The sequence below is a fragment of the Flagellimonas sp. 2504JD4-2 genome (genome assembly GCF_053642935.1).
This window is the reverse complement of the sequence record NZ_JBSIOV010000003.1, coordinates 745414-803084: the sequence shown is the minus strand read 5'-3', so window position 1 is coordinate 803084 and position 57671 is coordinate 745414. Positions and strand designations below refer to the sequence as shown.

General features: G+C 41.0%; 49 protein-coding genes and 2 tRNA genes (1 of these 51 running past the window's edge). 26 read left to right on the top strand and 25 right to left on the bottom strand.

Features of this window, described 5'->3' with window-relative positions:
- Window positions 1–18 precede the first annotated feature (18 nt).
- Genes ACULLH_RS14830 through ACULLH_RS14810 form a run of 5 tightly spaced genes read left to right on the top strand, consistent with a single transcriptional unit; the run spans window position 19 to window position 3727 of the window.
- Window positions 19–582 (top strand): DUF4126 domain-containing protein, encoded by a 564-nt coding sequence (locus tag ACULLH_RS14830; RefSeq protein ID WP_454089633.1) that lies wholly within the window; start codon window positions 19–21, stop codon window positions 580–582.
- A gap of 21 nt (window positions 583–603) precedes the next feature.
- Complete coding sequence (gene kdsB / locus ACULLH_RS14825) at window positions 604–1332, top strand: 3-deoxy-manno-octulosonate cytidylyltransferase (RefSeq protein ID WP_454089535.1); 729 nt, start codon at window positions 604–606, stop codon at window positions 1330–1332.
- The gene (locus ACULLH_RS14820) at window positions 1323–2027 is read left to right on the top strand and encodes an HAD family hydrolase (protein ID WP_454089534.1); all 705 of its coding nucleotides are present in this window, start codon (window positions 1323–1325) and stop codon (window positions 2025–2027) included. Before kdsB ends, ACULLH_RS14820 begins: the two co-directional genes overlap by 10 nt.
- The gene (locus ACULLH_RS14815) at window positions 2024–3148 is read left to right on the top strand and encodes an iron-containing alcohol dehydrogenase family protein (protein WP_454089533.1); all 1125 of its coding nucleotides are present in this window, start codon (window positions 2024–2026) and stop codon (window positions 3146–3148) included. Before ACULLH_RS14820 ends, ACULLH_RS14815 begins: the two co-directional genes overlap by 4 nt.
- Window positions 3149–3187: 39 nt before the next feature.
- On the top strand, window positions 3188–3727 hold the full coding sequence (locus ACULLH_RS14810; protein ID WP_454089532.1) for a 1-acyl-sn-glycerol-3-phosphate acyltransferase: 540 nt from the start codon (window positions 3188–3190) through the stop codon (window positions 3725–3727).
- Here ACULLH_RS14810 and ACULLH_RS14805 read toward each other — a convergent pair.
- The 6 genes from ACULLH_RS14805 to ACULLH_RS14780 all read right to left on the bottom strand — a co-directional run bounded on the left by ACULLH_RS14805 (window position 3724) and on the right by ACULLH_RS14780 (window position 7418).
- Window positions 3724–4218, bottom strand: coding sequence for a hypothetical protein (locus tag ACULLH_RS14805; RefSeq protein WP_454089531.1), 495 nt, complete (start codon window positions 4216–4218; stop codon window positions 3724–3726). The two genes, ACULLH_RS14810 and ACULLH_RS14805, sit on opposite strands and share 4 nt — an antisense overlap.
- A gap of 71 nt (window positions 4219–4289) precedes the next feature.
- Complete coding sequence (locus ACULLH_RS14800; RefSeq protein ID WP_454089530.1) at window positions 4290–5000, bottom strand: YebC/PmpR family DNA-binding transcriptional regulator; 711 nt, start codon at window positions 4998–5000, stop codon at window positions 4290–4292.
- Window positions 5001–5066: 66 nt separating this feature from the next.
- Window positions 5067–5354, bottom strand: coding sequence for a 4a-hydroxytetrahydrobiopterin dehydratase (locus ACULLH_RS14795; RefSeq protein ID WP_454089529.1), 288 nt, complete (start codon window positions 5352–5354; stop codon window positions 5067–5069).
- A gap of 124 nt (window positions 5355–5478) precedes the next feature.
- Complete coding sequence (locus tag ACULLH_RS14790; protein WP_454089528.1) at window positions 5479–6393, bottom strand: DUF5996 family protein; 915 nt, start codon at window positions 6391–6393, stop codon at window positions 5479–5481.
- Between the two features lie 27 nt (window positions 6394–6420).
- Window positions 6421–6777: a nuclear transport factor 2 family protein gene (locus tag ACULLH_RS14785; RefSeq protein WP_454089527.1), complete on the bottom strand. Its 357-nt coding sequence runs from the start codon at window positions 6775–6777 to the stop codon at window positions 6421–6423.
- Window positions 6778–6878: 101 nt separating this feature from the next.
- Window positions 6879–7418 carry a Crp/Fnr family transcriptional regulator gene (locus ACULLH_RS14780; protein ID WP_454089526.1) on the bottom strand — a complete coding sequence of 180 codons (540 nt, stop codon included), beginning with the start codon at window positions 7416–7418 and terminating at the stop codon, window positions 6879–6881.
- Window positions 7419–7678: 260 nt separating this feature from the next.
- Between ACULLH_RS14780 and ACULLH_RS14775 the strand changes: the two genes are divergently transcribed.
- The 4 genes from ACULLH_RS14775 (at window position 7679) to ACULLH_RS14760 (ending at window position 13976) form a co-directional block, all read left to right on the top strand.
- The gene (locus ACULLH_RS14775) at window positions 7679–8275 is read left to right on the top strand and encodes a hypothetical protein (RefSeq protein WP_454089525.1); all 597 of its coding nucleotides are present in this window, start codon (window positions 7679–7681) and stop codon (window positions 8273–8275) included.
- A 21-nt stretch (window positions 8276–8296) separates the two neighbouring features.
- Entirely contained in the window at window positions 8297–9880 is a 1584-nt protein-coding gene (locus tag ACULLH_RS14770; RefSeq protein WP_454089524.1) for a hypothetical protein, read from the top strand.
- Window positions 9881–9887: 7 nt separating this feature from the next.
- Window positions 9888–10940: a hypothetical protein gene (locus ACULLH_RS14765; protein ID WP_454089523.1), complete on the top strand. Its 1053-nt coding sequence runs from the start codon at window positions 9888–9890 to the stop codon at window positions 10938–10940.
- 75 nt (window positions 10941–11015) lie between these two features.
- The gene (locus tag ACULLH_RS14760) at window positions 11016–13976 is read left to right on the top strand and encodes a response regulator (protein WP_454089522.1); all 2961 of its coding nucleotides are present in this window, start codon (window positions 11016–11018) and stop codon (window positions 13974–13976) included.
- Between the two features lie 17 nt (window positions 13977–13993).
- Here the strand turns inward: ACULLH_RS14760 and ACULLH_RS14755 are convergent, their stop codons facing one another.
- The gene (locus ACULLH_RS14755; RefSeq protein WP_454089521.1) at window positions 13994–14986 is read right to left on the bottom strand and encodes a GlxA family transcriptional regulator; all 993 of its coding nucleotides are present in this window, start codon (window positions 14984–14986) and stop codon (window positions 13994–13996) included.
- 135 nt (window positions 14987–15121) lie between these two features.
- Here ACULLH_RS14755 and ACULLH_RS14750 point away from each other — a divergent pair, with 135 nt between their 5' ends.
- Window positions 15122–15496 (top strand): putative quinol monooxygenase, encoded by a 375-nt coding sequence (locus tag ACULLH_RS14750; RefSeq protein WP_454089520.1) that lies wholly within the window; start codon window positions 15122–15124, stop codon window positions 15494–15496.
- A gap of 85 nt (window positions 15497–15581) precedes the next feature.
- Here the strand turns inward: ACULLH_RS14750 and ACULLH_RS14745 are convergent, their stop codons facing one another.
- From ACULLH_RS14745 to thrA, 12 genes are all read right to left on the bottom strand, one after another.
- Window positions 15582–16169 (bottom strand): DUF1684 domain-containing protein, encoded by a 588-nt coding sequence (locus ACULLH_RS14745; RefSeq protein WP_454089519.1) that lies wholly within the window; start codon window positions 16167–16169, stop codon window positions 15582–15584.
- 41 nt (window positions 16170–16210) lie between these two features.
- Window positions 16211–17068: a DUF1444 family protein gene (locus ACULLH_RS14740; RefSeq protein ID WP_454089518.1), complete on the bottom strand. Its 858-nt coding sequence runs from the start codon at window positions 17066–17068 to the stop codon at window positions 16211–16213.
- Between the two features lie 112 nt (window positions 17069–17180).
- A complete protein-coding gene (locus ACULLH_RS14735; RefSeq protein WP_454089517.1) occupies window positions 17181–17903 on the bottom strand; it encodes an SMI1/KNR4 family protein in 723 nt (240 codons plus the stop codon).
- Window positions 17904–17920: 17 nt separating this feature from the next.
- Window positions 17921–18421: a hypothetical protein gene (locus ACULLH_RS14730; protein ID WP_454089516.1), complete on the bottom strand. Its 501-nt coding sequence runs from the start codon at window positions 18419–18421 to the stop codon at window positions 17921–17923.
- Window positions 18422–18551: 130 nt separating this feature from the next.
- Entirely contained in the window at window positions 18552–18893 is a 342-nt protein-coding gene (locus ACULLH_RS14725) for a hypothetical protein (protein ID WP_454089515.1), read from the bottom strand.
- Window positions 18883–19296 carry a contact-dependent growth inhibition system immunity protein gene (locus ACULLH_RS14720; protein ID WP_454089514.1) on the bottom strand — a complete coding sequence of 138 codons (414 nt, stop codon included), beginning with the start codon at window positions 19294–19296 and terminating at the stop codon, window positions 18883–18885. The genes ACULLH_RS14725 and ACULLH_RS14720 overlap by 11 nt, the downstream gene beginning before the upstream one ends.
- Before the next feature lie 126 nt (window positions 19297–19422).
- Window positions 19423–20247: a sugar nucleotide-binding protein gene (locus tag ACULLH_RS14715; protein WP_454089513.1), complete on the bottom strand. Its 825-nt coding sequence runs from the start codon at window positions 20245–20247 to the stop codon at window positions 19423–19425.
- 3 nt (window positions 20248–20250) lie between these two features.
- Window positions 20251–21165, bottom strand: coding sequence for a glutaminase (locus tag ACULLH_RS14710; protein ID WP_454089512.1), 915 nt, complete (start codon window positions 21163–21165; stop codon window positions 20251–20253).
- Entirely contained in the window at window positions 21165–22250 is a 1086-nt protein-coding gene (gene gcvT / locus ACULLH_RS14705) for a glycine cleavage system aminomethyltransferase GcvT (RefSeq protein ID WP_454089511.1), read from the bottom strand. The genes ACULLH_RS14710 and gcvT overlap by 1 nt, the downstream gene beginning before the upstream one ends.
- 102 nt (window positions 22251–22352) lie before the next feature.
- The gene (gene thrC, locus ACULLH_RS14700) at window positions 22353–23648 is read right to left on the bottom strand and encodes a threonine synthase (protein ID WP_454089510.1); all 1296 of its coding nucleotides are present in this window, start codon (window positions 23646–23648) and stop codon (window positions 22353–22355) included.
- 3 nt (window positions 23649–23651) lie between these two features.
- A complete protein-coding gene (locus tag ACULLH_RS14695; protein WP_454089509.1) occupies window positions 23652–24575 on the bottom strand; it encodes a homoserine kinase in 924 nt (307 codons plus the stop codon).
- Between the two features lies 1 nt (window position 24576).
- Window positions 24577–27021: a bifunctional aspartate kinase/homoserine dehydrogenase I gene (gene thrA / locus ACULLH_RS14690; protein ID WP_454089508.1), complete on the bottom strand. Its 2445-nt coding sequence runs from the start codon at window positions 27019–27021 to the stop codon at window positions 24577–24579.
- A gap of 251 nt (window positions 27022–27272) precedes the next feature.
- Between thrA and ACULLH_RS14685 the strand changes: the two genes are divergently transcribed.
- Window positions 27273–28814: an NAD(P)H-hydrate dehydratase gene (locus ACULLH_RS14685; RefSeq protein ID WP_454089507.1), complete on the top strand. Its 1542-nt coding sequence runs from the start codon at window positions 27273–27275 to the stop codon at window positions 28812–28814.
- On the opposite strand, the gene ACULLH_RS14680 is transcribed toward ACULLH_RS14685, so the two are convergent.
- Entirely contained in the window at window positions 28811–29230 is a 420-nt protein-coding gene (locus tag ACULLH_RS14680) for an STAS/SEC14 domain-containing protein (RefSeq protein ID WP_454089506.1), read from the bottom strand. The genes ACULLH_RS14685 and ACULLH_RS14680 overlap by 4 nt on opposite strands.
- 155 nt (window positions 29231–29385) lie before the next feature.
- Window positions 29386–31944, bottom strand: coding sequence for an ATP-dependent Clp protease ATP-binding subunit (locus ACULLH_RS14675; protein WP_454089505.1), 2559 nt, complete (start codon window positions 31942–31944; stop codon window positions 29386–29388).
- Window positions 31945–32202: 258 nt separating this feature from the next.
- Here ACULLH_RS14675 and gyrA point away from each other — a divergent pair, with 258 nt between their 5' ends.
- Together gyrA and ACULLH_RS14665 are read left to right on the top strand one after the other, a co-directional pair.
- A complete protein-coding gene (gyrA, locus tag ACULLH_RS14670; protein ID WP_454089504.1) occupies window positions 32203–34737 on the top strand; it encodes a DNA gyrase subunit A in 2535 nt (844 codons plus the stop codon).
- A gap of 27 nt (window positions 34738–34764) precedes the next feature.
- Complete coding sequence (locus tag ACULLH_RS14665; protein WP_454089503.1) at window positions 34765–36027, top strand: tetratricopeptide repeat protein; 1263 nt, start codon at window positions 34765–34767, stop codon at window positions 36025–36027.
- 49 nt (window positions 36028–36076) lie between these two features.
- Here the strand turns inward: ACULLH_RS14665 and ACULLH_RS14660 are convergent, their stop codons facing one another.
- Both ACULLH_RS14660 and ACULLH_RS14655 read right to left on the bottom strand, forming a co-directional pair.
- Window positions 36077–36829: a C40 family peptidase gene (locus tag ACULLH_RS14660; protein ID WP_454089502.1), complete on the bottom strand. Its 753-nt coding sequence runs from the start codon at window positions 36827–36829 to the stop codon at window positions 36077–36079.
- A 19-nt stretch (window positions 36830–36848) separates the two neighbouring features.
- The gene (locus tag ACULLH_RS14655; protein WP_454089501.1) at window positions 36849–38024 is read right to left on the bottom strand and encodes an acetyl-CoA C-acyltransferase; all 1176 of its coding nucleotides are present in this window, start codon (window positions 38022–38024) and stop codon (window positions 36849–36851) included.
- 112 nt (window positions 38025–38136) lie between these two features.
- Between ACULLH_RS14655 and ACULLH_RS14650 the strand changes: the two genes are divergently transcribed.
- From ACULLH_RS14650 to ACULLH_RS14635, 4 genes are all read left to right on the top strand, one after another.
- Window positions 38137–40173 carry an HD family phosphohydrolase gene (locus ACULLH_RS14650; protein ID WP_454089500.1) on the top strand — a complete coding sequence of 679 codons (2037 nt, stop codon included), beginning with the start codon at window positions 38137–38139 and terminating at the stop codon, window positions 40171–40173.
- Window positions 40174–40286: 113 nt separating this feature from the next.
- Window positions 40287–40370, top strand: a tRNA-Ser gene (locus tag ACULLH_RS14645).
- A gap of 271 nt (window positions 40371–40641) precedes the next feature.
- Window positions 40642–40719: transfer RNA gene (locus ACULLH_RS14640), tRNA-Pro, on the top strand.
- A 298-nt stretch (window positions 40720–41017) separates the two neighbouring features.
- A complete protein-coding gene (locus ACULLH_RS14635) occupies window positions 41018–42037 on the top strand; it encodes a zinc-binding alcohol dehydrogenase family protein (protein ID WP_454089499.1) in 1020 nt (339 codons plus the stop codon).
- Window positions 42038–42105: 68 nt separating this feature from the next.
- Here the strand turns inward: ACULLH_RS14635 and ACULLH_RS14630 are convergent, their stop codons facing one another.
- A complete protein-coding gene (locus ACULLH_RS14630) occupies window positions 42106–43140 on the bottom strand; it encodes a LacI family DNA-binding transcriptional regulator (protein WP_454089498.1) in 1035 nt (344 codons plus the stop codon).
- A 346-nt stretch (window positions 43141–43486) separates the two neighbouring features.
- On the opposite strand from ACULLH_RS14630, the gene ACULLH_RS14625 reads away from it, so the two are divergent.
- From ACULLH_RS14625 to ACULLH_RS14610, 4 genes are all read left to right on the top strand, one after another.
- Window positions 43487–45136, top strand: a complete 1650-nt coding sequence (locus ACULLH_RS14625) for a UxaA family hydrolase (protein ID WP_454089497.1) — start codon at window positions 43487–43489, stop codon at window positions 45134–45136.
- On the top strand, window positions 45133–46611 hold the full coding sequence (locus ACULLH_RS14620; protein WP_454089496.1) for a tagaturonate reductase: 1479 nt from the start codon (window positions 45133–45135) through the stop codon (window positions 46609–46611). Before ACULLH_RS14625 ends, ACULLH_RS14620 begins: the two co-directional genes overlap by 4 nt.
- Before the next feature lie 120 nt (window positions 46612–46731).
- Window positions 46732–47535 carry an SDR family oxidoreductase gene (locus ACULLH_RS14615; protein WP_454089495.1) on the top strand — a complete coding sequence of 268 codons (804 nt, stop codon included), beginning with the start codon at window positions 46732–46734 and terminating at the stop codon, window positions 47533–47535.
- Window positions 47536–47546: 11 nt separating this feature from the next.
- Window positions 47547–47804, top strand: coding sequence for a hypothetical protein (locus tag ACULLH_RS14610; protein WP_454089494.1), 258 nt, complete (start codon window positions 47547–47549; stop codon window positions 47802–47804).
- Here ACULLH_RS14610 and ACULLH_RS14605 read toward each other — a convergent pair.
- On the bottom strand, window positions 47801–48517 hold the full coding sequence (locus ACULLH_RS14605) for a ribonuclease activity regulator RraA (RefSeq protein ID WP_454089493.1): 717 nt from the start codon (window positions 48515–48517) through the stop codon (window positions 47801–47803). The genes ACULLH_RS14610 and ACULLH_RS14605 overlap by 4 nt on opposite strands.
- A 259-nt stretch (window positions 48518–48776) precedes the next feature.
- Between ACULLH_RS14605 and ACULLH_RS14600 the strand changes: the two genes are divergently transcribed.
- From ACULLH_RS14600 to ACULLH_RS14580, 5 genes are all read left to right on the top strand, one after another.
- On the top strand, window positions 48777–50837 hold the full coding sequence (locus tag ACULLH_RS14600; RefSeq protein ID WP_454089492.1) for a polysaccharide lyase family 7 protein: 2061 nt from the start codon (window positions 48777–48779) through the stop codon (window positions 50835–50837).
- Between the two features lie 52 nt (window positions 50838–50889).
- Entirely contained in the window at window positions 50890–51237 is a 348-nt protein-coding gene (locus tag ACULLH_RS14595; protein ID WP_454089491.1) for a cupin domain-containing protein, read from the top strand.
- 348 nt (window positions 51238–51585) lie between these two features.
- Window positions 51586–54690 carry a SusC/RagA family TonB-linked outer membrane protein gene (locus ACULLH_RS14590; protein WP_454089490.1) on the top strand — a complete coding sequence of 1035 codons (3105 nt, stop codon included), beginning with the start codon at window positions 51586–51588 and terminating at the stop codon, window positions 54688–54690.
- Window positions 54691–54700: 10 nt separating this feature from the next.
- Complete coding sequence (locus tag ACULLH_RS14585; RefSeq protein ID WP_454089489.1) at window positions 54701–56149, top strand: RagB/SusD family nutrient uptake outer membrane protein; 1449 nt, start codon at window positions 54701–54703, stop codon at window positions 56147–56149.
- 17 nt (window positions 56150–56166) lie between these two features.
- On the top strand, window positions 56167–57671 hold the 5' portion of the coding sequence (locus ACULLH_RS14580; protein ID WP_454089488.1) for a PKD domain-containing protein. It continues 463 nt past the right edge of the window; only the first 1505 of its 1968 coding nucleotides appear in the window; the start codon lies at window positions 56167–56169; its stop codon lies beyond the right edge, outside the window.

Here is a 57671-nt window from a genome sequence, read left to right as displayed (position 1 = left end):
TTAGACCTTAGCATGAGCATGGATTCCGACACAATTATTAGCATATTTTTAGGTGTGGGCTTGGCCGCATCAGTGGGCTTTAGGGTCTTTCTTCCTCTTTTTGCGTTGAGCCTGGCAGCTTACTTAGATGTTTGGGATCTCAACGATAATTGGGAATGGATTGGAAGCATTCCAGCACTTGTTGTATTCGGTGTCGCCACAATTGTAGAGATTTTTGCGTATTTTATACCATGGGTTGACAATGCCCTGGATGGTTTGGCGGTTCCCCTAGCTGCCATTGCAGGTACCGCTGTTATGGTATCTACAGTGGCCAACTTGGACCCAGTGGTCACTTGGTCCTTGGCCATAATTGCAGGAGGAGGAACGGCGACCGCAATAAAGGGCGCTAATGCCGCGGGCAGGATAACCTCTACTGCAACGACCGGCGGAGTCGCTAACCCGATAGTATCAACCATCGAAACAGGAACTGCGGTTGCAGTTTCAACAGCCTCTATATTAGTGCCACCAATTGCGGCCATTTTGGTCATCGTGATTTTAGTGGTTATTTTCAGAATTTATCGCAAATTGCGGCCCAAAAGATAATTTTGGCTTAACATCGAAGTAGTGAGAATAATTTCATTGATTCCGGCGAGGTACCAAGCCTCAAGATTTCCCGCAAAACTGATGCAAGATTTGGGCGGAAAACCTGTGATTGTTCGTACTTATGAAGCAGCCGTTGAAACTGGATTGTTTGATGAGGTATACGTTGTTACCGATAGCAAACTTATTTTCGATACGATTTCTGAAATTGGGGGCAAGGTGTTGATGAGTAAAAAGGAACATGAAAGTGGGAGTGATAGAATCGCAGAGGCCGTGGTTGATTTGGATGTGGATATTGCCATCAACGTTCAAGGAGATGAACCTTTTATAGATGCTGAAAGCTTGAAAAAAGTTATTGAGGTGTTTAAAAATGATGATGCTAAAGAGATAGATTTGGCCTCACTGATGACCCCGATTACCGACTGGGATGAAATTTCAAACCCAAATACGGTGAAAGTAATTGTGGACAACCAAGATTTTGCCCTCTATTTTTCGAGATCACCCATTCCTTATCCCAGGGATGAGAATGTTGATGTCAAATATTATAAACACAAAGGAATATACGCCTTTAGAAAAAGGGCATTGCTCGATTTTCAGCGATTACCCATGTTACCTTTGGAAGCCAAGGAAAAAATTGAAGCGATTCGATTTTTGGAATACGGAAAAAAAATAAAAATGGTGGAGACACACGTCACCGGCATAGAAATTGATACCCCAGAAGACCTAGAACGAGCCCAAAAAGCATGGAGATAGATTATAGTGATATAAAAGTTATAGGCTTTGATGCCGATGACACCCTATGGGTGAACGAAACGTACTTTCGGGAAACGGAAGAGCGATTTGCGGAACTTCTGGAAGGCTATGAGACTAAAAATAAGGTGGATCAGGAGCTCTTTAAGATTGAGATGCAAAACCTTGAGACCTACGGTTACGGGATTAAAGGTTTTGTACTTTCCATGATCGAATCCGCTCTGGATCTATCCAACAATAAAATACCTCAAGAGATTATTTCCGAGATTATAGATTTGGGCAAAAAAATGATTTCCCATCCAGTGGAACTATTAGATGGGGTAGAGGAAGTTTTGGATAGCTTACAACATAAGTATCGCTTAATAGTACTGACAAAGGGTGATTTGTTGGACCAAGAACGCAAATTGGAGAAATCTGGAATATCAAAGTACTTTCACCATGTAGAGGTACTCAGTGATAAAAAAGAGAATAATTATAAGAACCTACTGGACCATTTGGAAATAAGCGTGGATGAGTTTTTGATGATTGGTAATTCGTTGAAATCGGATGTATTGCCAATCTTGAATATTGGGGCCAAAGCCATCCATATCCCATTTCATACGACTTGGGCACACGAATTGGTCGAAGATGCGCATCAGGTGAATGGACACCTGAAATTGAATAGTTTAAAAGAAGTTCTGAAGTATTTGGACAAATGAAAACAAAAAGTAATTTGAAAAACGAAATTACATCGGACAAAATTACTCAGTACCGCAATTTCCCCATGGTACCACGAGTAGTTTTTGGTAAGGGTAGTTTCTCGCAGCTAGGAGAGGTATTGTTACCTAAACGAAGAAATTCAGAAGCCCCATTCATTTTTTTGGTAGATGATTTTTTTGAAAACACACATATCGCGGAGCAAATACCGTTGATGTTTAATGATGAACTCATTTTTATTTCGGCGGATGAGGAACCAAAAACTGCCCAGGTTGATGCCTTGGTCGCTAGAATCCGCGAGAATTATGACGAATTGCCCTCTGGGATCGTCGGCATAGGTGGCGGCACACTATTGGATTTGGCCAAAGCTGTTGCGATTATGTCAACGAATAAGGGTGACGCAAGCGAATATCAAGGATGGGATTTGGTTCACAAGCCTGCATTATATCATGTCGGGATTCCTACGATAAGCGGAACGGGTGCTGAAGTGTCCCGAACCACGGTGCTCTTGGGACCCGATAAGAAACTGGGAATTAATTCCGATTTTACCACTTATGACCAAGTAATCTTAGACCCGGATTTGACCATTACGGCTCCTAAAGAACAATGGTTTTACACAGGTATGGATTGCTACATTCATTGCATAGAATCTTTGAATGGGACGTATCTAAATGCATTTAGCAAAAGTTATGGTGAAAAAGCGCTTGAACTCTGTATGGATGTTTTTCTAAAGGATATCCCTGAGATTGAATCTCGTGATAAGTTAATGATGGCCTCTTGGCACGGAGGAATGAGTATAGCATATTCCCAGGTTGGTGTTGCTCATGCCATGAGCTACGGCCTATCATACCTTCTTGGCATAAAACACGGATTGGGTAATTGTCTGGTGTTTCAACATCTTGAAGAATTTTATCCAGATGGAGTACGATATTTCAAGAAAATGCTTCAAAAACATCAAATAGAACTTCCCAAAGGAATTTGTTCGGATCTTACTCAGAATGATTTTGATATTCTGATAAATGTAGCTTTGAGTATGGAGGCCTTATGGGAAAATGCACTTGGAAGTGATTGGAAAAACAAGATTACTCCCGAAAGTTTGCAGAGCATTTATATGAAGATATAGGGTTCTTGCCATTTACTACATTCAACTAACTTGGATCAAATGCACAAGCTAGCTAGATTTTTATACTTCAAAGTATTGCGATGGAAGCTTGTGGGAGACTTCCCAGATTTGGATAAGTGCGTGGTAATTGTGGTTCCGCACACGCATTGGATGGACTTCTTTTTGGGACTTTTGGTTCGAAAGTTGGTCAATAAGGAAATCAACTATATTGGAAAAAAAAGTCTTTTTAAACCTCCCTTTGGATGGTTTTTTCGATGGACGGGAGGAGCACCGATAGACCGCACGAAGAATTCGAACACTGTGGAAAGTGTTGCCCAAATTTTTAATGAACGGAAAGTTTTCCGGTTTGCTTTGGCTCCGGAAGGTACTCGAAAAAAGGTCACTGCCTTAAAAACGGGGTTTTATCACATTGCCAAAAAGGCGGAAGTCCCAATTGTTATGGTCGCTTTTGATTTTGGAAAAAAGCAGGTCAAAATTTCAGAACCAAAATATCCTTCTGACGATATTCAAAAAGATTTTAAGGACATACGAAGCTTCTTTAAAGGAGTACAGGGTAAAGTACCAGAATACAGCTATTAAGTCTTATTTAATTTCTTATCAGGTTTGGGTTTCTCCACTTTCTTGGAATTGCCAGGGAATACCAGATTTGTGCTGGAGTACGAACCACCAAAAGTAACCGCAGCGGCATACACCTGTTGAATGGCATCAACCACTTGATGCTCCGTGAGTTCTTTTAATGGATGGGTATAAACGGACCAGATAATTTCATCGCTCAGAGCGTACTTGACATCCAAAGCGGAATGGAAGTTGGCCACCAAGGCATTCAAAAGCTCTTCTTCTCCCAATTTCTCCCTTTCTATGATGGGTGAAATAATACGCATGCGATTCGCATTTTCGTCAAAAACGCATATCAGCATCGCATCATTAAATAAAAATTGATATGAATTACCATTGGTTTTAACCGTGTCCGCTTCTTGCTCGATAATCTCATAGAGCTTGGCGGCCGTCATTTCCTGAGCATGGATGCTGATCGCAAAGAGTAAGAAAAGACCTGAAAATAAAATACGCATGATGGAAAGTTTAGTTTTTGGTCGCTAGATTCTTCAACACTTTACAAAGCTCAGCAGTCTATGAAGGAAACTTACTCTTTCATGCTGTGGTAAACATTCTGCACATCGTCATCTTCTTCAATCTTCTCCAATAGCTTTTCAACATCAGCAGCCTCCTCTTCGTTAAGTTCCTTGGTCACTTGTGGAATACGTTCAAAACCAGAAGAAATAATTTCAATTTCCCGTGATTCCAGTTCTTTCTGGATAGCCCCAAAGTTTTCAAACGAGGCATAAATATGGATTCCATCTTCATCGACAAAAACCTCTTCGGCACCAAAATCGATCATTTCCAATTCCAGTTCCTCTGGGTCCATCCCTTTACTGTTGATTGTGAAGTTACAGGTGTGGTCGAACATAAATTCCACCGAGCCGGAAGTACCCAAACTGCCGTTGCACTTGTTAAAGTAGCTACGGATATTGGCCACTGTGCGCGTGTTGTTATCTGTTGCAGTCTCAATTAAAATAGCTATTCCATGGGGAGCATAACCCTCAAAAAGTACCTCTTTGAAATCACCTTGACTTTTGTCCGATGCACGTTTAATGGCCCGCTCAATATTGTCCTTTGGCATGTTTACAGCCTTGGCATTCTGAATTACGGCACGTAAGCGGGAATTGGAATCGGGATCAGGTCCACCTTCTTTTACGGCGATAACAATATCCTTCCCAATTCGGGTAAATGCCTTGGACATCGCTGCCCAGCGTTTCATTTTACGCGCTTTTCTAAACTCAAATGCTCTTCCCATGTACTTTTTTGATTTTGGACAGCGACAAATTTAGCAAAAAATGCCCCGCTGTCAAGTCTAGGGCAGCTATCCCTGATTTACGATTTGTTCGATCACGGTGGCCAGATCAAAATCGTTTTGAGTAATACCACCAACATCATGGGTGTTCAATTTTATAGTAAGTTGGTTATATACGTTTTCCCAATTCGGATGGTGATTTTGCTGCTCCGCTTCAAAAGCGATACGGGTCATAATGGAAAAGGCTTGTTTAAAATCCTTGAAGACATAAGATTTGCAAATACTACCGTCTTCGTATGTCCACCCGCTTAGGTTTTCCAATTGCTTCTGTATTTGGTCTGAGTTTAGTTTTTCCATTGTCTCTTGATTTATTGGTGTCCCAAGGGGCCTCAATATGTTTCCTCTAAGATAAAATTATAAACAAAATAAACGGTTTGGAAATACTCCCAAACCGCAAAGGTGAATTTGGCCCTAATAAACCTTATTCTTTTTCTAATCTATTTCGATCCCAATCGGATATTCGGGTCGCAGCCTCATATGTTGTCTGTAAAAAGTCATGTAGGGTTTTTTCTGGATCTTTCGATTTTTGAACATCTTCATATTTTAAAAAGAACTCGCCCATATCTGCACTGTAGAAGGCCTCTTTGGGTAAAACTTTATGCGCTCCAAAACTGGCATCGCTAGGATAAGCGTAAGCATAAAAAACAGGGGTTGGAAAGTCTTTCGATCCGGGCCAAAAACCTGCACTGCTTACCTCCTGGGAATAAGCTTCCTGCATTACGTCCAAGGGCATATTGGGCATTCCCCCGGGATGCAATGGTGCAGAATTGCCCGAAAATCTGGTGACTGCAAGATCAAATGCACCCCAGAACAGGTGTACTGGACTCGCCTTACCAATGAACCCACTTCTAAAGTTGTTGAAAACACCATTGGCCTTTAACATGGCTTGCCAGAGGAGGTTTGCGGACTTGGGATCGTAAGATACATTTGTGGTATTCTCTGCAAAAGGAATGGCCGGTTCCATTTCATTGGGTCTGGCATGGATCTTAACATCAATTTTGAGCGCATTCAACTTTTCAAACAATTCGCTGTAGAAGTCAGCAACGCTTCTCGGCTTTAAATCCATGGTCAATGTTTCCGTGTTTGAACAATGTATTAGGAGTTTGTGTTTTTTAAAGTCAAAGTCAATTTGGAAGATTCTTCCCTGATATGGAATTCCGTGGGTGGAATAACCGTTGGATGTAACATAAAGTGCTGAGTGCCATGAGTGATTTTGCCAGGGCATGGTTCTCAAACGTATTTTTCCAACGATTTGAAGCCATTGGTGAAGTGTCTCCAAAGTATCTTGAAGTTCTGCAAAGTTTAATACGGGCCAATCATGTTTTTCAGTTTCCATTGGTATATATTGAAATTGTTCTGGTTGCTATGCTGCGTTATAATAAAATCGTTCGTGTACAATTTGTCCATTCTCCCATGTTTGAACCGCAACTTGTTCCATTTGCACACGTTGTCCACCCATAAAGGTAACATCCATTTGTACTTCGATCAGTACCTTACCTTTTTCTTCATCTGCAGCAAAAGCAGTGATATCCATACCGTGAAAAGTTTCCACACTGGCCAAAAACTCTTCCTCAGCTTTTCTACAAGCGTCCTTGCCTTCACGGGTTCCTCTGGGCTCCGTCATAACCACATTTTCGGCATAATAGGTTTCAAATGCATCCATTAACTGGCCTTGGGCAACCCTGCTATATAGGTCTTTTGCTCTCTCTAAATTTGTCATTTTTATCTGTTTTAATGTTAGAATAAGATTATTTCTGACAAATTTATGTCCACCCAAATTGCTGTGCATTCATCTAGATGAAGAAATGAACAGCTTCTAAATTACCCAGAACGAGCAATTTTTCCGCGTATAGAACTTAGCGCCTGGGGCGTGATTCCTAAATAGGTAGCGATCATTCTTTGGGGAACACGTTTGGGCAATTCTGGATAGGTATTGACAAAGTAGGTATAGCGATCTGCGGCCGGTGACCCCATCAGCATAAGAACCCTTCGCTGAAGTTTTCCTATTCTTCTGTATAAAAGCTGGGCGTTTTCGAGAATTTTTTCTTTGGAGGAAAGACCTTTAAAAAGACAGTTCTTATCAAAAGAAATCACATCCGAATCCTCTAGGCAATCAATAAAAAGTTGTACAGGTTCATTAAACTCGTGTGCTTCCAGGTCGGCAATTATCCAGTTTTCAGGAGCAAACATAAAAATGTGTTCTTTTCCCTTACTGTCGATGATATAACTCCTCAAAAGGCCTTTTTTAACATAGTAGGTAGAAGCATTTGCATCCCCGGCATGTTGTATGATATCACCTTTCTTTAAGGCTATTAATTTGGCATTTGGGTCGGCTTTGATAATGTTGGTAAAATTTTCCATGGCACAGTTTACAGGTAATTTAACCAAATCCTACAAGTCTTCCTAGTCCCATGTTTTTGCTGCTGGATTGATTTCAAAACATGCCCATTTTTAAAGGCTTGCACGCTTGTGTTACATTTCCAAAAGCATTTGTTACATATTGAAAAAGCCTCTGGACCAGCTACTTCTAATTTTGAAACAACAATGACCTCCTAGTGCTAAACATGGAGATGTCTGAGAAAACTCCCCCTAAAAACAAGGTTAACATTAATTCTAAAATCATGAAAAAACACCATTTCATTTTTTTGGCCATGATTTCAATGGCTTTTACAGTTTTAGTTGCTTGTTCTGCGGAAGACGGGGCAATTGGGACAGAAGGCCCACAAGGAATTCCTGGCATCGATGGACAAGATGGGCAAGACGGCACTGATGGTCAAGACGGAACTGATGGCCAAGATGGTAACGCCAATGTCATATTTTCCAATTGGATACCAGCCGATTGGAATGTGCAAGATGACCCCCGGGCAAAGACAATGAACCTTTTGATTACAGAAATTGACAACAACGAGCTTAGGAATAGGACCTTGGTGTATGTCTACCTGCAGCAATGGGGAACTTCTAGTATTTATCCCATGCCCAATGCCGGCCGTTGGTCGAATACATGGTATTCTTTTACGTTTGGGAACAATGGGGTAACGTTAAATGGCATAACCGTAACGCTTATAAGTACCAACGGGGTCGATTTAACTGAATTTCAGTACTCAGGTTCCAGAGGGAATAGGTTTCGATATGTGTTGATACCTGAAAGTGCCCAATCCGGAAAACTGAACTATTCCAATTACGAAGCCGTAAAGGCCTTTTACAACCTACCAGATTAATAGCATTTTAAACCTTAAAAAATGAAAAAGATAGTATTGCTCATGTTTTTCTTAGCCTTGGTCAGTTCTAGTTGGGGTCAGACCAAAAAAATGACCTCATTTAAGCCGGAACAACACGGTTTTAAATTTGTTAATAGTTTCAAGAACATCTTTATCGATGCGATCGATTGGAGAACTGGAGGACTTTGCGGTGGAATGTCATACTCCGCATTGGACTGTTATTATGCGAGGGGAATTTCCGCTCCAAAAACCACAATTCGACCTACGGAAGGAAGCCCTTTGCAAAAATACCTGTATGATCGCCAGGTGACTTCCATTACCTCCAATTTGGACAAATGGGCAGAAATTGGTTTTAACCCTGGAGGCGCCCGAAACGGTGAATTTTTTAATTGGGGTGTGGAGAACAGGAGAGGAAGCAGAATTAATGAGCTACGCTCCTTTATTGATAGACGGCAACCTGTTCCCTTGGGTCTGCAAAGTGTTGGGGAGAGGGATACTGACCCTGGTAATCATCAGGTGGTAGCCATAGGCTACGATTTTGGAACAGCCCAAGATTTGGCCAATGGTACCTATAAGCGTAAAATGAAAATCTATACCTACGACCCTAATCATCCCAATAAGATTATGACCCTTAGACCAAATTTTAGGGACCAGGTTTTTTATTATGAGGAAGACCCTAAAATACGATGGCGAACCTACTTCGTGGATAAAAATTACCGAGCCAAAACACCTTTAAGGACTTCATTGCGGGATTATCCGAATGATGGAAAAATTCACGAACTGGTTGTTGAATTTGGGGTTGGTAAGGACGATCTGCGAGGAGGAAATGATAATTTGAATTTGACGGTTTTATATCATGGAGCCGCTCCGCAAAGGGTGTATAACGTGAACAAGGGGAACAAATGGATAGATGACTATTCTCAAATTATTACCATACCGTTGCGGAGACCGGTTGCTTTAAATACGATCAAATCCGTACAATTGAATACGATTTCCGGAAACGACAACTTTAATCTGGATTTACTGCGTATCCATGTAAAAGGGTTCAATAGGAATAGGAAGGTCTACGAAAAACGAGGTGCACCATTAAAACGTTTTACCGGAAAGGACAAAACCTTTGTTGCGGTGATCAATAGCAAACCACCCCAAGCAAGGCTTGCCACTAACACATCGACCTCAAGTCCTACCAGGGCCAGTACCGTTCCTTCAAGAAAACCTATAGACAAACTACGGTTCTGGATTCGCACCGGGGACGACGATTTAAGGGGAGGAAACGATAACCTTAATATTGTTGTGTATTACAGGAATGGTGGAACACAAACGATAAGAAATGTGAACAAGGGCACACGGTGGAAAGACAATACCACCACTTCGGTAGATGTAAGGTTGAATAAAACCATTTATACTACTTCGGATATTTCCAAGGTGGTTTTACAGACGACCTTCAGAGGTGGAGTGGGTGGTGATAATTGGAACCTTAATTCGCTCCATATTGAAGCCTTTAAGGGAACACGCAAGGAGGTTGATTACTACAAACGTGGTGACAGCAAAACGCGTTTGTACCGCTTTACGGATAAAAACAACTCATTTGTTGCCAAAAAGTAAAAGTACCATGGGGAGACGCCGTAATAAAAACTTCGCTTATTTTGTTTTGGGCATTTTGATGTGCATTGTTATTTTTTCCTGCGGAGGAAGTGATGACAATACTGAGCTGCCACCTTCATCGGCATGTGAAACAGGTTCCAATACGAATGTGACCTTTACAAATACATTTACAGATCTTGACGTTATTGCACATATTGAGCCTTTGGGCGAACTACAGGCATTCCATAACTTTTCGGCGCATACTTATGTTTTTATCAAACCCCATGTAACGGAAGTGCCCGTTTATGCTCCTGTGGACATGGATTTGGTGAACATCACTTTTAATGGTACAGATTATCAACCCTTGTTCCGCGCCAGTTGTGAGGTGGCGATACGGTTTGGACATATTACCGATCCAATCCCTGCAATACGGGATTTGGTAGTGAATCAAGGTATGGGCCTGTTTGATGAACAGGCTCCTACTTTGCTTAGTTTTTCCGCTGGAGATTTAATAGGTACAACTTCTGGAACCGCACAAGCGAAGAGTTTCGATTTTGGGGTGTACCATTCAGAACGTCCTTTGACCTTTTTGAACAATGACCGATTTCATCCCGTGGAAACCTTCAGATTCGCGACTTGTCCGTACGATTACTTTACTACGGATTTGCGAAATCAGATGTACGATCTTTTTGGTCCCATACCTCTTGCACAACCATTAAGTTGTCGGGGTCCTAGAGGTAGGGTTGGAACTATTGCCGGACCGTGGTTCGACACCGAGGAAGTGTTTTCGACACCTTATCATGGCCAAACGGAATTCTCGCCTCTACTGGTAGCTACAGCATTAAACGGGACGGTCAAGATTGTCCGTGGCACGGAATCCAATGTTCACCGGACCCTTTTGGGTGCGGCCACCCATGCCGATCCAGAAGCCGTGACTACGGAACATTGCTATGAATTAGAATCGGGAGGGTATTTCTATTTTCAATTGCAACCTGATGGAACCCTACGGGTTGTCCGTGAGACTTCGGGTACCTGCCCGGCTGCGTTTCCATCTTCAGGATATATGACCTATTATCGCTGACAAAGATATTTTAGCAATTACCTTATGTATTACCATTCGAATCGTTTTTGTACCTTTTTATGATTCAACCTTAAGATGAAGAAGACCACCGCTATATTGTTATTCTTCTTGGGTCTCGCTATGACTTGGGGCCAATCCGGAAATGAGATTGATTCCTTAAAGCAACTGCTTGTGGGAAATAACAGTGTTGAGGAAGCTGTTGCACTGAATGAAAAGCTTTTTGTTGCCTATCTCTATGTTTCACCCGATTCTGCTAATCGTTACCGGCAAAATATCAGGTCAATTGCCGAAAAAAACAATTATATCAATGGGCAGTATCTCTACTATTCATTGAGTGGTCGTTATCAATTTGCGAAATCCGACATAGACAGTGCTTTTTACTATATCAAAAAGGCTTCCCATGTAGCCGAACAACTTGGCAACAAATCGTATCTGGCCGATTGCTACAAGAAAATAGGGGTCATTTATAATATCCAAAGAAACGATTCACTATCCACAAAGTATGCGTACTTAGCTTTGGAAAATGCAAAACAGACCGATGACTGGAGAACACTTTCCTCTATATACATCTTATTGGGAAATCAAAACTTTGAACGAGCTGAATACCCTGAAGCACTTACACATTATTTAAAACTGGATTCCATATATGCCTCGCAGAACGAAATGGATAAATCTTTGGCGGCGGCTTATACAAATATTGGCATGATATATTCTGAACTCAGAAATCCTGAAGCCGTAGACTATATTGAAAAGAGCATTGAGGTATACAAGAATTTGGGGATAGAAGAGGGCGTATATTACGGAGAGGTGGCCTTGGGGACTTATTATGATTTACTCCAAGATCATGAAAAGTCCATTGAGCACTCATTGAAAGCTAAGGATTACTACGAGGCTTACGGCGATTTACGCATTCTTGGAAGTATATATAGAAGATTGGGCAGTGCCTATTTGGAAGTAAATGATTTGGAAAATGCTGAATTCTATCTTTTGAAAGCTTCCGGGATTCCTGAAAGTTCTCAGCAAGGGATACATTACATTTCTAACCAAATCAATCTCGGGGATTTGTATTGGCATAAAAAGCAATATCAAAAGGCCATTTTTTATTTGAAGAAAGCCGAGGAGCAGATTGAAGGTGGGGATATGGATGATGAGATGCCGCTACAACTCCTTAATGTTTATCGTGGACTTTATGATGCATACAAAGACAGCAAAGATTATAAGAATGCCCTGGTTGCATTGGAAAGACAAATGGAATTACAGGCGAACATCCAAAAGTCCCAAAACGAGTTGGAGGTAGAAGAACTCAACAAAAAGTATCAAAACGACAAGCAACAGCAAGAAATAGCACTGTTGACCTCCCAATCTGAATTGGCTGAACAAAAATCCAAAAATCAAAGGAATTTGTTCATTGGGAGCATTTCGGTTTTGGGATTGGCGTTTATCACCCTGTTTTTCCTTTTCAGGAACAAACAAAAAACCAATCAGAGGTTGAAAGAATTGGAAGCGGCAAAATCAAAGTTCTTCGCCAATATTTCACATGAATTCCGAACACCACTAACGCTTATTTCCGGGCCGGTTGCCCATCAGTTGTCCAAGGATGAACTATCTGAAGATGATAAAACGGATTTGGGGTTGATACAGCGAAATGCCAATCGTTTATTAAAATTGGTAAATCAGATATTGGATCTTTCCAAAATTGAGGGAGGTAGTAGGAAACTTCGGATTGCCAAAGGTAGCCTAGATCTTTTCCTAAAACATTTGATAGAACCGTTTCAGTATCGGGCCGAACAAAACAATGTTGTACTTAAGAGCCAAATTGCTATTGCGGATGAGGCGTGGTTTGACAGGGATGTAGTTGAAAAAATTGTTACAAATCTTTTATCCAATGCCATCAAATACAATCAGGGTGATGCACAAATTGATTTCAAGGCCATTCAGCAAGGCCAGCAGATCCTTATCACCACCAAGAACCGGAACAATGATTTGACCGAAAAAGAATTACCACACTTATTTGACCGGTTTTATCAAGCCAACATGATGCATCAGGGTTTTGGTATTGGACTTTCATTGGTTCAAGAATTGGCCAACCTTTCCAAAGGCAGTGTTCGAGCATATAAACCAAACGATGGGACCATAGCGTTTGAGGTAACGCTACCAATTACCAAAAGTAACTTTTCAAAAGGTGAGATAATCGAGGAAGAAGAACTGCTGGCGGACTTCAAAATTCAAAATGGAGAGATGGGCTTTGAACCAAATAGGGAAGAAGAGGGTGTCGAAGAGAGTTCCCTACCCGTCTTGTTGGTTGTGGATGACAATGCTGAAATAAGACTTTTTATCAAGACCCTGTTCAAAAAAGAATATAAAATAGTGGAGGCCAAAAATGGGGAAGAAGGTGAGAGTATGGCACTTGAAACCATCCCCGATCTGATTATTTCTGATGTTATGATGCCCGTAAAGAATGGCATTGAACTTAGTAATACCCTGAAAACGGACGAGAGAACATCGCATATTCCAATAGTTCTTTTGACCGCAAAATCGGGCGAGGAAAATGAGTTGGAAGGACTCAAAACGGGTGCTGATGCCTATATGATAAAACCCTTCAAGGAAGAAAAGCTAAGGGTAATCATTGATAAGTTGATTGCAACCCGGACCGCAATTCAGGAAAAATTCAGCAAGGAACCATTCTTTAAGGCAAAGCATGTGGAACTTACCAGTGTGGATGCGCGATTGATGGACAGGATCCAACAAATATTGGATACGGAATTGACCAACCCAGAGTTTAATGCCCAGTCCTTCGCGGAACAAGTGAGTTTGAGTCGTATGCACCTCCATCGTAAACTGAAAGCGTTAACAGGGTTGTCGACCACCGAATTTATTCGAAGTCAGCGTTTGAAGCTTGCGGCCACTTTACTGGAAGAGGGACATAGCAGCATTGCCGAGGTTGCCTATGCCACAGGTTTTAACCAGCCGGCTTACTTTTCAACGGCATTCAAGCAACAGTTTGGAAGTTCCCCATCAGAATTTGTAGAGATCTAGCAAAAAATTAGATTGAGTTACGAAAAAGCCATTTCCCGATTATACTTTCCCCGATACGCTTTCGGGGATAAACCAGAATATCTTTTAAAGGCGGTCCTAAACGCTTTCTCATCTTGGTAACCTATACCATACATGATCTCAAGAATGGTATCGGTAGTAGATTCCAATTTCTTTTTGGCGGCTTCGACCTTGACCCTTTGAGTATATTCCAAAGGTGTATTGGATGTGGCCTTTTTAAACCTTCGCAGAAAACTTCTGCCATTCAGATTGACCAGATCCGCAATCTCTTGGATGTTCAATTTTTGCTGATAGTTGTCTTCAATATACAACTGGGCCTTTTTAATCAGTTCATCCGAATGATCTTTTTGTCCACTAAAGATGATAAACTCGTTTTGACCAATTCTATCAAAATCGATTTCCGAAAGTTTGGAACACCAAATGGCAGTTTCCCTGCCAAAATAACGTTCAATCAAATAAAGTGTAAAATTGAGTATGGAATAGGCTCCTCCACTGGAGTAAATACCGTTGTCTTCGCAGATAATCTTTTCCGGAATTAATTTAACGGTAGGGTATTTTTGTCGAAACAGGTCATGGGCTGTCCAATGGGTTGCGCATGATTTTCCATTTATCAACCCTGTTTCGGCGAGTAGAAAAGCTCCTTTGCACAAGCTTGCTATTTCAGCACTGTTCGCGATACGTTGTATTTTCATCCATTCAATAAATACGCGGTTGTTTTCGATTTCCCTTTCTAGATTTCCACTAATCGGAGAAACAATTATCAGATCTGTTTTTGAGATGTCCTTTACCGTAGCAGTGGGTTGTATGCTGAACAAACCTTGATAAACAACAGGTTCCATGGATAAACCAACCAAATCTATTTGAAATGGGTCCTCCCGCAGTCCCTTTTGCCTTTTGAAATGTGAATTGGCCATTTTGAACAAATTATACGGAGCTATAATGGTATCCACTATGCTACTTCCTGAAGGAACGATTATGCTGATATGTTTCATAACCAAAGAATTGAATACAAAGATAAAAAATAGAATTGTCGAAATCAACCCTTTAAAATGTCGAAAAAGACAATTATAAAAAACCTATTTAAGACATAATTTTGTTGAAACAAGTATGAATCTAAAACAAATCATATGAAAACATCAGAAATAATGGTAGTATATAAATGGACTGCCAAGCCTGGAAAGGGAACCGAATTACAGAACATCTATAGGGGGGTAGAAAGACAAATGCAGGAAACCGAGCCCGGGGCACTCAGGGTCGATTGCTATTTTGACGAAACGACTGGTGTATTGTTGGTGCATGACCTTTTTAAAGATGGAAATGCATTGGGCCAACATTTGGGAACCACTGCGGCCGGACATTTTCCTGCTTTGCTACAAATTGCTGAGCCAGGACCTTTTTTATTCTGTGGAGACGTGCCCGAACAACTTAAGCAGGCTGCATTGGGAATGGGTTTGAATGCCAGTTTTGCGAGTCGGGCATTTGGATTTGAAAGAACGCTTTAAACTGCTCCAGCTCAGTGCTTATTGGTTCTAATACTCCTTGCATCCGAAACAGGTGCTCTCTCAACGGATGATAAACTACCCCTGCCTAAATTCTGATTCCCGCATTTATGTGAATTGGCAAATCATTTTCCTTGGGCGGAATAGGGCATGAGTATTTTTTGTTGTACGCGCAATACGGATTATAGGCTTTGTTAAAGTCAATAACGATGGTGTCACCTTCAGGTATCTCCAAATCTATAAACCTACCACCTCCATAAGTTTCATTGCCGTTGGTAAGATCTGTGAAGGGTAGAAATAGATGGTTTTTATATTTTTCGGTCTCCCGAAGCCTGTGGTTTTGGTAAATGTTTAAACGGTGTGTTTGTCCATCAATAGTAAAAGTAGCTACGCCATAGACCTCGTAAGTTGGCAGCCTATCCGTTGTGGTTTTCATTAAAAAGGGAATGGCATTTACGGCGCGTTCAAATTTTGCCTCAACTTTAAAGTTCTCGTCAATGGTAAAAAAGTCATGTCCCTTAAATTTCTTAAAGTCTTTTTTCGTCAAGGGAGACTTTTCTTCATTGCTATAGAAGTCGTTCAACTCCTTTTGATATTCAACAATGGAATCTTGGTAGGTTTGACCAATGCCAAAATTCATACAGATTAGCATGCTGAAAAGTAGAAATTGCTTCATTTTGTAGTTTATTTTTTATTATCCAATTAAGTTGTTTTGCGTTACATCGGATTGAATTTCTCAAATTTTTGCCCGCTCCACTTATAAAAATTTGGAGAAACCAAGTGGTTTCCGTTTTCATAAGTGTCCTGGACTATTGCTTTGTTTTTTGTCAAATTGTCTTTGTCGTTTGAACCGGTTATAAAAACTAAATCCCTATTGGGAATTGCTATGACGATGTCTCCATCAACTTCAAAGTTTTCTTTGGTCCATAGTTCTGTATATAATATGAGACTAGCTTCATAATCTCCACCTGCCACCAAACCATAATTGCCATTACCGCCAACAGTACCAATTTCTGGAATCACCTTGTTTAAGTTGTTAACTGAAAACTCTAAAAGTGTATCTCTGGAAACATTCAATTGGTCAAATTCTTTCTGATTAAAATATTTGATGTTGTTTTCTCTGTCCTCAGCATAAACAATGATTAAACCCTCATTATACGGCTCCCAAACCAGGTCTGGGTCTTTATAGTCTTCCACATCGTGGGCCACATCCCGAAGCTGTTCAAAATAGTCACTTGGTTTTATTATGGGGACTATGCGGTCAACACGTATATCTTTATCCCAATCATAAATATCGGTGGAGGCTTTGGTGTATCGCTCCATTATTTCATCTAAATCATTTGGAGTCAATCTGTACTCGCTGTATGAATTGTCCAAATAGTGGGTTACCTCTCCATCTTTACCATATGTGGCCTTAAGAACCAAAGGTTCTATCACTGTGTAGGTAACATTTGGGTGTTTGCTTGAAATTACCTCTAAATACCTTTCTGTATACTGGATTTCGGTCAAATTCTGCGTTTTTTGGGCACAGCTGGTCATAAAAACCCCCAACATTAAGCTTACAAGTTTTTTCATTTTTTGAATTTATTTTTTTCATATTCCTCGATGTCTTTTCTTGCTCTACGCCCGTGTTTAAGGGCATAATACAATCCAACTCCAACAACAAGTAGAAATAACAGGTTTTGCATCATGATTTTCCAAGTAAACGCGCCAAAAATCCTTGTTTCACCCTTTTCTCTATAATCCAAATAGGTTTGTCATCTACCCGGATGATTTTTGAGCTAGCGCCAAATTTCCCCCAGGCAAATCCAGTAATAACTGGTTTATCTGATAAGTCAGCTACCATAAACATTTTTGGAAGTTGTTCATTTATATGAGCGGGAAAATCATAGTCAAGTTCATTTTGCTCCATAATACTATGTTTTTCCTGCCAGACATCCATGATGGTTTTTTCATGGATTTTCTCCAGATGGGAATCTTCCACCTTTTGACCATACTCATTTATATGTTCTATAAAATCCGCTAAACCTTCGGAATGTTTGACCATAACTGGAGGGTCATGGCACACATAATAAACATTGTTCCAGCCGCCCTTTGAATCAATATCCAAAATCCAGAAGTTACCAAACCCATCTCCAGCAAGGGGAATAGAATGCAGAAACATTTCTTCAAATCCAAATTGGCCATAACTATCAAAGTGTATTTCTTCCAAGGGCAAAAATTCAAACCCTCGTGCAAAGCCTAAAAGTTCTTTGATTTCTTCCGGTAGTTGTTGATTAGGGAAAGATTTTTGATAAGCTGAAATTTCTGACTCGGACATTCCGTCCAAAAGTTCAATTTCATACAAATCTCCATCTTCTGATTCATATTGATTGCCGAGAATTGATTTTAACTGGTCTAAGGGTTTCATTATTTTAGGCGATATGTTTATCTTTTGAGTTCATTACGATACAAATCGGCCAATGCTTTTCGTTCCCTTTTGTTTTTCAGTAGGTTTTGTAACCACATTTGAGGTTGTTCAATAGCGCTTTTGTACTCTTTGTTTTTATATTCTTTAAAATTTTCGAAATCGAACCAGTTCTTATTGTGAATATGTTGTAGCGAATAAACGGCCATTTCTCCATTTGTAGCACTAAAAAAAGGACAAGTATGCACCTTGGTCCTTGTTGTGTCGGATAGTTTGGTAATAAGAAATTCAGTTAGCTTGGTTTTATCCCGTTTTGCCAACCGCTTCCAATCATTTTCGCTGAAAACTAAAGGTTTTGGTTCTTGAGTATATACTTTATCGGAAACATACTGACCACCACCCAAACAACCTCCTTTTTCGAACACTATCAAGTTCCATAATTCGGGTATTGAATCTTGGTAGGTTTGCCCAATGCCAAAATTCATACAGATTAGCATGCCGAAAAGTAGAAATTGCTTCATTTTGTAGTTTAGTTTTTATTATCCCAATATGTTTGCTTGACTCTCTTTTGCTTATAGTATCCAACCACCACTAATGATATTGGAAAGAACAGGATTATCAAGATCCATTTGATAACGTTTAAGATAAATTTCATTTTTTTGTGAACTTTAGATTGAGTTGGTATTTGTATTTGTCTACAAACTCTATGGCGTCCCTCATATTTTCTGGATAAGTAGCATAATTAGCTAAAACAGTTACTCCTCCGACCTCATAAATCTGCTTATAAACATGTTCATAGAGAAAACCATTTTGCATTAAGAACTTCGCAACTTCCCATTTTTTGATATCAGTTTGTTTTGGAGGCCTAAATCTGTGTGTCACTTGTTTCATCAATTTACCACAGTCTGGGCATTTGGATTCCCTAATATTGTTGATGTCGGTTCCTTGATTGAATCCCTTTCTGCAATCAAAGCAAATTTTTTTATAACCCATGATTGATAAAGTTTTGCAGCTTGTCAAACTTTTTTTCTCCAAGTTGAGTTTTTATTGTGTCTGAGTTCTTTGTTACTATATTTTTAAGAATTTTGAACTCATTTACGTTTTCTCTCCAAAAATCATTTGATGTTTTTGAAATTGCGACCAATAAGTCACCTTCATATAGGTCTCCCTCCGCTAAAACGTTTGTTTTTAGTTTTTCAATACCAAGTGCAATCAAGTAGTCTAAGCCAATGTTTTGAGAAATTAATAACCGCAATTGTTCAACGTTCAATTCACGAAGTGGAATTTTCCTAAATTCATAACAATTCTGTACAAGTCTGGAAGGATACTCGATTGGTTCTTTCCAGTAGTCGCATTCGAGTTGCTCTAAAGATTTAGATCCTGTCAGATATTCCAAGGTGGTGTAGGTTTCTAAGCACACCTAAAAGTAAAAAAATATTTAAGCAATATTAACTTCGACTGAAATAAGAATGGAAAATGGAAAATTGACAACTGACGACTGACAACTGATAACTGAACATTGTCAATCAACAGTGAGATGATGATCAATAATCTCCTGATATTTAATGCGCAGATTTTTCGGTAATTTATTGTGCTTGGGGAGAGCAGCTAAATAACGGTCTTCGTTGGTGGTAAATACCCGTTTTAAAATGGGGTGGTAGTTTCCCAATTGTTTGATGATCTCTTTGATAAACTCTTCGTGTTGGATCAAATCCTTGCTTCCCAAATGGAAAATACCCGTTTTGTTTCTATTGATGAGGTAATGTATCTGTTGGGTCAACCTGTCGTCATTGGTCACGTTAATGATGAGATTGGGAAATACTTCAATAGGTTCGTTGTTCTCTAGATTTTCCTTGATTTCCTTTACGCGGGGCGAAGTGTTTCCAAAAACCATGGGCACTCGGAGAATGGCGGTTTTTTCCTTGGGTAACCGCATCATCATGTTTTCAATCTTTATTTTGAGTCTGCCAAATACACTTTCCGACAGTGTTTTGTCATATTCATAGGAAGGAAACTTGCTATAGGCATCGAACACATTGGCCGAAGAAATAAAGTAGAGTTTCGTCTTGTTTTTGATCAGGTATTCCATCATATGTTCGTGGGCCTGCACCTGCGCTCCAAAATCTCCGCGGAGTGTAGAGATAATGAAGTCCGGACGAACATTCTCCAACAGTCTCACGATATCATCTTCGCGCATGTCATACCGAAAGAACTGTCCATTATCACTATAAACTGTGCTATGGCAGTAGGTGCCATAGGTATTAAAATAGTTGCAGAGCTCTTTATAAATGGCGTTGCCGATAAATCCGCTGGCACCTAAAATCAGTATCTTCTTTTTCTTCTCCAACTATTAAAATATTGACAACCCCGTCATGGTCGTTAGTTTTTCCAGCGCCATCATACCTAGCTTGGAATTTCCTTTTTCATTAAGTCCAGGGGACCAGGTAGCTACACAAAATTCGTTTGGCAACAATGCCACGATTCCACCACCGACCCCACTTTTCCCCGGCAATCCTACTTCAAACGCAAACTCACCCGCTTCATCATAAAAACCACAGGTGAGCATTATGGCATTGATACGTTTTACCTTGGATATGTCCAGATAATTGTTGTTCTGAAGACAGTTGCCCCGATTCATAAAAATGTAAAAGACCTTCACCAATTGTTCACACGACATACTGAGGGAACAGCAATGGAAGTAAAAATCCAATACGGTTTCCACATCATTTTCAAGATTGTTGAAGGACTTTATAAGGTTGGCCGCGGCATAATTTCGAAATCCGGTTTTTCTTTCAGACAGCGCCACGCTTTCATCATAATTGATGGAATCGTCACCTACAATTCCTCGAACATATTCCAGAAAATCAGTTTTGGGATGCTTTAGGTGCGATACCAAAATATCAGACACCACAATGGCACCGGCATTGATCAAGGGGTTTCTTGGCACTCCATTTTCCATTTCCAATAGGGACATATGGTTGAAGGGGTCACCCGAAGGTTCAACACCGACCCGTTCCCATATGCGTTCACCCAAAAGGGAATACGCCATGGAAAGCGCCAATACTTTGGAAATACTTTGGATCGAAAACTTTTCTTTTGAATCCCCAATGGCGCTGATGCTCCCATTTTTGTCCAAAATAGCTATCCCAAACTTATTGGGGTCTATGCAGGACAATTCTGGAATATAGCTGGCTACATTGCCCTTTTCGGTCTCCTTGGAAACTTCTTGGGCAATGGTGTTAAGAATGGATTCAAAATTTGGCATTATTTCTTATAAAATGGCAATTTTACAACAGTGGCAGGAACTTGGTTCTTTCTGATTTGGATATAAATCTTACTGTCCACCTTGGCATTTTCGATGGTCACATATCCCAATCCAATTCCTTGGGAAAGTGAAGGGGACATGGTTCCTGAAGTTACGGTCCCAATTTCTGTTCCATTTTCATCGACTATGGAATAGCCTTGTCTTGGAATTCCTTTCTCATCCAATTGAAAGGCGATTAATTTTTGTTTTGGCCCCTCTTCTTTTTCCTTGGCCAAAGCCTCACTGTTCACAAAATCCTTGGTGAATTTGGTCACCCAGCCTAATCCAGCAGCAAAGGGGGATGTGGTATCATCAATATCATTTCCGTAGAGGCAATAGCCCATTTCCAAACGCAAGGTATCACGGGCAGCAAGTCCGATTGGTTTTATGCCAAAATCTGCACCCGCTTCCAGAACTTTGTCCCAAACCTGTTGTACTTCGTTGTTTTTGCAATAGATTTCAAATCCACCTGAACCCGTGTAGCCTGTTGCCGAAATAATGACATGTTCAATACCGGCAAAATCCCCTACAACAAAATTGTAGAACTTGATTTCCGAAAGGTCTATGGACGACAAGGATTGCATGGCCTCCACCGCTTTTGGCCCTTGAATGGCCAGCAGGGAATAATCTTCAGAGATATTTTTCATGGAAGCCCCAATGGCTTCGTTATATTTTGAAATATGGTTCCAGTCTTTTTCAATATTGGAGGCGTTCACGACCAATAAATAGGTCTCTTCCTTGACACGATAGACGATAAGATCATCTACGATCCCTCCTGTTTCATTGGGAAGATACCCGTACTGGGCTTTACCCACTGTCAACTTTGTAGCATCGTTAGAGGTTACCTGTTGGATAAGTTCCAAGGCATTTGGACCTTCCACTAAAAATTCACCCATATGGGAAACGTCGAAGACACCCACGGCGTTCCGTACGGTCTCATGTTCCACATTTACCCCTTCATAGGAAACGGGCATGTTATATCCAGCAAAAGGCACCATTTTGGCGCCTAGAGCAATATGGGTTTCAGTTAAGGCGGTATTTTTCATATTTTACATTTTATGGGGTAAATTTATTTGAATTCACCAAAGCAGCAGCCTAAAAAATCCTAATCTTTTAAACAATATATTGTTAACTGATTTTTCAAGATGCTATTTACCCAGTAGGTGGGATTTTAATCCCTCGTAGGTATCTATTTTAATGGATTTTTTCTCTTTATCCATCACCTTCTGAATTTGAGGAGGAATTTCCGGGGATAGCTCTAGGGTTTCCTCAACTACATCCAAGAATTTCACGGGATGGGCGGTTTCCAGAAAGATGCCATAGGTATCCGGATTGGATTTTTGATATTCCTTCAACCCCAAATATCCCACAGCTCCATGGGGGTCCGCAACATAACCGGATTGGGAATACACCTTTTTCATGGCCTCTTTGGTAGCTTCATCGGTAAAAGAGTAGGAGGAGAGATGCTCTTTAAGCGCATCAAAATTATCTTGGTATAAATGCCTAATTCGGATAAAATTACTAGGATCTCCCACATCCATGGCGTTGGAGATGGTCGCTATTGAAGGAACCGGTTCATATACCCCTTTTTGCATAAACTTCGGAACCACATCGTTCACATTTGTGGAAGCTACAAATTGCTTTACGGGCATCCCTAATTTTTGGGCCACCATACCCGCGCAAATATTTCCAAAGTTTCCCGAAGGGACAGAAAAAACAATTTCCTTTCCCTGTGATTTTGCTTGTTTGTAGGCAAACAAAAAATAGAATAACTGCGGAAGCCATCTTGCAATGTTGATACTGTTGGCAGAAGTCAATTTTCTGTGGTCCGTTATTTCAGTGTCCAAAAAGGCGGTTTTTACCATTCGTTGGCAATCGTCAAAAGTACCGTTAACCTCCATGGCTTCAATATTCTGCCCTAAAGTAGTAAGCTGCTTCTCCTGGATATCGCTCACCTTTCCGCTCGGATAAAGGATAACGACATTTACACCATCAACCCCCAAAAAACCATTTGCAACAGCTCCACCCGTATCCCCAGAAGTGGCAACAAGAACCGTAACATTGGTATCATTTCCTTTGGAAAAATAACCCAGACAGTTCGCCATAAAGCGAGCACCTACATCCTTGAAGGCCATGGTGGGACCGTGGAAAAGTTCCAAGGTAGCCACGTTTTCTTCTATTTCCACCACCGGGAAATCGAAATCCAACACATCTTCGATGATTTTTTTCAGGACATCATCGGGAATCTCTCCTTCAACGAATTGGTGGATGGCCCTAAAAGCAATCTCATGATTCGAAAGCGAGGTTATAGTGTCAAAAAACTCCTTTGGCAGTGGTGCAATCTTTTCAGGAAAATACAACCCCTTGTCTGGAGCTATCCCAGCTACTACGGCTTCCTTAAAAGAGGCTTGTATAGTATGGTCGTTTAAACTGTAAAAGTTCATAGGTTAGGCTAAAATTTTAACACCTTGGGTGTTGACTTTGGAAATATGTACGTCGAATGGGATTCCAATGTTTTGATAGGTTTCGTCCATGGATTCGGCTACTTTTTTGGCAGTCGCTTCTCCCTTGCTCAACGCAAAAATGGAAGGCCCGGAACCGGAAATTCCTCCACCTAAAGCTCCAGCTTTTATGGCATTGGTTTTAATAACATCAAAGCCAGGAATCAATATGGACCGTATGGGCTCAACAATATGGTCTTGGAGCGAACGGCCGATTAAATCATAATCCGATTGAAAGAGCCCGGCTACAAGTCCACCCACATTGCCCCATTGCTGAATGCCCTTTTCCAAAGTGATTTTGGTCTTTAAGATTTTTCTGGAATCCGATGTTTTTACCTCAATCTGCGGATGTATCACGGTAGCGAAAAGCTCGTCGGGCGTAGGTATGGGAATCACGTCCAAAGGCTCGTAACTTCTTACCAAGGTAAATCCGCCAAAAAGGGCAGGGGCCACATTGTCGGCGTGGGCCACATCACTGGCCAATTTTTCGCCCTGCATGGCAAATTGGACCAACTCCAAGGTTGAAAATGGTATGCCCAATAGTTGGTTCATGGCCCAAACAGCTCCAGCTGAACTGGCCGCACTACTTCCAATACCGCTTCCGGGTTTTATTTTCTTGTTGATTTCAATTTCAAAACCTCCGTTATAATCACTTTTTTCAAGCAGGGCCAACCCGGCAACCCCAGAGACGTTTTTGGAGGTTTCCAAAGGCAAATCCTGACCAGTGATTTTGGAAATTACAATGCCCTTTTCATCCGTTTTTCGAACGATCATTTCGTCGCCTACTGAATCCAAAGCAAGTCCTAAGACGTCAAATCCGCAGGATACATTGGCAATTGTGGCTGGGCAAAAGACTTTTATCGCTTCCATATCAAAAGTTTCCGATTCTGATGATATCCGCAAAGATACCGGAAGCGGTAACATCTGCACCGGCACCAGCACCTTTTATGATCATCGGTTGGTTGGGATAGCGTTCCGTAAAGAACAATACAATGTTGTCGCTGCCCTCCAAATTGTAAAAGTCGTGGCCTTTAGGGATTTTTTGAAGTCCAACTTTAGCTTTTCCTTCTTCAAACTGGGCTACATATTTAAGCTTGCTATCAGCATCCGCTGCTTCTTTGTACATTTTTTGGAAATCAGGCTCATATTTCTTCAGAGATTCAAAAAAGGCATCATTGGAATCGGTTTCCAAACTTTCCTTGGGTAGAAAGGACTCATTTTCGATATGGTCAATATCCAATTGGTTTCCACTTTCCCTCGCCAGAATGAGAATTTTTCGCATTACATCGATACCACTCAAATCGATAGTGGGGTCTGGTTCGGTATAACCTTCTTCCTGAGCTTGTTTCACCACATCATGAAAGGTGACGGAATCATCAAAATTGTTGAAAACAAAGTTCAGACTTCCGGATAACACCGCCTGGATTTTATTCACCTTATCGCCTGAAGCAATTAGGTTTTTAAGCGTATCAATGATAGGCAATCCCGCGCCTACATTGGTTTCGAACAAAAATGGTGCGTTGTATTTCTTCGCTAATTTTTTGAGCTCCTTGTAGAATGTATAATCCGAAGAACATGCAATTTTATTGCAGGTCACTACAGAGATGCTGTTCGTTAAATAGTTGGGATAACTTTGGGCGACTTCGTCGCTAGCGGTATTATCTACAAACACACTGTTTCTGAAGTTTAAGCTTTTGACTTTTTCAAAGAATGCGGCTTTATCTGCTTTTTTACCGTTTGCCAGAGCACTTTCCCAATGGTCAAGGTCAATTCCATTTTCATCAAAAACCATAGTTCTTGAATTGCTCATACCAATAACTCGAATGTTGAGTTGGAGCTCTTCTTTTAAATAGGAGTTCTGCTGTTGGATTTGCCCTAAAAACTTCGAACCCACATTTCCAACACCCATAACATAAAGGTTCAACTGCTTTATGTTTTCCTCAAAAAAGCGTTCATGAAGCGAGTTCAAGGCTTTTTTTACGTCTGTTTTGGCTATAACAGCTGAAATGTTACGTTCAGAAGCTCCTTGGGCAATGGCCCTGATATTCACGTTGTTTTTTCCAAGTGTGCTAAACATTTTACCACTCAAACCTTGATGGCTTTTCATATTGTCACCCACCAACGCAATGATGGCAAGATCCTTTTCTACCACAATAGGTTGAATCTTGTTGGTACTAATCTCATATTCAAAGGCTTGGTTTACGGCAACGACTGCCTTCTCAACGTCCTCTTCGGAAATTCCCACGCAAATTGAATGCTCCGAGGAAGCTTGTGTTATCAACACCACACTTATGTTTTCGAGTGAAAGTGTTTCAAAAAAGCGTTTGGAAATCCCTGGAATCCCGATCATGCCCGGACCTTCCAATGAAAGGAGGCTTATTCCACCCACATGACTAATACCTCTGACGGTCTTCCCATTCCCATTGGTACTTTTGGTGATACTGGTTCCGGGGTCACCGGGGGAAAACGTATTTTTAATAAGGATTGGAATTTGCTTGTTGAGCACAGGTTGGATAGTTGGAGGATACAACACTTTTGCTCCGAAGTGGGAAAGTTCCATAGCTTCTTCGTAGCTGATTTGCTCCACACATCTGGCCTGTTTCACCAATCTTGGATTGGCAGTGAACATACCGCTGACATCGGTCCAAATTTCCAAAACCTCCACATTTTGTGCCGCTGCAATGATAGCTGCCGTATAGTCGGACCCACCCCTGCCCAGAGTGGTCAGATTTCCATTACTGCTTGAAGCAACAAAACCTGGAAGCACAGTTATTTTGTGTGAGACCTCATTAAAATAGACATTGCAATTTTGATTGGTCAACGAAAAATCGACAGCTGCTTTGCCGTAGTTTTCATCAGTGATAATGAGTTCCTTGCTATCTTTCAATTCGGCATCAATACCTTCTGATTTAAAAAACTCGCTGATAATGAACGAGGAAAGCAATTCCCCATAGCTCACGATTTTGTCGGATAGTTTTGGTGTTAGTTCACCTATCAAAAAAGAACCTTCGAGTAAAGTTTCCAAAGTGTTCAAGTCACTTTTGACCTGGCTAAGGATGCTACTTTGCTTTTGAACCGGGATAAGTTCCTTTATGATGGAAATGTGCCTTTCCTCAATGTCCTGAAGCTCCTTTTTATAGGCTAAATCCTGATTGGAAGCCAAGGTGGATGTGTTGAGCAACAAATCGGTAATTCCGCCGAACGCGGATACAACGACCGCCACTTTATCGGACTTGATTTCTTCTACTATAGATTTGACTCGATTTATATTTTTAGGATTGGCTACCGAAGTACCACCAAACTTTAAGACTTTCATGATTAATTATGTTGTAAAATGTTGAAAATGATTTAATAAACGGACGGAAATAATATGCAGACTACCCCAAAGGGGTGGTAATAGTCAAAGTGAAGATAGATGAAGAAGTTTCCATCGCTAAAGGCTTGATATCCGTTTGTTTAAATTGCATTGTACAATAATCAGGGTCAAAAGTAGTACTTTTGAGAGCTTCTTCAAACGATTCTTAAATTTTTACGAAATCTATTACAATTGTTATTTTTTCTTATTGAATGAAAATATTTACTGCCGAACAGATCTATCAAGCTGATAAATTCACAATTGCCAAACAACAGATTGCCAGTGATGAACTTATGGAAAGAGCTGCGCTTAAGTTGTTTGAGTGGATGCATTCCCGGTTACAGGGCGCCCAAGTGACCATTCATCTTTTTTGTGGTATAGGTAACAACGGAGGGGATGGAATAGCCTTGGCCAGGCACCTTCACGAGCATGGTTATAATATTAAGGTTCACGTCGTAAATTATAGCGAGAAGCGTTCCAAAGATTTTCTTTTAAACCTCGAACGGTTAAAAGATAGAAAAATATGGCCCGAGTTTATCAATGAAGAAACCTCTCCGCCAGAGATTACTCCGAACGATATTATTGTTGACGCCATTTTTGGAATAGGCCTGAACCGCAAGCCTGATGAATGGGTTGGTAAAATCATTAAACATATTAATGCTTCCCGAGCTTTTGTATTGTCTGTTGATATCCCTTCGGGTTTACCAATGGATAGGATGCCATGGAATATGGCCCATGTCGTTGAAGCGAGCTATGTTTTGAGCTTTCAAGCGCCCAAACTGGTATTTTTCCTCCCGCAAACAGGAGTTTTTATCAATCAATGGGAAATTCTGGACATTGGTTTGGATGCCGAATTTATGTCCACTACCGAGAGTCCTTACGAATTGGTTGGAAAATCAGCTGTTTTGAGGATGTACCGACCCAGACTGAAATTTTCCCATAAAGGAACTTATGGCCATTCAGTAATTGTAGGGGGGAGTTATGGAAAAATAGGTGCTGTACAATTGGCCTGTAAGGCTTGCCTATTGGCCGGAAGTGGTTTGGTTACGGCATATGTTCCCGAGTGCGGGTACCATTCATTGCAAACAGCAGCTCCTGAACTTATGGTTCTGACCGATGAGGAAGATGAGCAGATTACTCAAATCGATATTCCCTTTACGCCTTCCACCATTGGGATTGGCATGGGCATGGGCACCGCAGCGGAAACTGTTAAGGCTTTCGGTGAGCTTTTAAAGAAAACAACTGCTCCCATGGTCATAGATGCCGATGGATTGAATATGTTGGCCAAAAACCCCAAATTGTTGAAAGATGTTCCTGAGCGATCCGTGCTTACCCCACATCCTAAAGAATTGGAACGACTGTTAGGAAAATGGGAAGACGATTTCGAAAAGCTGGAAAAAGCAAAGCGTTTTACTTCCGAATATGGGTGTATCCTTTTGATAAAGGGGGCACATACCATGATTGTCGAAGGCAACAAGATCTACATAAATTCTACCGGTAACCCAGGATTGGCAACGGCTGGAAGCGGCGATGTGCTCATGGGACTAATAACTGGATTAATTGCCCAAGGATATGAACCTTTACAGGGTGCCATCTTTGGAGTTTATCTACATGGGCTGGCAGGCGATATTAAAGCTTCAAAGATTGGATATGAAGCCTTGATAGCTTCAGGCATAATTGATAATATAGGAATGGCTTATATGGAATTACTCAGACCTCCAGAGCGAACAGAGGTCAACAACGGCGAAGCTTAAATCTTATTCTTTTTCTGACCGTTCTTAAGTCTTTTCTTTACCCATGCCAATGCATTGTCGTATTCAATAAAGAATTCCATGTTCTTCTTATAGAAGAGCTTCTCTATCTTAAAATTATGCATGTCTATTTCCTTTTTGGAAACAATGGCGAAGGCTTTGAGATTCTTCATTCCCCTTAAATAGTTGTATACGGTGGGGTCAACGGCATATGAATTTTTACGAAGGCTTATATAACCAAAATCCTTATCCCTAAAATGTATTTCCGAAATTCCGATGATTTGATAGGTGCGTTCCAAAGTTACCGTGGCGCCTTCATCAAAAGTGGCAACCATATAATCGTCAAAAACCTGGACGCTTCCAATCTCTAACTGGTATTCTCGTACTACAACAGCTTTCTTTGTAGAAGCAAATTTCATTCCCCCAAATAATTATAGTGTCTCAAGACGAAAGTATGGGGAAAGGTCAGAGCAGGGAAAAATAAACGATTAAAAGCGTAAATATCGTTTGTAAGGTAAGTTAGGGCATAAAAAAAGCCGACCGACGGTCGGCTCTATCATTTGTACATTTATACCTATCCATCGGCCTTCGGTGATTTCTCAGGCTTCTTAATAGTAATGTTCAATTCTTCTTTTTTCTCGTTTAAATCGATAAAAATACTATCCCCTTCACCTAGCTTGGAATTTACAATTTCCTCTGCCAGGGCATCTTCAATATATTTTTGAATAGCTCTTTTTAAAGGTCGGGCACCATATTGCTTGTCAAAACCTTTGTCAGCAATATAATCCTTGGCCTTATCGGATAGTTTAAGATCATAACCTATATCTTTGATTCTTGCGTAAAGCTTGTTCAGTTCAATATCGATGATCTTGTGGATATCTTCACGCTCCAATGGATTAAACACGATTACGTCGTCAATCCTGTTCAAGAATTCCGGTGCGAACGCCTTTTTCAGCGCATTTTCGATAACACTTTTCTGGTGACTATCGGCTTGGGCCTTTTTAGCCGCAGTTCCGAAACCTACTCCTTGGCCGAAATCCTTCAACTGTCGTGCCCCAATGTTTGAGGTCATAATGATGATAGTGTTTCTGAAATCTATCTTTCTTCCTAAACTATCTGTCAAATATCCATCATCCAGAACCTGAAGCAACATATTGAATACATCGGGATGAGCCTTTTCAACTTCGTCCAAAAGAATCACCGAATAAGGCTTACGACGTACTTTTTCAGTAAGTTGTCCACCTTCTTCATAACCAACATATCCAGGAGGTGCGCCTACTAGCCTCGAAATCGCAAATTTTTCCATGTATTCGCTCATATCGATTCGGATAAGGGCATCCTCAGAATCAAAAAGTTCTTTAGCCAGAATCTTGGCCAATTGTGTTTTTCCAACGCCCGTTTGACCTAAGAATATAAACGACCCAATGGGTTTATTGGGGTCTTTGAGTCCCGCACGGTTTCTTTGTATGGCTTTAGCAACTTTGGCAACCGCTTCATCTTGCCCGATAACAAAGCCTTTGATAAGGTCGGGAAGTTCAGCAAGTTTGTTGCTTTCTGTTTGCGCTATTCTGTTCACAGGGATACCACTCATCATGGAAACCACATCGGCAACATTATCTTCAGATACCGTTTCGCGGTGCAGTTTGCTTTCTTCTTCCCACCGTTCTTGGGCAGCGGCCAACTCTTTTTCCAAACGTTTTTCATCATCCCGAAGTTTTGCTGCCTCTTCGTATTTCTGTTTTTTAACAACGCTGTTTTTAAGCTCCCGAACATCATCAAGTTGATTTTCGAGCTCTAAAATTTGTTTGGGAACATCCATGTTCACAATATGAACACGGGAACCAGCTTCATCAAGGGCATCAATGGCCTTGTCCGGTAAAAACCTATCCGTCATATAACGATTGGTCAATTTTACACAGGCAATAATGGCATCATCCGTATAATTTACATTGTGATGATCTTCGTACTTACTCTTGATGTTCATCAAAATCTCAATGGTCTCTTCAACAGTTGTGGGTTCCACCATCACCTTTTGAAAGCGTCGTTCCAAAGCACCATCTTTTTCGATATACTGACGATACTCATCAAGCGTGGTTGCTCCTATACATTGAATTTCACCTCTGGCCAATGCCGGTTTGAACATATTGGAAGCATCTAAACTTCCAGTTGCTCCACCTGCACCAACGATGGTATGGATTTCATCAATAAAGAGAATGATATCGTCATTCTTTTCCAGTTCGTTCATTACTGCCTTCATGCGTTCCTCGAACTGACCACGATATTTGGTACCGGCGACCAATGAAGCCAAATCAAGAGTAACTACCCGCTTGTTGTAAAGGATTCGCGAAACCTTCTTATTGATTATTCTAAGTGCCAACCCTTCGGCAATTGCACTTTTACCAACACCGGGTTCTCCAATAAGTAAGGGGTTGTTCTTCTTTCGTCTGCTCAATATTTGGGAAACCCGCTCAATCTCTTTTTCTCGTCCTACAACAGGGTCAAGTTTGTTTTCCTCCGCCAATCGGGTAAGGTCACGTCCGAAATTGTCCAGAACGGGAGTCTTAGACTTTTTACTTCCTTTTTGTGAAGAACTTGAGCCGAATGTACTTTCTTTAGAATCCCCTGTATCCTCCGGATCACTTGGGAAAGAAGAATCAGCCTGCGGAGAATCTAGATAATCGTCATCACTGGTAATCATGGATTTGAACTGGTCCTTCACATTATCATAATCCACCTTAAGCTTGTGTAGCAGCTTTGTGGTAGGGTCATTTTCGTTTCTTAGGATACAAAGCAGTAAATGGGCTGTATTTATAGAAGAACTTTGAAAGAGCTTGGCTTCCAAAAACGTGGTTTTTAGCGCACGTTCTGCCTGTCTTGTCAGATGTAGGTTCTTTTTGTCTTTTTGAATTGTTCCGGTATTCGGATTGGCCGGGCTAAGGATTTCCACTTTTCTTCTCAAGTGGTCCAAATCAACATCCAAGGCATCCAGGATGTTGATGGCCTTGCCATTGCCATCACGTAAAAGACCCAGCATTAAATGTTCTGTTCCAATAAAATCATGCCCCAGTCTTAGGGCCTCCTCCTTGCTATATGCTATAACGTCTTTTACTCTTGGGGAAAAATTATCGTCCATACACTACCTTTTCAGCAATTAAAATTAATAAAAGTATCATTACCGTAGTCAAATACCGTACCCATAATCGATAAACTTGTAGTAAAAGTCGAAATAAAACGCTTTTTTGACAGAGTTTAACAAAGTTTTATCAGCATTTGTCGGTGAAAAATACTGTTGATAATTTTTTTAATAAAGTAGGGTGTAGTTGTTTTGAAAGGTGCGATTTTGCGTATATTGCCGTGATATTTTAACCGCAAAAAACAAACGGATTTTAGCATGGCTGAAGGAGAAAAGTTAATTCCTATCAACATTGAAGATGAGATGAAATCTGCCTACATTGATTATTCAATGTCGGTCATTGTGTCACGAGCTCTGCCAGATGTCAGGGACGGACTTAAACCTGTTCACCGAAGAGTACTTTTTGGGATGCACGAATTGGGTGTTAGATCTACAAGTGCACATAAAAAATCTGCCCGTATTGTCGGGGAGGTTTTGGGTAAATATCACCCACACGGTGATACTTCAGTATATGACACCATGGTGCGTATGGCCCAGGAATGGAGTCTTAGATACATGTTGATAGACGGTCAGGGTAACTTTGGATCGGTAGATGGTGATAGCCCCGCGGCTATGCGATATACTGAAGCTCGAATGCGAAAAATAGCCGACGAGATGTTGGCTGATATTGATAAGGACACCGTTGATCATCAGCTTAATTTTGATGACTCCCTACAAGAGCCCACAGTGCTGCCAACACGGGTTCCAAACCTTTTGGTGAATGGAGCTTCTGGTATTGCAGTAGGTATGGCGACCAATATGCCTCCCCATAATTTATCAGAGGTGGTTGATGGCACGATCGCTTATATCGACAACAATGATATTGAAATCGATGAGCTCATAACACATATCAAAGCACCGGATTTTCCAACAGGAGGAATCATCTACGGATACGACGGTGTAAAAGAAGCTTTCCATACCGGTAGAGGTCGGGTGGTAATGCGTGCCAAAGCTTCGTTTGAAGAAGTTCAGGGCAGGGAATGTATTATTGTTACCGAGATTCCTTATCAAGTGAACAAGGCCGATATGATCAAGAAAACGGCCGATCTTGTCAACGACAAAAAGATTGAAGGAATTTCTACGATTCGGGATGAATCCGATAGAAAGGGAATGCGTATCGTCTACATACTTAAGAGAGACGCCATTCCGAATATCGTGCTCAATATGCTTTACAAGTATACGGCACTTCAATCTTCCTTTAGTGTCAACAATATTGCCTTGGTGAATGGAAGACCACGATTACTTAATCTAAAGGAAATTATCCACCATTTTGTTGAACATCGACATGAAGTGGTTGTCCGAAGGACAAAATTTGAGCTAAAGAAAGCCGAGGACCGTGCTCATATCCTTGAAGGACTTATCATTGCTTCGGATAATATTGATGAGGTGATAGCCTTGATAAGGGCGTCATCCAATGTTGAGGAGGCCAGAAATGGCTTGATGGAGCGTTTCAAGCTTACTGAAATACAGGCCAAAGCCATAGTTGAGATGCGCTTGCGTCAGCTTACAGGTCTGGAACAAGATAAATTAAGAGAGGAATACGAAGAACTTAAAAAGACCATAGAGGACCTTAAAGACATTCTTGCCAAAAAAGAACGTAGAATGGAAATCATCAAGGAAGAATTGCTTGAGGTCAAGGAAAAATATGGCGATGAAAGAAGATCTGAGATAAACTTTGCCGGTGGTGATTTGAGCATCGAGGATATGATTCCAGATGAGCAGGTAGTGATTACCATTTCACATGCTGGTTATATTAAAAGGACTCCTTTGACTGAATACAAGACCCAAAATAGGGGTGGCGTCGGACAAAAAGCGTCCTCAACTAGAAATGAAGACTTCTTGGAGCATTTGTTTGTTGGTACCAACCATCAATATATGTTGTTCTTTACCCAAAAGGGGAAGTGTTTTTGGATGCGGGTTTATGAAATTCCTGAAGGAAGCAGAACTTCCAAAGGAAGAGCCATCCAAAACTTGATCAATATTGAGCAAGAGGACAAAGTGAAGGCATTCATTTGTACCCAAGACCTTAAAGATGAGGACTACGTCAATTCACATTATGTGATCATGGCGACCAAAAAGGGTACGGTCAAGAAAACATCTTTGGAACAATACTCGAGACCACGTCAAAATGGAATCAATGCAATTACCATTAGGGAGGAAGATGAATTGCTAGAAGCAAAACTTACCACAGGAACGAGCCAGATTTTCTTGGGATTAAAATCAGGAAAAGCCATTCGCTTTGAAGAAAGTAAGACGCGTCCAATGGGTAGGAATGCTTCAGGTGTAAGGGGAATTACCTTGGCAAACGACAAAGATGAGGTGATAGGAATGGTTTCTGTCCATAATTTTGAAGATGATATCCTAGTAGTGTCTGAGAACGGTTACGGTAAGCGATCAACCATTGATGATTATCGTATCACCAATAGAGGAGGTAAAGGGGTAAAAACGATTTCCATAACCGAAAAAACGGGAGGCCTGGTAGCTATAAAGAATGTTTCTGATACGGATGACCTAATGATCATCAACAAATCAGGTATTGCCATTCGAATGGGTGTTGAAGACCTTCGTGTCATGGGAAGGGCAACCCAAGGTGTAAGACTTATCAATTTAAAGGATAAAGATTCCATTGCAGCTGTTGCAAAAGTGATGAAAGATGAGGATGCCGTTGAAGAAGCGGATATCCTTAATATTGAGGTGAATGGGGAAGATGGCACGGCAATTGATAATACTACGGACGAAAACAAGAAAGAATAATCATAAACACTAATAATTACATTTAAGATGAAGACTAAAGTTTTAATGCTATTAGCAATAGGGATTTCAACGATGGGTTTTTCCCAAAAAGCTGAAATCAAGGCAGCGGAAAAGGCGCTTAAAGGAGGAGATGCTGCTAGTGCGAAAGCTTCAATTGATAGCGCTGCCTCTTTGATTGATGCTGCTGATGCCAGAGTTCAGGCACAATACTATGCGATAAAGGGCAATGTTTATGCTGACTTGGCCAAAAAAGGTGATGCAACAGCTTTTCAACCCGCAATTGATGCCTACAAAAAGGTAATTTCTGTTGAAGAAGCCAGTGGAAAAGAAAAGTACACCACTGTAGCTACACAAAGCTTGTCGCAAATGACAGCTGATTTGATCAATGCTGCCGTAGAGGACAATAACAACAAAAAGTTTGATGAGGCTGCAGATAAGCTTTACTTAGGATATCAGTTAAGCCCACAGGACACTCTTTACCTTTACTATGCAGCTAGTAGTGCGGTTAATGGGCAGAACTATGAAAAAGCATTAACTTACTACAACGAACTAAAGGAAGTGGGATACGATGGAAGTGGTGTTACCTATACAGCAGTAAATGTTGAAACAGGAGAGGTCGATACCATGGATAAAAACACTAGGGACCTTTATGTTAAAGCAGGAACCCACAAGGATCCAAAAGAAGAAAGAACACCTTCCAAAAAGGCAGAGATAGTCAAGAATATTGCGTTGATCTACCAACAACTTGGGGATAATGACAAAGCTTTGGCTGCTTATTCCGATGCTAGAACAGTTGATCCAGACGATGTAAACCTTGTGCTCGGAGAAGCCAATCTTCATTATGCTATGGGGGATAAGGAAAAGTTTAAGGTTCTGATGTCAGAAGCTTCCAATATGGCTCCGGATAATGCCGATTTGCTTTACAATATTGGTGTAATCAACATGGAACAAGGAAACTTGGAAGAGGCAAGAGATGCTTACCGCAAGACATTGGCTGTTGATCCAGGTTATATAAACGCCCTTTTGAACCTTTCTACGACCTATGTCAATGAAGGTAACGGTCTTATTGATGAAATGAACAATCTAGGTAGCTCTAGGTCTGATATTGCTAGGTATGATGAGCTGAAAAAACAAAAAGATGACCTGTTCTTGGAAGGTGCCAAAGTTTTGGAAGATGCCTTGAAAACAAACCCTGATAACCAAGGGGTGCTTTCACAGCTTAAGAATATCTACGGAGCTTTGGGAGATACCGATAATTTTATGCGTATCAAAAAGCTTTTGGGAGAATAATTCATTTTCCAGAATATAAAAAAAGCCCCATGTAATGGGGCCTTTTTTATTACAGTACTTTTTTAATCACCCTTAACTTATGGGTATATAGTTTTTCTTCTGCGTTGAAGATTCCCGTGTGATCCAGCCGATCAATACGGACATGTCCGTTAACATGTATAATGTAATTATCCTCTAAAATAATCCCCACATGGTCAATAATACCTTCATTATTATCGAAAAAGGCCAAATCCCCTGGCTCACTCTCTTCAATAAAGCTCAGGACCTCTCCCTGTTTGGATTGGGCTTCTGCTTCCCGTTTTAACCCATGTCCATTTATCCTATACACCATTTGGGTAAATCCAGAGCAATCTATTCCAAATGGTGTTTTTCCACCTTTTTGATAGGGAGCTTTGAGATATAACAAGGCAGTGTCTACCAAGTTTTCTTTTTCGGTTGTTCCATTAACGCAGTTTCCTTCAAATGTGTGTCCGAGTAAACCGGTAACGGAAATAACAGAACCCAAGAGAATGGGAAGTAACATTTCGTCCTCCGTGCAGATATGAGAAATAATATCTGAGGAGATTTTTGAATTGTCTTGGGAATTCAACACTTCATAATCTTCTTCCTGAATAAATCTGATTTGATTGTTCGTCACCCAACCCTCGCAACCATCATAAGCCACACGAATTCTACTCCAGAACTTCCTTTTTTCCAATACCTTAAAATAGTCTCCATATAAGAGTTGGGAGAGCATTTCCGTAGTATCATCCGGAGATATACGAATGGGAACAATGCTTAAGTGGCAAACTCCGTATTGCATTTGAGGTCCCTAAACTGAATTAGTTTCTTTCAAGAACAATTGCAGAAGCGCCTCCACCACCGTTGCAAATTGCAGCCGCACCCAGCTTTCCTTTGTTCTGTTCAAGTACGCTGAGCAAGGTAATAGTGATTCGAGCTCCGGAACAACCCAGTGGGTGCCCTAAGGAGACGGCACCTCCATTCACATTGACATTGGAATCATTAAGGCCTAAAAGTTTCATATTGGCAAGGCCTACAACCGAAAAAGCCTCGTTAAATTCAAAGAAATCTATAGCATCGATTGCAACACCAGCTCTATCCAATGCTTTGGGCAATGCCTTTGCAGGAGCCGTGGTAAACCATTTTGGTTCATGCGCGGCATCAGCATAACCTTTTATTGTTGCCAAAGGAGTCAGATTCAGTTCCTTGGCTTTTTCCTCGCTCATTAGCACAACAGCTGCCGCACCATCGTTGATGGTAGAAGCGTTGGCTGCGGTAACCGTACCTTCTTTGGTAAAGGCAGGACGCAAAGCTGGAATCTTTTCCATTTTTACGTTTTTATATTCTTCATCCTCACTCACCACAATGGGTTCACCTCTTCGCTGTGGAACTTCCACAGGAACAACTTCATCAGCAAATTTACCGGCTTCCCATGCAGCTGCGGATCTCTCATATGATTGAATGGCAAAAGCATCCTGGTCTTCGCGACTAAAATCGTGCTCAACCGCACATGCATCTGCGCACACACCCATGGCATTCTGGTCATAGACATCGACCAGACCATCTTTTTGCATTCCATCCACCAATGTGGCCGGACCAAATTTCAGTCCATTGCGCATGTACGAATAATGTGGAATAAGGCTCATGTTTTCCATTCCGCCTGCAACAACAATCGAATTTTCACCAAGGGCAATGGACTGGGCAGCTTGCATTATTGATTTCATTCCCGAAGCACATACCTTGTTAACAGTTGTGCAAGGAACAGAATCAGGAATTCCAGCGTAAATAGCAGCTTGTCTGGCAGGTGCTTGACCTGTGCCAGCTTGGACAACATTTCCCATTAAAACTTCTTCAACCTGCTCGGGTTTTAAACCAATTTTATCCAAGGCTCCCTTAATAGCTACTGCCCCTAATTTTGGGGCTGGAATACTGGATAAAGCGCCCATAAAACTACCTATTGGAGTTCTTGCGACGGAAACGATAACAACTTTATTCATCTATGCATTTTTACTGTTGCGAAAATACTAAAATTAAATGCAATGCTTGTGCGTCAAAAGCCTGCCATACTTCTTATTTATATTTTCTATTTTTGAAACATTAGCGTGCAGCATGGGAAAAACTTTAGATAATGTTTATAAGCATCAATCACTTGCCTACAAGTATTTTCTCTATATAGTTACAGTCGCACTAATCGTATTTTTCTTTCCAAAGGGAGGCAAATTCAAATATGAATTTCAAAAAGGAAAACCTTGGCAGTATGAGAACCTATACGCACCCATAGATTTTTCCATTAAAAAGACCGAGGAGGAAATTGCAAATGAGCAACAGTCACTTCGTGAGAATAAGGTTGATTATTATGCATTTGATGCAACAGTGCCATCGAATGTAAAAGAGGCTTTGGAGCAGGACCTACAGGGTTTTTCTGTTGCCAATAGCTTTTCCAATGTGCAAAGTGAGTTGCTCCTGAATACCGGTTTGGGCGTTGTTGATAGTGTTTATGCCCTTGGGATATTCAGGGAGCTACCTTCAGCGAGTTCTGTTTTGGTGATCAAGAATAATGAGGCCAAACCTTTGAGCGTAAACAGCTACTACGACCTAGGTAGAGCTAAAGAGCTTGTTGGGAGAATTCTTTTAAATAGAAATGACCAGATTGCGGCAATTCTTGGGAATGCGCTCCCCAGATTGTTGGAGGCAAATCTGGCCTATGATAAGGCACTTACGGAAAAGGCCTTGGCAGATGAACTTGGAAGGGTTTCCATAACAAGGGGAGAAGTATCCGAAGGGAGTCTCATCATTGCTAAAGGGGAGGTAGTTGAAGCTGAGAATTTTAAAATTTTAAGCTCCCTAAAGGACGAATTTGAGTCCGAACTTTGGCGAGGCAGCAACTACTACTATATTATTCTCGGATATACCATTTTGGTGGCCTTGGTACTGATTATGCTGTTCCTTTTTCTAAAGCGCTACCGAAAGAACATTTTTGAGAACAACAACAAGGTCACTTTCATTTTTGTGAACATTGTTTTGATGGTTTTAGCCACCACGCTTATGGTCAAAAATAATGAAAGCTATGTCTTTGTGGTACCTTTGTGTATCCTTCCGTTAGTGTTGAAAAATTTCTTTGATGCCCGGCTAGGATTGTTTGTACATGTTTTGACGGTATTGATTCTCGGGTTTGTGGTGCCGAATAGTTTTGAATATATCTTTTTGCAGACCATAGCTGGGATTGTCACCATTCTGACCGCTTCGGAATTATACAAAAGGGCAAACCTATTTATATCGGTAGGCCAGATTACACTGATTTACATCGTTGGTTACTTTGCGTTCCATGCCATACACGAGGGCAATTTGGACAATATTGAGTGGATTTTGTTCGGAGTGTTTGTGCTCAATGGACTTTTGACGCTTTTCGCACAACCTCTGATCTATATCTACGAGAAGATTTTTGGTTTGATATCGGATGTATCCCTTTTGGAATTGTCAGATACCAATTCCAAGCTTCTAAAAGAGCTATCGGATAAAGCACCTGGAACATTCCACCATTCCTTGCAAGTAGCAAATTTGGCTGAAGCCGCGGCCAATGAAATTGGTGCAAACGCCATGTTGGTAAGGGTAGGGGCATTGTATCATGATATTGGTAAAATGGACAATCCGACCTTCTTTACAGAAAACCAGATAACCAGTGTAAATCCGCATGATGATCTGCCTCCAAGGGAAAGCGCCAAAATAATTATCGACCATGTGATACACGGCATCGAAATTGCAAGAAAAAATAACCTACCAGACCGGATCATCGATTTTTTAAGAACGCACCATGGAACCACCTTGGTATTCTACTTTTTTAAACGGCAACAAGAACTTGAAGGAGAGGCCAACGAAGACAATTTTAGGTATCCAGGTCCAATACCGTTTTCAAAGGAAACGGCAATTTTGATGATGGCAGATGCCGTGGAAGCTGCCTCCAAAAGCCTTAAGAATCCCACGTATTCCATTATTGATGAGTTTGTGGAAAAGATAGTGAAGGGGCAAATGCAGGCCAATCAATTTTTAAACGCGAATATTACCCTAAAAGAAATTGAGAAGGTCAAAAAAGTATTAAAACAAAAATTGACCAATATCTACCATCTTCGTGTGGAGTATCCAGAGTGATATTCCAATGGAGAAAATCGTTTTAAAAAAATAAGAAAATAGTTGCGTTCTTTCGGATGAAAAGGTACATTTGCATCCGCATTTTGAAAATGCACGTTCATAATACAATGTCAGGAGAGGTGCCGGAGTGGTAACGGAGCAGATTGCTAATCTGTCGGCGGGTAACTGTCGCCTGGGTTCGAGTCCCAGTCTCTCCGCTTTTTCCTTTTTAACATTAGGATTGTACTATTTCGGGGTGTAGTGCCTCGACTTTGTGGGCATAAACTCCGCCCGAGCGGGCTACTTAAAGTAGTTACTTTTGGAGTTTGAAATTTATTGTATTGAGATTTTCAGTCATTCGACTGTTTTTCGGGGTGTAGTACCTCGACCTAGCTCGGTATAAACTCCGCCCGAGCGGGCTACTTAAAGTAGTTACTTTTGGAGTTTGAAATTTATTGTATTGAGATTTTCAGTCATTCGACTGTTTTTCGGGGTGTAGCGTAGCCCGGTTATCGCGCCTGCTTTGGGAGCAGGAGGTCGCAGGTTCGAATCCTGCCACCCCGACCACCAAAAAAGCCTTGCATTTGCAAGGCTTTTTTGTTTAAGACTCGTCACGATTTCTTCCAAGATGTACCTTTTATTATCCAAGGAATAGGGGTAATCTATATTTTCTTTCATGAATTCCAAAATTTGAGACATGCAAATGTGTAAGTTTTTTATATTTTTGTTCAAACGTTTGAACAGCAAAGTGTCGTTAAATTTGAGATAAAGGTTTTGATGACCTTTTTTATCTTTAAAATGAAGAAGGCAAAATGTGATAGAACGAACCGTTCCAATAGTTAAATCTGTGAACTGAATTGTGTAAATGAAATATATCGTTTGCGAAAAACCTGGAGAATTTGTTTTAAAGGAAAAGGAAGCTCCTATCCGAAAAGAAAATGAAGCATTGTTGCAAATCAACAAAGTAGGAATATGTGGAACCGATCTGCATGCCTACGGCGGTAATCAGGCGTTTTTTACTTACCCTAGGATATTAGGGCATGAACTGGCCTCCGAAGTATTGGAAATTGACGAAAATCCACAAGGAATAAAGATTGGGGACAAGGTTGTAATTATGCCTTACCTAAGTTGTGGTAAGTGCATTGCATGTAGAAATAGAAAACCCAACTGTTGCACAAATCTGACGGTTTTGGGCGTTCATGGTGACGGCGGTATGCAAGAACAAATTAGCGTTCCTTCTGACATTCTATTGCCCGCTAACCATTTGTCAGATGACCAAATGGCTATTGTAGAACCTTTGGCCATTGGCGCACATGCCCTCCGAAGGGCCAATATAGTACCCGACGAAACTATAGCCGTTGTGGGTTGCGGCCCTATTGGGATTGGCATTATGAAATTGGCACAGATTGCTGGGGCAAAGGTAATCGCCATTGATATGAATGAGCAACGGTTAACCTATGCCAAGAATGTCATAGGGGTTGATCATGTGGTAAAAGCAGGGGAGAATGCAGTATCTGATATCATGGAAATTACCAATGGAGAGTTGTGTACAGCGGTGTTCGATGCCTCCGGAAATAAATTTGCATTGGAGTCATGTCCAGATTTTATGTCCCATGGTGGTCGTTTTGTTCTAGTGGGACTTTCAAAAGGGGAATTGACCTATGACCACCCAAAAATGCATGCCAAGGAAATGACCTTGTTGTGCAGTCGAAATGCAACTACGGAAGATTTTGAGCATGTTATAAGTGTGTTGCATCAATTTCCAACGGAATCTTTCATTACGCACACAGTGCGGTTCACTGAGATGATAGAACACTTTGATAGTTGGTTAAAACCGGAGACAGGTGTAATAAAGGCGGTAGTGGATTTTAAACTCTCAGACTAAAAACGATATCATGGCAAATACCCTAAGGAAATCCCTTATGTATTGGGTTTGATACAATCCTGACGACATCAAGATACTGACGATGCTTTAATTTTCATCGAGGAGGCCCTAATCAATAATTCGGGTTCTAAAATAATCTTCTCAAGATCGGTGGGCTCTCCCGCTACCTGTTTGAGAAATGCTGTTGCAGCCAATTTTCCAATTTGTGCGCTATGCTGGTCAATTGTTGTAATACTTGGAGCGACCAAAGAGGTGAAAGGCTCATTACTGAATCCTACCAAAGCCATTTCATCAGGGATCTTGATACCCTGTTCAATTAATGTTTTCATGGCTCCCAAAGCAGCATAATCCCCGGCTGCATACACTGCATCTGGACGTTCGGCCATATTCAAGAAGTTTTCCATAATACATCTTCCGTCATTTATGGTAAGTTTGCTCTCCACCAAAAGATCGGCATCCAATGGCAGGCCGTGTTCAGCAAGCGCATCCCTATAACCTTCAATTCTATTTTTATAGATTCTTGTATTGGCAAAACCGGCAATATGGGCAATCCTTTTGCAACCTTGCTCCACTAGGTGGTCCACAACCAATTTACTGCCGCCGTAGTCGTTTATTCCAATATAATCCGCTTTAAGAACATCTTCACTACGGTCGAACATTACCAAGGGAATCCCATTGGAAACAATCTTGTCAAAGTACCTAAGATCTGCCGTCTCGTTGGCTAGTGAGGCAATAATACCATCTACCTGAATGTGCAACAGTGCATCAATATTCTTGCATTCTTTTTGGTAAGATTCATTGGATTGGGTTATGATCACATTGTACCCATGATCGCTGAGGGTTTCCTCAATATTTTCAACCACCGAAGAAAAGAAATTACTATGGGCCCTGGGTACGATGATTCCCACTAAATTACTCTTACCTTTTCGAAGTGCACTCGCCAATAAGTTAGGTTGATAGTTTAACTTTTTGGCAACTTCCAGGACCGAAGTTTTGGTTTCAACGCTCATCCTTGGGTGATTATTCAGCGCTTTGGAAACTGCTGATGGCGTTATCCCAAGTTCATTGGCTATATCTTTAATGGTGACTTTTTTTTTGCCCAATAGTATTTTCGTGTATATTTGTTTAAACGTTTGAACAAAACTATTCGTTTCTGATTAGAATGACAAAAAATGTGCTGCTTTGTTGACCTTATATGGTGTAAAAGCATATTTTTTTGCACATTGATTCAATCGATTGAACAACTGAAATAAACCAAAAACGGATTATCCTGTAACTTGGATCATATTTGAAGGACATGAGCGTGGATTAAGTGCGCGAGCTGAAATCTTTATATTGAATGTGTTAACTAACAAAACAAGAAAGCGGAAGCGTATACTTTTAGACCGTGTCCATTTGAAAAAAGGGAGGACAGACTAAAATCAAGAATCAGAACATAAGCATTTCGAAATGCCAGAATATTTACAAATAGATCCAAGGGACAGCATTGTAGTTGCCATAACAGATTTACCAAGGGGATTGCGTGTTCTTGTGGGCGGACAATCCATGGAGCTTGTTGAGGATATAAAGGCCAAACATAAATTTGCCCTGCAGGATTTTGATGAGGGTGATGATGTAATTATGTATGGCACCTTGGTAGGGAAGGCCATCAAAACTATTAAAAGGGGGGCGGGAATTACCACTGATAATCTGGAACATGCCTCTTCCAGTTTCGAAAATAGAAATGAACAATACCAGTGGACTGCTCCCAAGACCGCTAGATTTGATGAAACTACTTTTTTGGGGTATCATCGAGAAGATGGTAAGGTGGGGACTAGGAACAATTGGTTGGTGATTCCCCTCGTCTTTTGTGAGAACAGGAATATAGATATATTGGAAACTGCTCTTTCCGATGCCCTAGGGTATCAATCACGAAAAGACCATGCCGTCAATATCGACTCCCTAATCGAACAATATAGAAATGGTGCAACAGAAGACGAACTATATCAAGTACGGTTGGAGTTGTCTCCTGAGGAGGTAACAAAAAAAAGAATCTTTTCCAATGTTGACGGAATCAAGTTTTTAAGACATGATGGAGGCTGTGGCGGAATTCGTCAGGATGCCGAAGTACTGTGCAAGCTGTTGGCCGGCTATATAGTCCACCCAAATACTGCCGGTGCTACCATATTGAGCTTGGGTTGTCAAAATGCGCAGATAGAAATGTTGCAAAAAGAGATTCGAGCCCTAAATCCGGATTATTCACGCCCTATTTTTTACTTGGAGCAACAAAAGTCCAGTAGTGAACGGGAATTTATTGAGACCGCGGTAAAAAAGACCTTTATTGGGATGAGCAAGGCCAATACCAATCAGCGAAAGCCAGCTCCTCTTAGCAAACTGATACTTGGATTGGAATGTGGTGGCTCTGACGGGTTTTCTGGAATTTCAGCCAACCCGGCATTGGGCCATGCATCAGATCTTTTGGTCGCTATGAAAGGAGCGGCCGTTCTTGCAGAATTTCCGGAACTCAACGGGGTAGAGCAAGAACTTATCAATCGGTGTGAGACTGAAAAAGATGCTCAAAAATTTATAGACCTCATGCGTTCGTATTCGAGTGCTGCAAAGGCAGTAGGTTCTGGATTTGAAAGCAATCCATCCCCAGGAAATATTAAAGACGGCCTGATTACGGATGCGATGAAATCCGCAGGGGCTGCTAAAAAAGGTGGCACTTCCCCGGTAGTTGATGTTTTGGACTACACGGAACCTGTGACGAAATCTGGCCTGAGTCTATTGTGTACACCTGGTAATGATGTGGAGAGCACCACCGGCCTAGCCGCCTCAGGGTGCAATATGATTGTATTTACCACCGGTTTGGGCACCCCAACCGGAAACCCGCTTTCACCAGTTGTGAAAATGTCGAGCAACACTGACTTATACAAGAGAATGATGGACATCATCGATATTAATGCCGGTACTGTGATTAGCGGTGAACATGATATTACAGCAATGGGTGAAGACATTTTGGATCACATTATTAAAGTGGCGAATGGAGAGGTACTGGCCAAGGCCGAAATCAATGGTCAAAATGATTTTATACCCTGGAAAAGAGGAATATCCTTATGAGCGAACAACCAACACAACTTAATAGACAAAAAATAATAGCGAATACTTATACCAACCGAATCCTTCAATTTGGTGAAGGCAATTTTTTAAGGGCCTTCGCCAATTGGATGGTTCATGAAATGAACCAAAAGGCAAATTTCGATGCTGGTGTTACGGTTGTTCAGCCAATAGAAAAGGGTTTGGTCAATGTGCTAAACCGTCAAGATGGCCTCTATACACTATATCTAAATGGAATTAAAGATGGTAAGCCACAAAGTCATCATCAAATTATTGATTGTATTCACAAGGGCATCGACCCGTATTTGAATTATCAGGCATATTTGGACCAAGCCACCAATCCAGATTTGAGATTTGTGATATCGAATACGACTGAAGCAGGAATCGAATATAATTCCAATGATAGGTTGGATGATGTACCACCTTCGAGTTTTCCGGCCAAACTCACCGTTCTTTTATTTAAGAGATACCAATTTTTCAAGGGTGCTTCAGATAAAGGAATACTTTGTATTCCATGTGAGTTGATCGATAGAAACGGGGATAATTTAAAAGGCATTGTACTTCGTTTAGCTCTGGATTGGGACCTCGAACAAGGTTTTTCAGATTGGATAAATAAACACAACATTTTTTGTAATACCCTTGTGGACAGAATTGTCCCAGGTTATCCAAAAGACAAAATAAAAAGCATTCACCAAGAACTGGGTTATCAAGATGATTTGGTGGTGGAAGGCGAAATGTTTCATTTATGGGTTATTGAAGCCCCGTCTGAAGTAAGGAAAGAATTTCCGGCTGAGGCTGCAGGCCTTAATGTAATTTTTACTGATGACCTCAAACCCTATAGAACCAGAAAGGTACGCATCCTGAACGGAGCACATACCAGCCTGGTGCCCGTAGGTTATCTCTACGGAATTGACAAAGTAAGGGAATCCATCGAGGACAATGTAGTTGGACAATTCGTATCAAAAGCCATTTTTGAAGAAATCTGTCCTACTTTGGAATTACCGGAGGCCGAATTGCATGCCTTTGCCAATGATGTCTTGGATAGGTTTCGGAACCCTTATCTTGAACATGCGCTGATCTCCATTTCATTGAATTCCATTTCCAAATACAAAACAAGAGTGCTCCCTTCGGTTTTAGGTTACCTTGAAAAAAAACAAAAAGCCCCAAAAAGACTATTGTTCTCTTTGGCCGCCTTAATTGTGTTTTATAGAGGGGAAAGGAACGGGGAGGCCATTCCCTTGAAAGATAGTGAGGAGGTATTGGATTTTTTCAAAAATCAGTGGAGTTCCAACGGGCAGAATTTATCAGCTATGGTCAAAGCAACGCTTTCCAACCAAAGTTTTTGGGATACCGATCTCACGGCATATGGGGAACTTGAGGTCGAAGTATTGGAAAATGTTCAACTGATCATAACGGAAGGAATGCAAAATGCTCTTGCGAGATTTTTGGGCACAATTGATAACGCGAAAACCGTCTAAGATGCACATCGACTCACATCAACATTTTTGGCACTACGAGGCCATTGCCAAACTTGGACAGCACGAACAGGCAAGAATCATGGGCGCCAACGCCATGGCATTTTATAATTTATTAGATTGATGGATTTAAACTTAAAGGACAAGATAGTTGTTGTAACTGGAGCTGCCGGGATAAAGGGAAGCATAGGACAGACCATTGTGGACTCCCTGGCCAGTGAAGGTGCAACTCCTGTGATTGTGGATCGTAACCCTCGTGGGTTTGAATATGAAAAGAGATTACAGGAAAGAGGTTTCGATTCCATTTTTATTCAGATTGATTTATCAGATGTAAGTCAGATTGAAGAGGCGGTTGAAAAAATCGGCAAAAAATACGGGCGGGTGGATGTCTTGATCAACAATGTGGGCGTAAATGATGGAGTGAGTTTGGATGCTCCTATTGATGATTTTATGTATTCCCTTAAGCTGAATCTGGTCAGTTTTTATGCCATGACCAAATACTGTTTGCCTTACCTAAGGAAAGCAAAAGGTAATATCTTGAATATCGGTTCCAAGGTCGCACTTACGGGGCAAGGTAGAACTTCAGGTTATGCTGCCGCCAAGGGCGGAGTGTTGGGATTGACCCGGGAATGGGCAGTGGATCTTATCAACTCGGGTATTCGAAGTAATGCCATAATTATTGCAGAAAGTTGGACGCCCGCTTATGACGTATGGATCAAAAGCATGGAAAAGGGGCAGGAGAAATTGAAGTCGATTGTCAAGAAAATCCCTCTTGAAAATAGGATGACTACTCCGCAGGAAATTGCGGACACTTGTCTCTTTATCATTTCGGAAAAATCATCACATACCACCGGGCAATTTATAATCGTGGATGGTGGATACGTGCATTTGGACCGTTCCTTACTGACTGAAGATTACATAAAATAAACTACCCGGACATGACTGCACAAAGACACTGTTACTCTTGTGCTCTGAAAGATAATCCTCAACTTATAGAGAAATACAAAAGATATCCTGTGCCGGGCAAAGCTTGGCCGGAGATTACCAAGAGCATCAAAAGTGCTTATAACGAACCGAGATATGCTAATATTATCCAGGAAATGAAATGGGAATTAAGACGTTTAAGAGCGGAGATAGATGATACGGATGAGCAATATCCGGTTATGATGGACATTTTAAACAAAAATTGGGATTAGCGTAGTTTGTTTTTCTTCCAGTCTTCAAAGTCCTGAAGGGTTTTTGGGTCGGTGGGTGGATAAAGCCCAATAATGGTTTGTCCCTCATTCACTTTTTCCAATACAAACTCTTCATAGAGGGTCATTTGCATACACTCTTCGGCGACCTCATTCGCAATTGCTGAGGGAATTACCATGACACCATCATCATCGCCCACAACAAAATCTCTGGGAAAAACGGCAACGTCCCCACAGCCTATGGGTTCGTTGATGGCAATGGCCTGATGAAGTGTTAGATTGGTCGGTGCTGTGGGATTTTTATGGAAGGAAGGAAAATCAAGCTCTGCTATTTCAGCAGAATCCCGAAAACCACCATCGGTTACAATTCCTTCCACACCTCTTTTCATAAGTCTGGTGACCAGAATGGAGCCCGCTGAAGCAGCTCGTGCATCTTTACGGCTATCAATAACGAGTACATGTCCTTTAGGACATTCTTCGACCGCTGCGCGTTGAAGATGCTTCGGGTTTTTGAATACCTCAATCGTATTTAAGTCCTCACGTGCGGGGATATACCTTAATGTATAGGCCAAACCAACCATAGTCGATCTACCTTGTTTAAGAGGACGTACCCCTTGAATAAATTGATTTCGCAATCCACGTTTAAATAAACAGGTTGCCACGGTGGCCGTACTTACCTTTCTTAAGCTATCTATTGTTGTTGAAGTGTTATCCATGACTATTGGTATGCTAAAGGTGTATGTGATATTTTTTATGTTAAATTTTTGGTGGTCCGTCAAATATACATATATTTGGTAAACCAATCTGGTTAACCAATTTAAATTAAGATATTATTCACCAAACAAGATGAAGGTTTCTTTTACTGATTTCAAGATATATAAACCGCTCTTTTAAGGCATCCTCAAAAGATGAATACTTACGAACAGCTAAAAAACTAAAGTTTCTTACATACACCTAACCAACATATCGACTAACATGAGCCTCAAAATATCAAAATCAATTTTCACCCATTATCCATTAGCGATATCCGCCATTTTCCTTCTTAACTGTCGTACCCAAGACAAAAAACAAAATCCTGTTGATAATGTCGATGGGGTAAGTACCGGTGTTAAAGCAAACCACGTTATACCATTTTTTCAGCATTGGAATTTAATCTTGGGAGATGGTTCCAACGTGGGTCGGGCAACCAACTACGAGAACAAGGATTTCTTTTATGCCGCAAGGGATCAGGAACAGGATTGGGTAGTGTTTAAAACCCCAAACGCTGGGAATACCCATGGAACTTCCAACAATACAAGAACCGAACTGGCGCAATTAAAAAAATGGTCACCAATGATTGATGCTAAGATGAATGCTACCTTAAAGGTAATGAATGTGGCAACTACAGGTGATGCTAGTGTAGCCGCAACGCATTCCGTTGTTGTTGGGCAAATTCATAGTGCTGATGGACATGAGAACGAGCCGCTTAAAATATTTTACAAAAAGTTTCCCGGTCATACCAAAGGGTCAGTCTTTTGGAATTATGAAATCAATACTGCTGGAGATGACAATTCGAAGCGATGGGACTATTCTTATCCCATTTGGGGTTATAATTTTTCAACTATTGGGGTCGATACAAATACCTATCCACCGGAACCCGAAGATGGAATTGCTTTGGGTGAAGAGTTTAGCTACGAAGTTGAGATTAAGAAAGGTACGATGTATCTCAAGTTCACGAGTAAGGGACATGAAACCAAAACATTTACCAAAAACCTTATCGCATCGGAGTATTCAAAACGTTCTGACCTTCCACAACAAGTTGAAAACTTATTTGTGCCTGTAGGCCAGGATGGGGTTGAGCGTGAAAATGCTTATGCTGGTGAAGGGCTCTTTTTCAAATTAGGATGTTACAATCAAACCAATGGAAAAGACCCTAAGGTGAATAAAGTCTGGTGTTCTGGTGCCGAAACGCATGGTGGCGATATCCAAAAACAATATGCGGATGGAAATTATGCTGAAGTATGGTTTAAATCAGCCAGTATCGATATTAGCGACGATGCCATTTCGAACGCAGGATATTTTGAAGCCAATGATGATTTAAGCAAGAAAACGGTCTATCCCCATGAGGTTATTCCCTTTATGGATAAATTTAAAATACTGTTGGGAGATGGAACCCATGAGGAAGACCTTACTGAGTTCGAACACAAAGATTTTTTCTATACCGTAATTGATGGCACACGACGTTGGGTAGTTTATAAAACGCCTAATTCGGGTGTTACTTCAAAAAACTCAAGCAACACGCGAACCGAATTGAACGAAAAAAGGGAATGGACACCCGAGCAGGGGGGTAATCTTACCGGTAAATGCAAAGTAATGCAAGTTTCCCTTTCCGGGGATGCCAGGGTGGCAGCCTCATACGCAACTGTGGTTGGACAAATCCATGGTGGGGAAGGGCATGAAAATGAACCCCTAAAAATATTCTACAAGAAATTTCCAGGTCACTCGAAGGGATCTGTGTTTTGGAATTATGAAATCAATACGGCCGGGGATGACAATTCGAAAAGATGGGATTTTTCGACCGCGGTTTGGGGGTACGATATGTCAGTCATTGGAACAAGCAAAGATGATTATCCCGATGAGCCCGAGGAAGGAATAGAATTAGGTGAAGAATTTAGTTACGAAGTGAATGTTTATGATGGTATTATGTATCTGACCTTCAATAGTGAAGGTCATGAAACCAAAACATTTACCAAAAACCTTATAGCATCCGAGTATGTCAATAAATCAGATCTGCCAGACCAGGTAAAAAAGTTGTTTGTTCCCATTGGACAAGATGGAACAGAACGGGCAGATGCATACAAGGGTGAGTTGGGTTATTTTAAACAAGGGGCATATAACCAAACTAATGGGAAAAGTCCTGAAACGAATATGGTTTGGTATGCCGGGGCGGAAACCTATGGCGGTGATATCGCCAAACAATATGAAAATGGTTGTTATACGGAAATCTGGTTTAGGGATGCATCCGTGGGTCCGGGAGTACCACCAAAAATAAGATAGCATCAACAAATCAAGAGAAATTATTTTTTTAACTCATCAAGAGCACTTTTATATGAAAACATTTGGAGCAAGTAAGGAATTTATTCAGGGAGAAGACCTTGAGTGGGAGGTCGTAGGTGAAGGACTGAAAAGAAAAATTATGGGCTATGACGATAAGATCATGCTTGTAAAAGTTCACTTTGAGGTGGGTGCCGTGGGCCAGATGCATGAGCATTACCATTCACAGGTCACCTATGTGGAAAGCGGAAGCTTTGATGTGACCATCGATGGTAAGACCCAGACACTAAAAGGGGGTGATTCTTTCTATATACCGCCTCATGCGTTACATGGAGCAATATGCACCGAAGCCGGTGTTTTGATTGATGTTTTTAGTCCTATCCGGGAAGATTTTATGAGCTAAAAGTGTTAAAATCAAGAAATTACTTTTTTTAACGAAAAAATAACATATATTTGGTAAACCAAATTGGTTAACCAGTTTGGAATACCAATAGAAAACACCTAACTATGAAAACGTAAAAAATAAAAAAAGGATAGGTGCACGCCTATCCTTTTGTGTATATCACTTCTTTGGAGGGAAGTAATACATAAACAAATACACTTTACAGTTACTTGTCAACACAAAACTACGGAATTCATTTGATTTTGAGAGATCAGTGGTGGTTGACAGTAAGCGAGGGCGACAATCACAATGCACGATGTGAATTGAATTTTACTAATCAACATGAATTATTGAAACTAACTAAAACAAATGAATTTTAAATTGAAACTATTATTGATTGCGATATTGCTGGTCAGTATCCGGTCATTTGCCCAGGACTCCTACAGCGTCTCTGGAATCGTAACAGGTGAGGATAACGTTCCAATTCCTGGGGTAAACGTTATCGTACTTAACACAACAAGAGGTACTCAAACCGATTTTGATGGAAACTACTCGCTTACCGTTTCCAACAATGAAGTAATACAATTTTCATATATCGGTTTTGCCACCCAGACAGTAATCATTTCGGGACAATCAACCATTAACATTACGCTCCAAGAAGATACAAGTCAATTGGATGAGGTTGTTGTCATTGGATACGGTACCCAAAGAAAATCAACCATAACCGGATCAATTTCCAAAGTTGTCAATGAAACTTTAGATCAGATTGCCGTATCCAGGGTGGATGACGCCCTTATTGGTCAGGTATCTGGTGTAAACATCCAGGCAACAAATGCAGAAGCGGGTGGTGCACCAACCATTAATATTAGGGGTGTTGGTTCTATTAGTTCAGACACAGGTCCTGCTTTGGTTATTGATGGTATTGTTGTGAGTTCAGAGTTTCTTGCCAATATTGATATGAACGATGTGGAATCCTTTGAAGTACTCAAGGATGCGGCTTCTGCTTCTATTTATGGAAGTGAAGGAGCAAATGGGGTCATATTGATAACAACAAAAAGTGGAAAGGCTGGAAAAACAAAATTTAGTTATCAAGGTTACACAGGCTTTAAACAGGCCCACGGTAGCGATGATTATCGCAAGGACCTGAATGAATGGGCCGCTATAGAACAGGCTGCAACCGGAACACTTTCCGGAGAAACATTGTATGCCCTGGATTTGGTTAACATCACGGGGGTTAACAGGGATTGGCAAGATGTCTTCTTTGATGGAGGTACCGTCACAAGCCACTCCCTTTCCGCCCGTGGGGGAACTGATAACTCAACATTCAGTGCATCTCTTAGGTCATTGCATGATGAAGGTGTGGTCATTACCGATGATTACAAATCGTATACGGCAAACTTAAAATTTGATACCAAAATTGGTAAGAAACTAAAGTTTGGTCTAAGGGCATCTCCTTCATACACAAAACAAAGAAGGTTACCTACTTCCATTCATAATCCAACCAGGCAATCCCCTTGGTTACCCATCTTCCATACCGAGGAAACATTGCAATTCATTAACCGCAGTGTTTATCCAGATGTAGGTGTTGGAGACTACTTTTGGGAAAACCATTTGGAAAATAGGGATTATGATAATGATGGGAACACAGAGCGACCTAGAACCTCAGGTGATTCCAATCCATATCAGCAATATGTCGAACGCCAACACTATGAATTCAACACCAAACTATTTGGTTCTACCTATCTAAGCTATAAACTAGCTAAGGGATTGACAGCAAAAACCTCCTTGGGTATAACCTTGGAGCAGCGCAAGAGAGATAGATATGATGGTGTTAATTACCATGCTTCTGGTGCATCAAGGTCCAATTACTTCTTAGAAAACAGGTTCCGCACCAGATTGGTCTCTGATAACACACTGAACTTTAATAGAACCTTTGGTGACCATGATTTGAATGTTTTGGGGGGTATAACCATACAACAGCGAAAAACTGAAATAAGTCAGATTAATGCAAATGGTTTTACCGATGACCGTCTTCCAAATGTTCAAGGAGCGAATCCCGATAATACTACTGCATTTCAAAGCAACGGTGAACGTAAGAAAATCGGTATGTTCGCAAGGGTAAATTATGCCTATAAGGACAAATATCTTTTCAATGCATCTATTAGACGGGATGGAAGCTCTGTATTTGGTTTAAATAACAAATGGGGTAATTTCCCGGCCGTATCCATTGGATGGAACGTTGCCAAAGAAGATTTCCTGCTTTCCAGTGATGTGGTAAGTAATCTAAAGTTCAGGGCCAGTTACGGTTTTACGGGTGCTGAGAATTTTAATCTTAGTACACTTGAAGAAACCATATGGCCTTACTTATCATTATTACAGAATTCCAACGCTGTTGTTGATAATGCCCTGGTTTCGGGTATATCACCTTTGAACATAGCCAACAATAACTTGGGATGGGAGTCTTCGGAGGAATTGACCGTTGGATTGGACTATGGTTTTTGGAACAATAAAATTTCGGGATCCATAGACTATTACCGAAGAAACAGTGATGATTTATTGTTGAACAATCCAGTTTCCTATGTCACGGGATTTAACGATGGTATTGTCAACTTGGGTGAGGTTCAAAACAGAGGTTTGGAGTTCGAGCTAAGAACAAGAAACATCACCAACGAGAAATTTAGATGGAGTTCCACAATAATAGCTTCTACCAATCAAAATGAACTGTTAAGTTTTGGGGATTCCAATAACGCTCTTATCGAAGATACATATGGTAGAAATTCTCAATGGATCAATAGAATAGGAGAGCCAATTTCTTCGTATTGGGGATTTGTGGTAGATACTGATGCCTATGATGAGACCTCTTTTAGAACTACTTACGTCGATAATCCTTGGAACAGGATCAATGGTCAGGCAGATGACACGATAGTTAAAGATTTAAATGGTGATGGAATCATCACCGAGGAGGACAAAACAATACTGGGAGATCCTTACCCAGATTTGATTTACAGTTTTACCAATGATTTTCAGCTTGGGCAATTTGACCTTTCCTTTATGGTTCAAGGTAGCTTAGGGGCCCAGGTAAATAATATTGGAGATCAATATTTCTACAATTGGTTTGGCAATAGGACCAGAAGTGGAGGGGAGGCCCAAGCTGTTGCGGACGGCCTAGTACCTCATGAATCCTTTATTCAAGAAAAGGTGTTGACCAGCGAGGTAATTGCGAGTGCAGATTACTTCTCGCTGCGAAATGTAAATATCGGATACAACTTTGACAGGGATTTACTATCAAAAATTGGTCTGGATGGCCTTAGGATTTACGCGACCGGACAAAACCTAATTTATATTACTGCAGATGATTATCATGGCTTCAATCCAGAGCATGATGATAATGGGAATATCAGGGCATTTGGTTCGCAAAGAGCCGGTACACCCATCTTTAGGACGATAACGCTAGGTCTAAACATTGATTTTTAAAAAAAATATTATGAAATACTTAAAATATATAGCATTCACTGTTGCGGCCTTTTTAACGTCGTGTGAAGCAGACGAGTTTTTAAATCCAATTCCGGATACTGTCGTGGTGGAAGAATCATTCTTTCAGACCGATGCGGATGTGGAGGCAGGTATATTGGGAATTTATGATGCGCTCCAAGGCGTAAATGAAAATACGGTAACCAATATTGGCAATGTTAACCGTGGCGTACAGTTTGAACACCTCTTAACGGAGCATCGTACCGATAATACAAGAAATGCAACCTTGGAAGGTTCCAAGTCAGATTTCCATAGATATGTAGTTGACGCGAACAACGTGGAATCAGAGGATTATTACGCCTCAATGTATGAGGTCATCTTTAGGGCAAATAATGCACTAAGATTTATTGACATCGCTGATGCAAGCAATCAGGCAAGGTATACCGCTGAGGCCAAATTTTTGAGGGCGTATGCCTACTTTAAATTGGTAAGGCTGTTTGGTGCTGTGCCTTTGGTAACCGAGGTAGTGGGAGCTGATAATAGTGAAGCCCTTTTTACAAGAATTGGTGAGGAACAGATATATGCCCAAATAGTGCAAGATCTACAAGAGGCAGTTAACACATTGGACAACACCTATAAGGCCAGAGCTTCCAGAGCGGCAGCGCAAGGAATTTTGGCTAAGGTTTATATGTCTCAGCCAAACCCGGATTACACAGGTGCCGAGCAACTCTGCGAAGCAATCATCAATAGCGGAGAGTTTTCGTTGCAAAGCAACTTTTCAGATGTTTTTTACAATGAATTGAATGATGAGATTGTTTTCGCAATCCAATATCAGTTTGGTAATACGCTGGAAAGTCAAAGTTTCTCTTCTGAGTTCACTTCTTTTTCCCGTCAAGGTCGGGAAGATGGTCAAAATATTGTCAACGACAATCTAGTCTCTGATTTTAGTGCGTTTGGAGGAGATCGTGGGGCACAATCTTTTATTAATCTGGGTAGCTCAATTGAAGTTATCAAGTTTTTACCGGAAGGATCCGATATAACGGTTTCTCCACCTACCTACGGAGACAATGCCCGTAATGCTGGTAACGACTATATAGCGCTGCGTTACGCGGATGTACTGCTGATGCATGTGGAAGCTACTATTGGCGCGGGGACCAGCACCTCGGATATAGGTGCACTCCAATCTTTTCAGCAGATAAGGGATAGAGCTTTCCCAGCTACTGCTCCGAATGCAATATCAAGTGTATCAAAAGATGAGCTTTTGACTGAAAGACGTGTAGAATTGGCGTTTGAAAACCAGCGTTGGTTCGATTTACTCCGATTTGGTGTTGCAAATGAAGTATTGAGTGCCCATGCTGTGGAGATGGGATATGTCTTTTCGGCAAGAGACCTTTTATTGCCGATTCCGGCAAGGGAAATCAACTTAAGCGATGGACTTTTAACACAAAACCCAGGGTATTAAAATTAATTTAAAGAACTATGAAATTTCAAGTAAACATATTTAAGAAAACAAAACTGTTGTTAGCGACATTGGTCGTTGCCAGTATTGTTATGAGCTGTGTTGGAGATGAGCTTTTCAGAGATGAGTTGCCTGGGGCAAATTCCAAAGAGGATACTGTTTTTCCAGAAGCCAATTTCTCATACGCTTCTTCTTCTGACGATTTTAGAACAATAAATTTCACCAACCTTTCCACGGAAGCCTTGCAATACGCATGGGACTTTGGAAATGGAAATACCTCAACAGAAGAAGATCCATCATTCACTTTTTCAGATGGTGAGGGTACTTATTCGGTATCACTGACCGCTACGGATGGTAACGGTATAAGTGGAACTACTACGATAGATGTTATCGTGGTCGAAGGTCCATTTCAACCCATCATCATCGAAGCCGGTTTTGAAGATGATACCCTTCCCGCAGGCGGCGGTGATGGCCGTGATTCTTGGAGAAATAATGATTTAGGTGGTGTTATTCAGATAACCGGAAGTCCAGTGACATTTGGAGATCAAGGTGCTAAGCTACCTGTTCCTGCTGGAGATCGTATTGGCTATCAGGAAATTACCGTAGATCCAGAAACGAACTATGATTTAAGCTTTTGGTATACAATGTTGAGTGGTTCTTCCGATGCCAGATTAATTGTATCTGTGCTGGGCGTAACACAAAATGGAGGTACTTTTGAAACGCTTGACGATGTTGCAAATGGTACAATAGCATCCGTTACAGTGACCAACGATGACGAACCGGATGTCTACGTGCAACAGAAATTGTCTTTCAATTCTGGAGATAACAATACAATTGCTATTTTCTTTACTAACGGGGACGTAGAATGTAGGCTGGATGATTTCACTATAGATGTAGGAGCGGAAGGTGCCGTACCACCGTCAGCAGGATTTACTCCCGCACAAAGTGAGATTGACTTTTTGGAGTATACATTTACGAACTCTTCAACAGGAGCGGTAAGCTATGATTGGGACTTCGGTGATGGAAATACTTCTACGGAAGAATCTCCAACCCATGTTTATGCAGATGCTGATACTTATACGGTTACCCTAGTGGCAACAAATGAATCTGGCTTGTCAACTACCTTGGAACAATCCATAGAGATTTTGGCTCCGGTTACTGCCGATTTCACTTCTCAAGTTGACCCGGATGATTATAGAACATTTACTTTCACCGATGCTTCCGAGGGCGCAGAGACCTTATTATGGGAGTTCGGCGACGGTTTCCAGTTTACGGGGATGGATCCATCACATACATATGCAGAGGATGGTATTTACACTGTGACCCTGACCGCAACTAGTATTACTGGTAACTCTCATGTGGCCTCAGAAGAACTTGTAGTTTCCCAAGGATTTGTTGTACAAGTGCTTAATGGTACGTTCGACGAATTCACGGTTAACACAGGTGACAATGCGGATGCCTGGGACATGACGCCTAACAGTACTGTTGTGGATAATGATGGAAATACAATACCTAGTCCATATGA

Coding starts and splice junctions, on each gene's coding strand:
- ACULLH_RS14600 (WP_454089492.1), top strand. CDS start 48,777: ATGAGCCTCAAAATATCAAAATCAATTTTCACCCATTATCCATTAGCG.
- ACULLH_RS14750 (WP_454089520.1), top strand. CDS start 15,122: ATGAAAACATCAGAAATAATGGTAGTATATAAATGGACTGCCAAGCCT.
- ACULLH_RS14765 (WP_454089523.1), top strand. CDS start 9,888: ATGGGGAGACGCCGTAATAAAAACTTCGCTTATTTTGTTTTGGGCATT.
- ACULLH_RS14785 (WP_454089527.1), bottom strand. CDS start 6,777: ATGACAAATTTAGAGAGAGCAAAAGACCTATATAGCAGGGTTGCCCAA.
- ACULLH_RS14620 (WP_454089496.1), top strand. CDS start 45,133: ATGAGCGAACAACCAACACAACTTAATAGACAAAAAATAATAGCGAAT.
- ACULLH_RS14770 (WP_454089524.1), top strand. CDS start 8,297: ATGAAAAAGATAGTATTGCTCATGTTTTTCTTAGCCTTGGTCAGTTCT.
- ACULLH_RS14695 (WP_454089509.1), bottom strand. CDS start 24,575: ATGGAAGCGATAAAAGTCTTTTGCCCAGCCACAATTGCCAATGTATCC.
- ACULLH_RS14790 (WP_454089528.1), bottom strand. CDS start 6,393: ATGGAAACTGAAAAACATGATTGGCCCGTATTAAACTTTGCAGAACTT.
- ACULLH_RS14775 (WP_454089525.1), top strand. CDS start 7,679: ATGAAAAAACACCATTTCATTTTTTTGGCCATGATTTCAATGGCTTTT.
- ACULLH_RS14685 (WP_454089507.1), top strand. CDS start 27,273: ATGAAAATATTTACTGCCGAACAGATCTATCAAGCTGATAAATTCACA.
- ACULLH_RS14655 (WP_454089501.1), bottom strand. CDS start 38,024: ATGAATAAAGTTGTTATCGTTTCCGTCGCAAGAACTCCAATAGGTAGT.
- ACULLH_RS14595 (WP_454089491.1), top strand. CDS start 50,890: ATGAAAACATTTGGAGCAAGTAAGGAATTTATTCAGGGAGAAGACCTT.
- ACULLH_RS14830 (WP_454089633.1), top strand. CDS start 19: ATGGATTCCGACACAATTATTAGCATATTTTTAGGTGTGGGCTTGGCC.
- gcvT (WP_454089511.1), bottom strand. CDS start 22,250: ATGAAAAATACCGCCTTAACTGAAACCCATATTGCTCTAGGCGCCAAA.
- ACULLH_RS14590 (WP_454089490.1), top strand. CDS start 51,586: ATGAATTTTAAATTGAAACTATTATTGATTGCGATATTGCTGGTCAGT.
- ACULLH_RS14735 (WP_454089517.1), bottom strand. CDS start 17,903: ATGAAACCCTTAGACCAGTTAAAATCAATTCTCGGCAATCAATATGAA.
- ACULLH_RS14710 (WP_454089512.1), bottom strand. CDS start 21,165: ATGCCAAATTTTGAATCCATTCTTAACACCATTGCCCAAGAAGTTTCC.
- ACULLH_RS14815 (WP_454089533.1), top strand. CDS start 2,024: ATGAAAACAAAAAGTAATTTGAAAAACGAAATTACATCGGACAAAATT.
- ACULLH_RS14660 (WP_454089502.1), bottom strand. CDS start 36,829: ATGCAATACGGAGTTTGCCACTTAAGCATTGTTCCCATTCGTATATCT.
- thrC (WP_454089510.1), bottom strand. CDS start 23,648: ATGAACTTTTACAGTTTAAACGACCATACTATACAAGCCTCTTTTAAG.
- ACULLH_RS14740 (WP_454089518.1), bottom strand. CDS start 17,068: ATGAAAAAACTTGTAAGCTTAATGTTGGGGGTTTTTATGACCAGCTGT.
- ACULLH_RS14780 (WP_454089526.1), bottom strand. CDS start 7,418: ATGGAAAATTTTACCAACATTATCAAAGCCGACCCAAATGCCAAATTA.
- thrA (WP_454089508.1), bottom strand. CDS start 27,021: ATGAAAGTCTTAAAGTTTGGTGGTACTTCGGTAGCCAATCCTAAAAAT.
- ACULLH_RS14615 (WP_454089495.1), top strand. CDS start 46,732: ATGGATTTAAACTTAAAGGACAAGATAGTTGTTGTAACTGGAGCTGCC.
- ACULLH_RS14680 (WP_454089506.1), bottom strand. CDS start 29,230: ATGAAATTTGCTTCTACAAAGAAAGCTGTTGTAGTACGAGAATACCAG.
- ACULLH_RS14805 (WP_454089531.1), bottom strand. CDS start 4,218: ATGCGTATTTTATTTTCAGGTCTTTTCTTACTCTTTGCGATCAGCATC.
- ACULLH_RS14810 (WP_454089532.1), top strand. CDS start 3,188: ATGCACAAGCTAGCTAGATTTTTATACTTCAAAGTATTGCGATGGAAG.
- ACULLH_RS14730 (WP_454089516.1), bottom strand. CDS start 18,421: ATGAAGCAATTTCTACTTTTCGGCATGCTAATCTGTATGAATTTTGGC.
- ACULLH_RS14650 (WP_454089500.1), top strand. CDS start 38,137: ATGGGAAAAACTTTAGATAATGTTTATAAGCATCAATCACTTGCCTAC.
- ACULLH_RS14585 (WP_454089489.1), top strand. CDS start 54,701: ATGAAATACTTAAAATATATAGCATTCACTGTTGCGGCCTTTTTAACG.
- ACULLH_RS14605 (WP_454089493.1), bottom strand. CDS start 48,517: ATGGATAACACTTCAACAACAATAGATAGCTTAAGAAAGGTAAGTACG.
- ACULLH_RS14610 (WP_454089494.1), top strand. CDS start 47,547: ATGACTGCACAAAGACACTGTTACTCTTGTGCTCTGAAAGATAATCCT.
- ACULLH_RS14725 (WP_454089515.1), bottom strand. CDS start 18,893: ATGGGTTATAAAAAAATTTGCTTTGATTGCAGAAAGGGATTCAATCAA.
- ACULLH_RS14665 (WP_454089503.1), top strand. CDS start 34,765: ATGAAGACTAAAGTTTTAATGCTATTAGCAATAGGGATTTCAACGATG.
- ACULLH_RS14625 (WP_454089497.1), top strand. CDS start 43,487: ATGCCAGAATATTTACAAATAGATCCAAGGGACAGCATTGTAGTTGCC.
- ACULLH_RS14635 (WP_454089499.1), top strand. CDS start 41,018: ATGAAATATATCGTTTGCGAAAAACCTGGAGAATTTGTTTTAAAGGAA.
- ACULLH_RS14755 (WP_454089521.1), bottom strand. CDS start 14,986: ATGAAACATATCAGCATAATCGTTCCTTCAGGAAGTAGCATAGTGGAT.
- ACULLH_RS14820 (WP_454089534.1), top strand. CDS start 1,323: ATGGAGATAGATTATAGTGATATAAAAGTTATAGGCTTTGATGCCGAT.
- gyrA (WP_454089504.1), top strand. CDS start 32,203: ATGGCTGAAGGAGAAAAGTTAATTCCTATCAACATTGAAGATGAGATG.
- ACULLH_RS14675 (WP_454089505.1), bottom strand. CDS start 31,944: ATGGACGATAATTTTTCCCCAAGAGTAAAAGACGTTATAGCATATAGC.
- ACULLH_RS14745 (WP_454089519.1), bottom strand. CDS start 16,169: ATGAAGCAATTTCTACTTTTCAGCATGCTAATCTGTATGAATTTTGGC.
- ACULLH_RS14760 (WP_454089522.1), top strand. CDS start 11,016: ATGAAGAAGACCACCGCTATATTGTTATTCTTCTTGGGTCTCGCTATG.
- ACULLH_RS14800 (WP_454089530.1), bottom strand. CDS start 5,000: ATGGGAAGAGCATTTGAGTTTAGAAAAGCGCGTAAAATGAAACGCTGG.
- ACULLH_RS14795 (WP_454089529.1), bottom strand. CDS start 5,354: ATGGAAAAACTAAACTCAGACCAAATACAGAAGCAATTGGAAAACCTA.